Annotated in this window: 49 protein-coding genes, 1 tRNA gene and 1 riboswitch (2 of these 51 only partly in view); of the genes, 20 read left to right on the top strand and 30 right to left on the bottom strand. The window is 67.2% G+C overall.

The genetic code is table 11. The features are described 5' to 3' along the window. On the bottom strand, positions 1–215 hold the 5' end (the start) of the coding sequence (gene phaR / locus AUL34_RS02125) for a polyhydroxyalkanoate synthesis repressor PhaR (protein ID WP_061930393.1). The gene continues 379 nt to the left of window position 1, outside the view; 215 of the gene's 594 nt are visible here — the first part of the coding sequence; it begins with the start codon at positions 213–215; its stop codon lies off the left edge, out of view. Positions 216–510: 295 nt separating this feature from the next. On the opposite strand from phaR, the gene AUL34_RS02120 reads away from it, so the two are divergent. The 9 genes from AUL34_RS02120 (at position 511) to AUL34_RS02080 (ending at position 9959) form a co-directional block, all read left to right on the top strand. After that, on the top strand, positions 511–1698 hold the full coding sequence (locus tag AUL34_RS02120; protein ID WP_061930390.1) for an acetyl-CoA C-acetyltransferase: 1188 nt from the start codon (positions 511–513) through the stop codon (positions 1696–1698). Positions 1699–1863: 165 nt separating this feature from the next. Further along, positions 1864–2589 carry an acetoacetyl-CoA reductase gene (phbB, locus tag AUL34_RS02115; protein WP_061930387.1) on the top strand — a complete coding sequence of 242 codons (726 nt, stop codon included), beginning with the start codon at positions 1864–1866 and terminating at the stop codon, positions 2587–2589. Between the two features lie 126 nt (positions 2590–2715). Next, complete coding sequence (locus AUL34_RS02110) at positions 2716–3060, top strand: hypothetical protein (protein WP_061930384.1); 345 nt, start codon at positions 2716–2718, stop codon at positions 3058–3060. A gap of 140 nt (positions 3061–3200) precedes the next feature. Beyond that, a complete protein-coding gene (locus AUL34_RS02105; protein WP_061930381.1) occupies positions 3201–3551 on the top strand; it encodes a hypothetical protein in 351 nt (116 codons plus the stop codon). Positions 3552–3606: 55 nt separating this feature from the next. Beyond that, entirely contained in the window at positions 3607–6921 is a 3315-nt protein-coding gene (locus AUL34_RS02100) for a helicase-related protein (RefSeq protein WP_082653081.1), read from the top strand. 15 nt (positions 6922–6936) lie between these two features. Beyond that, entirely contained in the window at positions 6937–7245 is a 309-nt protein-coding gene (locus AUL34_RS02095; RefSeq protein ID WP_061930379.1) for an RNA-binding S4 domain-containing protein, read from the top strand. Positions 7246–7436: 191 nt separating this feature from the next. After that, complete coding sequence (gene fdxA / locus AUL34_RS02090) at positions 7437–7775, top strand: ferredoxin FdxA (RefSeq protein ID WP_061930376.1); 339 nt, start codon at positions 7437–7439, stop codon at positions 7773–7775. Positions 7776–8187: 412 nt separating this feature from the next. Next, positions 8188–8793: a CarD family transcriptional regulator gene (locus AUL34_RS02085; RefSeq protein WP_061930373.1), complete on the top strand. Its 606-nt coding sequence runs from the start codon at positions 8188–8190 to the stop codon at positions 8791–8793. 299 nt (positions 8794–9092) lie between these two features. After that, the gene (locus AUL34_RS02080; RefSeq protein WP_061930370.1) at positions 9093–9959 is read left to right on the top strand and encodes an RNA polymerase factor sigma-32; all 867 of its coding nucleotides are present in this window, start codon (positions 9093–9095) and stop codon (positions 9957–9959) included. A gap of 73 nt (positions 9960–10032) precedes the next feature. Here the strand turns inward: AUL34_RS02080 and AUL34_RS02075 are convergent, their stop codons facing one another. The 4 genes from AUL34_RS02075 to thiB all read right to left on the bottom strand — a co-directional run bounded on the left by AUL34_RS02075 (position 10033) and on the right by thiB (position 15090). After that, positions 10033–11535, bottom strand: coding sequence for a M48 family metalloprotease (locus tag AUL34_RS02075; protein ID WP_061930640.1), 1503 nt, complete (start codon positions 11533–11535; stop codon positions 10033–10035). Positions 11536–11729: 194 nt separating this feature from the next. Next, positions 11730–12455, bottom strand: a complete 726-nt coding sequence (gene thiQ, locus AUL34_RS02070) for a thiamine ABC transporter ATP-binding protein (protein WP_061930367.1) — start codon at positions 12453–12455, stop codon at positions 11730–11732. Then, a complete protein-coding gene (gene thiP / locus AUL34_RS02065; protein WP_061930365.1) occupies positions 12452–14014 on the bottom strand; it encodes a thiamine/thiamine pyrophosphate ABC transporter permease in 1563 nt (520 codons plus the stop codon). The genes thiQ and thiP overlap by 4 nt, the downstream gene beginning before the upstream one ends. Positions 14015–14070: 56 nt before the next feature. Beyond that, entirely contained in the window at positions 14071–15090 is a 1020-nt protein-coding gene (thiB, locus tag AUL34_RS02060; protein ID WP_061930361.1) for a thiamine ABC transporter substrate binding subunit, read from the bottom strand. A 50-nt stretch (positions 15091–15140) separates the two neighbouring features. Beyond that, positions 15141–15241: riboswitch (TPP riboswitch) on the bottom strand. Positions 15242–15339: 98 nt separating this feature from the next. Between thiB and AUL34_RS02055 the strand changes: the two genes are divergently transcribed. The 3 genes from AUL34_RS02055 (at position 15340) to AUL34_RS02045 (ending at position 17200) form a co-directional block, all read left to right on the top strand. Further along, a complete protein-coding gene (locus AUL34_RS02055; protein WP_061930358.1) occupies positions 15340–15975 on the top strand; it encodes a thiamine diphosphokinase in 636 nt (211 codons plus the stop codon). A gap of 51 nt (positions 15976–16026) precedes the next feature. Then, positions 16027–16103, top strand: a tRNA-Arg gene (locus AUL34_RS02050). Positions 16104–16405: 302 nt separating this feature from the next. Further along, complete coding sequence (locus AUL34_RS02045) at positions 16406–17200, top strand: SDR family NAD(P)-dependent oxidoreductase (RefSeq protein WP_061930355.1); 795 nt, start codon at positions 16406–16408, stop codon at positions 17198–17200. A gap of 96 nt (positions 17201–17296) precedes the next feature. Here the strand turns inward: AUL34_RS02045 and AUL34_RS02040 are convergent, their stop codons facing one another. From AUL34_RS02040 to paoA, 5 genes are all read right to left on the bottom strand, one after another. Then, positions 17297–18544, bottom strand: coding sequence for an FAD-dependent oxidoreductase (locus tag AUL34_RS02040; protein WP_061930353.1), 1248 nt, complete (start codon positions 18542–18544; stop codon positions 17297–17299). Positions 18545–18557: 13 nt separating this feature from the next. Continuing rightward, entirely contained in the window at positions 18558–20108 is a 1551-nt protein-coding gene (locus AUL34_RS02035) for a sodium:proton antiporter (RefSeq protein WP_061930350.1), read from the bottom strand. A gap of 282 nt (positions 20109–20390) precedes the next feature. After that, on the bottom strand, positions 20391–22616 hold the full coding sequence (gene paoC / locus AUL34_RS02030; protein WP_061930347.1) for an aldehyde oxidoreductase molybdenum-binding subunit PaoC: 2226 nt from the start codon (positions 22614–22616) through the stop codon (positions 20391–20393). 4 nt (positions 22617–22620) lie between these two features. Continuing rightward, positions 22621–23571, bottom strand: a complete 951-nt coding sequence (locus tag AUL34_RS02025; protein WP_061930344.1) for a xanthine dehydrogenase family protein subunit M — start codon at positions 23569–23571, stop codon at positions 22621–22623. Further along, entirely contained in the window at positions 23568–24212 is a 645-nt protein-coding gene (paoA, locus tag AUL34_RS02020; protein WP_082653079.1) for an aldehyde dehydrogenase iron-sulfur subunit PaoA, read from the bottom strand. The genes AUL34_RS02025 and paoA overlap by 4 nt, the downstream gene beginning before the upstream one ends. 339 nt (positions 24213–24551) lie before the next feature. Here paoA and AUL34_RS02015 point away from each other — a divergent pair, with 339 nt between their 5' ends. From AUL34_RS02015 to AUL34_RS02000, 4 genes are all read left to right on the top strand, one after another. Next, positions 24552–25028, top strand: a complete 477-nt coding sequence (locus tag AUL34_RS02015; protein ID WP_061930634.1) for a GNAT family N-acetyltransferase — start codon at positions 24552–24554, stop codon at positions 25026–25028. A 264-nt stretch (positions 25029–25292) separates the two neighbouring features. Continuing rightward, on the top strand, positions 25293–26702 hold the full coding sequence (locus AUL34_RS02010) for a cytochrome c (protein WP_061930340.1): 1410 nt from the start codon (positions 25293–25295) through the stop codon (positions 26700–26702). After that, positions 26696–27193: a (2Fe-2S)-binding protein gene (locus AUL34_RS02005; protein ID WP_061930338.1), complete on the top strand. Its 498-nt coding sequence runs from the start codon at positions 26696–26698 to the stop codon at positions 27191–27193. The genes AUL34_RS02010 and AUL34_RS02005 overlap by 7 nt, the downstream gene beginning before the upstream one ends. Further along, positions 27190–29457 (top strand): molybdopterin cofactor-binding domain-containing protein, encoded by a 2268-nt coding sequence (locus AUL34_RS02000; protein ID WP_061930335.1) that lies wholly within the window; start codon positions 27190–27192, stop codon positions 29455–29457. Before AUL34_RS02005 ends, AUL34_RS02000 begins: the two co-directional genes overlap by 4 nt. A 94-nt stretch (positions 29458–29551) precedes the next feature. Here the strand turns inward: AUL34_RS02000 and bdcA are convergent, their stop codons facing one another. Further along, complete coding sequence (bdcA, locus tag AUL34_RS01995) at positions 29552–30265, bottom strand: SDR family oxidoreductase (RefSeq protein WP_061930332.1); 714 nt, start codon at positions 30263–30265, stop codon at positions 29552–29554. Between the two features lie 73 nt (positions 30266–30338). On the opposite strand from bdcA, the gene AUL34_RS01990 reads away from it, so the two are divergent. Continuing rightward, positions 30339–30932 (top strand): TetR/AcrR family transcriptional regulator, encoded by a 594-nt coding sequence (locus AUL34_RS01990; RefSeq protein WP_061930329.1) that lies wholly within the window; start codon positions 30339–30341, stop codon positions 30930–30932. Between the two features lie 50 nt (positions 30933–30982). Here AUL34_RS01990 and AUL34_RS01985 read toward each other — a convergent pair whose 3' ends face one another. Then, positions 30983–31921, bottom strand: a complete 939-nt coding sequence (locus AUL34_RS01985) for a LysR family transcriptional regulator (RefSeq protein WP_061930326.1) — start codon at positions 31919–31921, stop codon at positions 30983–30985. 114 nt (positions 31922–32035) lie between these two features. Here AUL34_RS01985 and AUL34_RS01980 point away from each other — a divergent pair, with 114 nt between their 5' ends. After that, positions 32036–32680, top strand: a complete 645-nt coding sequence (locus tag AUL34_RS01980; protein ID WP_061930323.1) for a pyridoxamine 5'-phosphate oxidase family protein — start codon at positions 32036–32038, stop codon at positions 32678–32680. Next, positions 32677–33552, top strand: a complete 876-nt coding sequence (locus AUL34_RS01975) for an alpha/beta fold hydrolase (RefSeq protein ID WP_061930320.1) — start codon at positions 32677–32679, stop codon at positions 33550–33552. The genes AUL34_RS01980 and AUL34_RS01975 overlap by 4 nt, the downstream gene beginning before the upstream one ends. On the opposite strand, the gene AUL34_RS01970 is transcribed toward AUL34_RS01975, so the two are convergent. From AUL34_RS01970 to AUL34_RS01935, 8 genes are all read right to left on the bottom strand, one after another. Further along, a complete protein-coding gene (locus AUL34_RS01970; RefSeq protein WP_061930317.1) occupies positions 33509–34645 on the bottom strand; it encodes a DMT family transporter in 1137 nt (378 codons plus the stop codon). The genes AUL34_RS01975 and AUL34_RS01970 overlap by 44 nt on opposite strands. 3 nt (positions 34646–34648) lie before the next feature. Then, positions 34649–35890, bottom strand: a complete 1242-nt coding sequence (locus tag AUL34_RS01965; protein ID WP_061930314.1) for a type III PLP-dependent enzyme — start codon at positions 35888–35890, stop codon at positions 34649–34651. Positions 35891–35963: 73 nt separating this feature from the next. Continuing rightward, positions 35964–38555, bottom strand: a complete 2592-nt coding sequence (locus tag AUL34_RS01960) for an EAL domain-containing protein (protein WP_061930311.1) — start codon at positions 38553–38555, stop codon at positions 35964–35966. 273 nt (positions 38556–38828) lie between these two features. Beyond that, positions 38829–39836, bottom strand: coding sequence for an NAD(P)-dependent alcohol dehydrogenase (locus AUL34_RS01955; RefSeq protein WP_061930308.1), 1008 nt, complete (start codon positions 39834–39836; stop codon positions 38829–38831). Between the two features lie 721 nt (positions 39837–40557). Beyond that, on the bottom strand, positions 40558–41439 hold the full coding sequence (locus AUL34_RS01950; RefSeq protein ID WP_061930305.1) for a polysaccharide deacetylase family protein: 882 nt from the start codon (positions 41437–41439) through the stop codon (positions 40558–40560). Between the two features lie 15 nt (positions 41440–41454). Next, entirely contained in the window at positions 41455–42201 is a 747-nt protein-coding gene (locus AUL34_RS01945; RefSeq protein WP_061930302.1) for an aspartate/glutamate racemase family protein, read from the bottom strand. 22 nt (positions 42202–42223) lie between these two features. Then, on the bottom strand, positions 42224–43126 hold the full coding sequence (locus AUL34_RS01940) for a polysaccharide deacetylase family protein (RefSeq protein WP_061930299.1): 903 nt from the start codon (positions 43124–43126) through the stop codon (positions 42224–42226). Continuing rightward, positions 43123–44619 (bottom strand): amidohydrolase family protein, encoded by a 1497-nt coding sequence (locus tag AUL34_RS01935; RefSeq protein ID WP_061930295.1) that lies wholly within the window; start codon positions 44617–44619, stop codon positions 43123–43125. The genes AUL34_RS01940 and AUL34_RS01935 overlap by 4 nt, the downstream gene beginning before the upstream one ends. On the opposite strand from AUL34_RS01935, the gene AUL34_RS01930 reads away from it, so the two are divergent. Beyond that, positions 44618–45874, top strand: coding sequence for a hypothetical protein (locus AUL34_RS01930; RefSeq protein ID WP_061930293.1), 1257 nt, complete (start codon positions 44618–44620; stop codon positions 45872–45874). The two genes, AUL34_RS01935 and AUL34_RS01930, sit on opposite strands and share 2 nt — an antisense overlap. Here AUL34_RS01930 and AUL34_RS01925 read toward each other — a convergent pair. The 10 genes from AUL34_RS01925 to AUL34_RS01880 form a co-directional block, all read right to left on the bottom strand. Beyond that, entirely contained in the window at positions 45866–46822 is a 957-nt protein-coding gene (locus AUL34_RS01925) for a carbohydrate kinase family protein (RefSeq protein WP_061930290.1), read from the bottom strand. The genes AUL34_RS01930 and AUL34_RS01925 overlap by 9 nt on opposite strands. A gap of 8 nt (positions 46823–46830) precedes the next feature. Then, positions 46831–48009, bottom strand: a complete 1179-nt coding sequence (locus tag AUL34_RS01920; protein ID WP_061930287.1) for an SIS domain-containing protein — start codon at positions 48007–48009, stop codon at positions 46831–46833. Positions 48010–48050: 41 nt separating this feature from the next. Further along, complete coding sequence (locus tag AUL34_RS01915; protein ID WP_192845673.1) at positions 48051–48935, bottom strand: ABC transporter ATP-binding protein; 885 nt, start codon at positions 48933–48935, stop codon at positions 48051–48053. A 119-nt stretch (positions 48936–49054) separates the two neighbouring features. Next, complete coding sequence (locus AUL34_RS01910; RefSeq protein ID WP_061930281.1) at positions 49055–50059, bottom strand: ABC transporter ATP-binding protein; 1005 nt, start codon at positions 50057–50059, stop codon at positions 49055–49057. Further along, positions 50056–50913 (bottom strand): ABC transporter permease, encoded by an 858-nt coding sequence (locus tag AUL34_RS01905; protein ID WP_061930278.1) that lies wholly within the window; start codon positions 50911–50913, stop codon positions 50056–50058. The genes AUL34_RS01910 and AUL34_RS01905 overlap by 4 nt, the downstream gene beginning before the upstream one ends. Beyond that, the gene (locus tag AUL34_RS01900) at positions 50910–51827 is read right to left on the bottom strand and encodes an ABC transporter permease (RefSeq protein ID WP_061930276.1); all 918 of its coding nucleotides are present in this window, start codon (positions 51825–51827) and stop codon (positions 50910–50912) included. Before AUL34_RS01900 ends, AUL34_RS01905 begins: the two co-directional genes overlap by 4 nt. 74 nt (positions 51828–51901) lie before the next feature. Further along, entirely contained in the window at positions 51902–53428 is a 1527-nt protein-coding gene (locus AUL34_RS01895; protein WP_061930274.1) for an ABC transporter substrate-binding protein, read from the bottom strand. After that, a complete protein-coding gene (locus AUL34_RS01890; RefSeq protein WP_061930272.1) occupies positions 53425–54933 on the bottom strand; it encodes a chlorohydrolase family protein in 1509 nt (502 codons plus the stop codon). The genes AUL34_RS01895 and AUL34_RS01890 overlap by 4 nt, the downstream gene beginning before the upstream one ends. A 267-nt stretch (positions 54934–55200) precedes the next feature. Further along, positions 55201–56049, bottom strand: a complete 849-nt coding sequence (locus tag AUL34_RS01885) for a carbohydrate kinase family protein (RefSeq protein ID WP_061930269.1) — start codon at positions 56047–56049, stop codon at positions 55201–55203. 16 nt (positions 56050–56065) lie between these two features. Further along, positions 56066–56572, bottom strand: the final stretch of a protein-coding gene (locus AUL34_RS01880; RefSeq protein ID WP_156420735.1) for an SIS domain-containing protein. The gene runs 582 nt beyond the window's last position; only the last 507 of its 1089 coding nucleotides appear in the window; the start codon falls outside the window, past its right edge; the stop codon is at positions 56066–56068.

Here is a 56572-nt window from a genome sequence, read left to right as displayed (position 1 = left end):
TTCTGCCCGCCCTTGTTCTCCTGCTCGAAGATGATCTGCGTCAGCACGGCATGGGTGATGTCCTCGCCCGTCTTGGCATCCTGGACCACGAAGTCCTCGTTGCCCTTGACCATGGCGGCGAGGTTCTCGAGCGTGACGTACATCGACGTGCCGGTATTGTAGAGGCGCCGGTTGGCGTACTTCTTGATGACCGTCGGTTCGTTGTTGCGCGCCATCCACTCTCTCCCAACTCTGGCGGACGGCCGGCATCTCGTCCGTGCTGCCCCTGCGAAGACTTAGCCACAGTTTCGCGGCCTTTCCAAACGTTTCGCGGCGCACGTACGTGTTTGTCCGCAGGGCAGTCCGCGATGCTCTTTCGACGTCCGCTTCGAATGCGCCGGCGCCGGTCGGAACGGCATCGGGCAGCAACGCAATGCGGGGATGCCGCGTTTGACAGCCGGCAAAGCCGTCTGCGAGATAGGGCGGCTGGTGCGGCACGTCCGCGAGCATCCTGCGGAGGAAAGGCATTCCATGAGTTCTTCTGGACAGTCCATCGTCATCGTCGGCGCGGCGCGTACTCCCGTCGGTTCCTTCAACGGCGCTTTCGCATCGGTTCCGGCGCATGAACTGGGCGCCGCCGCCATCACCGCCGCGCTGGGTCGCGCCGGTGTCGAGCCGGGCGAGGTCGACGAGGTGATTCTCGGCCAGGTCCTCAGTGCCGGCGAGGGCCAGAACCCGGCCCGTCAGGCTGCCATGGCCGCGGGCGTTCCCAAGGAGGCGACGGCCTGGGGCCTGAACCAGCTCTGCGGCTCGGGTCTTCGCGCGGTCGCGCTCGGCCTCCAGCAGATCGCGGGCGGAGACGCGCGGATCATCGTGGCGGGCGGACAGGAATCCATGTCCATGGCCCCGCACGTCGCGCACATGCGGGCCGGCACCAAGATGGGCGATCTGAAGCTTGTCGATTCCATGCTCAAGGATGGACTGATTGACGCCTTCCAGGGCTACCACATGGGCAACACGGCCGAGAACGTCGCCCGCCAGTGGCAGATCACGCGCGACGAGCAGGACGCGTTCGCGGTCCGCTCGCAGAACAAGGCCGAAGAGGCGCAGAAGGCCGGGCGCTTCCGCGACGAGATCACGCCGTTCACGGTGAAGAGCCGCAAGGGCGACGTCGTGGTGGCCGACGACGAGTACATCAAGGCCGGCACCACGCTGGACAAGGTGCAGAAGCTTCGGCCCGCCTTCGACAAGGATGGCACGGTCACCGCCGGCAACGCATCGGGCATCAACGACGGTGCGGCCGTCGCCGTCCTCATGAGCGAGGCCGAAGCGTCTCGCCGTGGCTTGACGCCGCTCGCCCGCATCGTGTCCTGGGCGACCGTCGGCGTCGATCCGGCCGTCATGGGCTCCGGTCCGATTCCAGCCTCGCGCAAGGCGCTCGAAAAGGCCGGCTGGACGATCGACGATCTCGATCTCGTCGAGGCCAACGAGGCCTTCGCGGCGCAAGCCTGCGCGGTCAACAAGGACCTTGGCTGGAACCCCGACATCGTCAACGTGAACGGCGGCGCCATCGCGATCGGTCATCCGATCGGTGCGTCCGGCGCTCGCGTCCTCAACACGCTGCTGTTCGAAATGGCACGGCGCGACGCGCGCAAGGGCTTGGCGACGCTCTGCATCGGCGGCGGCATGGGCGTTGCCATGTGCTTCGAGCGCGGCTGATCCATCCGCCGGCCCGACGCCCCGCGGTTGCGGCGGGCCGGCATCCTCTTCGAAATGGGCATACGACGGCGGCTCTCGATGGAGGTCCCGCGAACCGTCGTGCATACCCGCTCAGCCGGTGGTGGCCGATGCGGGCCTATCGGGTATCGGTCAGGGAGGAAGTGAATGGCTAGGGTTGCAATCGTCACCGGCGGCTCGCGTGGCATCGGCGCGGCGGTATCGAAGGCGCTGAAGGAGGCGGGCTACAGCGTCGCCGCCAACTATGCCGGAAACGACGAGGCGGCGAACACTTTCAAGGCTGAGACGGGCATCGACGTCTTCAAGTGGGACGTGTCGGACTACGCTTCATGCGGCGAGGGCATCGCCAAGGTGGAAGCGGCGCTCGGGCCGGTCGACATTCTCGTCAACAATGCCGGCATCACCCGTGACGCCATGTTTCACAAGATGACCCCGGAGCAGTGGAGCCAGGTCATCGGCACCAACCTCACGGGCCTCTTCAACATGACGCGCCAGGTCTGGGAGGGCATGCGCACGCGCAAGTTCGGGCGTGTCGTCAATATTTCCTCGATCAACGGCCAGAAGGGGCAGGCAGGCCAGGCCAACTATTCGGCGGCCAAAGCCGGCGACATCGGCTTCACCAAGGCGCTGGCGCAGGAAGGGGCGCGTGCCGGCATCACCGTGAACGCGATTTGCCCCGGCTATATCGGCACGGAGATGGTGCGCGCGATCGACGAAAAGGTGCTGAATGAGCGCATCCTGCCGCATATTCCGGTGGGGCGTCTCGGGGAGCCCGAGGAGATCGCCCGAAGCGTGCTTTATCTCGTGGCCGAGGAAGCCGGGTTCATCACCGGATCGACCCTCACCGTCAACGGCGGCCAATACTTCCACTGAGCCTTCTGCCGCGTCTCGCACATCGACGGGAGGAACCGAAGCGTTCCTCCCGTGTTCTTCCCCCCGATATGGGGCGCGCGATCGTCTGGAACCCAAAGCGCCCGTCTAGTTCGTGGAGGATTCCTCATGATCCGCAAGCATCTCACCATCGCCATCCTGGCAGCCGCATCCATCGCCAGCGCCGCTCCGGCCATGGCCCAGGGCATCGAAATCGGCCGTGACGGCGTTCGCCTCGTCGATCCGAACCGCCGTGACGACATGCGACGCGACGACATGCGTCGCGACGACCGGCGGGGCCGCGAGATCGGCGAGCGCGACGCGGTGCGCATCGCCCGCGCCGAGGGCGTGCGCGAGGTCGATGACGTGCGTCGCACCAGCCGGTCCTATCGCGTGATCGGCACCGACCGTCGCGGCGACGATATCCAGGTCGACATCGACCGCCGCTCGGGTGACGTGCTCGGCGTTCGCTGATCGCCATTTCTCGAAAGCATGATGGGCGAGCCGCAATGTCTGCGGCTCGCCCTTTTTTTGCGGTGCCGTTTCCTCGGTCTTGAAGCTGCCACGCGGTGCGGCAACTCTGGTGCTCTGGGACATCGTTCGATGAGATCTCGATGACGAAGCCGTTTCGCCTTTCCCTTGCCCTCGCAGCCTGCCTCGTTGCGGCCACGGCGCCCGCCGTGGCGCAGTCGCTGGAACTCGGCCCCAATGGCCTGCGTGTCGCGCCCGACACCCGTCGCGGCCCGGACTACGACTACGATTACGACCGTCCGCCACCGCGTCGCGGACCGCCGGGCATCAGCGAACGTCAGGCTGCGCGGATCGCCCGCAGCGAGGGCATGCGCGAGATCGACGACGTCTTCCGCCAGCGCCGCACCATCCGCGTCGAGGGCGCCGACCGGCGGGGAGACGACATGACCGTGATCATCGACGGCCGTACGGGCGACGTGATCGACGTGCGCTGATCCGCGCGGCGGGGAGTTTGCGTTTCGTCCAGATCGTCCCACCTATGCTGCGATCATGATGGACAGCCATTTCCCCGCCAAGCCGATGCGCAACCCCGAAACCGGTGCGGGCGGGCGTGGCGTCACCGCCGTTCTCGGGCCGACCAACACCGGCAAGACCTTTCTGGCGATCGAGCGGATGGTGGCCCATTCGTCGGGCGTCATCGGCCTGCCGCTGCGGCTTCTGGCGCGCGAGGTCTACCAGCGCGTCGTCGAGCGCGTGGGCGTCGGCGCCGTTTCGTTGATCACCGGCGAGGAGAAGATCAAGCCGCCCAACGCGCGCTATCAGGTCTGCACGGTGGAGGCGATGCCCCGCGAACCGGGAGCCGCCTTCGTCGCGATCGACGAGGTGCAACTCGCCGCCGACCTCGAGCGCGGCCATGTCTTCACCGACCGGATCCTCCATGCGCGCGGCCGCGAGGAAACGCTGCTTCTCGGCTCCTCCACCATGCGCGGGGCGCTCGAGCGCCTGCTGCCCGGCATCCAGTGCGTCACGCGGCCGCGCATGTCGCAGCTCCTCTACGCCGGTTCGAAAAAGATCACCCGCCTGCCGCGGCGCTCGGCCGTGGTCGCCTTCTCGACGGAAGAGGTCTACGCCATCGCCGAGCTGATCCGCCGACAGCGCGGCGGGGCAGCGGTGGTGCTCGGCGCCTTGAGCCCGCGCACGCGCAACGCGCAGGTCGAACTCTATCAGAACGGTGAGGTCGAGTTCCTGGTCGCCACCGACGCGATCGGCATGGGCCTGAACCTCGACGTCGACCATGTCGCCTTCGCGCAGGACTGGAAATACGACGGCTACCAGTATCGCCAGCTTAATCCGGCCGAATACGGCCAGATCGCGGGACGTGCCGGACGCCATGTGCGCGACGGCACGTTCGGGGTGACGGGGCGCGTCGACCCCTTGCCGCAGGATCTTGCCGAATCGATCGAGGCGCATGACTTCGCGTCCGTGAAGGTCGTGCAGTGGCGCTCGCGCGCCCTGAACTTCGCGTCCGTCGATGCGCTGAAGGCCAGCCTGGAGGTGGCGCCTCCCAGCCCCGAGCTCGCCCGATCGCTGCCTGCCGTCGACCAGCGCGCGCTGGAATTCCTGTCGCGCGACGAAACGGTGATGGCGCAGGCCAGGGGCGCTCGCAACGTCGAGCTGCTTTGGGAGGCCTGCAAGCTTCCGGACTATCGGCGCATCGCGCCCGCCCAGCACGCCGAGATCATCGCCTCCGTCTATGCCGACCTCGTGCGCCGCGGCCATGTGGCCGAAGACTACATGGCCGAGCAGGTGCGCCGGGCGGATCTGGCGGAAGGCGACATCGACACCCTGTCCCAGCGTATCGCCGAGATTCGGACCTGGACGTACATCTCGCATCGTCCGGGCTGGCTGGCCGATCCGACACACTGGCAGGAAAAGACCAAGGCAATCGAGGACCGTCTGTCCGACGCGTTGCACGAGCGGTTGACGAAACGCTTCGTAGATCGCAGGACAAGCGTTCTGATGAGGCGGCTGAGAGAGAGCGCATTCATGGAAGCTGAAATCGGCAGCGACGGCACCGTGCGCGTTGAAGGCCACGAGGTCGGTGAGCTGCAGGGGTTCAGGTTCACGCCGGACACCAAGTCCGACGGCCCGGATGCCAAGGCCGTTCGCACCGCCGCCCAGAAGGCGCTCGGTGGCGAATACGACAAGCGTGCCGAACGTTTCGCCAACGCGCCGAACGGGGATCTCGCGATCGGCTCCGACGCGCTTCTGCGTTGGCTGGGCGCGCCGATCGCGTCGCTGACGTCGGGCGACGATCCTCTGAAGCCGCGCGTCGTGCTGCTCGCCGACGAGCAGCTGGCGGGACCGGCGCGCGACAAGGTCGCCCAGCGAGCGGAGCGCTTCGTGACCTATCAGGTCTCGACGGTGCTGAAGCCCCTGGCGGACCTGCGCGACTCCGAAGGCGTCGAAGGGGCTGCACGCGGCATCGCCTACCGGCTCTACGAGAATTTCGGCCTTCTGCAGCGGCGCGACATCGCCGAGGAGGTGCGCGGGCTCGATCAGGACGCGCGCGCGGCGCTTCGCCGCCTCGGCGTGCGCTTCGGCGCCTACCACATCTTCGTGCCGGCCCTCGTGAAGCCGGCGCCGGCCGCGCTGATGACGCTGCTCTGGTCGATCGCCCATGACGGGCGCGACAAGCCGGGCTTCGGCGAGGTGACGCAGCTTCTGGCCACAGGTCGCACCTCGGTCGCCCCCGATCCGAGCTTCGACCCCGTCTTCTACGCCCTGTCGGGCTATCGCCCGCTCGGGCGCCGCGCCGTGCGCGTCGACATCCTGGAGCGACTGGCCGATCTGATCCGGCCGGCACTCGCCTGGAGCCCCGGCGCGGCCAAACGCCCGGACGGCGCGTTCAACGGACGCGAGTTCATCGTGACGCCCGCGATGATGTCGATTCTCGGTGCCACCGCCGACGACATGGACGAGATCCTCAAGGGGCTTGGCTATCGCTCCCACCCGTTGCCGCAGGGCGAGGTCGAGGCGGAGCTGAAGCGCCAGGACGAGGCGCAGCGCGCCAAGCTTGCAAGCGACGCGGCTCCGGTGCCCGAGACCGCTGCCGCCGACACGGCGACGGCCGGCGAGGCCCCTGTCGAGGCCGCTGCGCCCGCGATGGTTTCGACCGATGATGCCGACGCCGCGAGCGAGCCGGAAATCGCAAGCGAAGCGGCTGCGCCGGTCGAGGCCGCGGAGAGCGCGGTCGAGACCGAAGGCGCGAACGCCGAGCCGGAGCCTGCTCGCACCGAGCCGAGCCCGACTGAGTCTGCCGCGATCGAGCCCGCCGCGACCGAATCTTCGGTGACCGAGCCGGCAGCCGACGAGGTCGCGCCTGTCGCCGCCGAAAGCGTCGGCGATGCGGAACCGGTCAAGATGATCCTGCTTTGGAAGCCCTCGCGCGGGGAACCGCGTGGGCGCCAGCAGGGCCGCGGCAACGGGCGTCCGCAGGGGCGCGGCCAGGGCGCGCGCGGCGGCGAAGCGGCCGGCAGCGAAGCCGGTGGCGAGCGCGGACCCGCACGTCAGGGGCGCGGCGGTGGTCGGCGCGAGGACGGGGAGGGCGGCGAGCGTCGCTTCCCGCGTCGCGATGGCAGCAAACCGGGTCAGGGCCAGGGTCGGCGCGAGCGTCCCGAGGGCGAGGAGCGTCGCGAGGATCGCGGCGGCCCAAACCGCGGCGGCCGTCCGTCGTACGGCAAGGAGCGCGAGGGATCGCGTCCCCCGTCCGACGCCCGGCGACCGGAGCGGGCGAGCAAGCCGATCGATCCCGATTCGCCGTTCGCCAAGCTCGCCGCCCTCAAGGACAAGCTGGGCAAGTAGGGGCGGGGCGAGCGCATGGCGGCGGGCGAACAGCGCATCGACAAATGGCTGTTCTTCGCGCGTGTGGTCAAATCGCGCAGCCTCGCTCAGAAACTCGCCGTATCGGGCGCGGTCCGGGTCAACCGCGAGAAGATTTCGCATGCCGCCCGGATCGTTCGACCGGGCGACGTGCTGACGATCTCCATCCATGATCGCGTTCGCATCCTGAAGGTTCTGGACTCCGGCGACCGGCGCGGACCGGCGCCCGAGGCGGCGCTGCTGTTCCAGGATCTCACGCCGGTGCGCGCTGATCTGGTCGGGGCGCCCCTCGCCGAAGAGGGCTGACGGGGAGGGGGTGGAAAGACATTCCCTCAAGTCGCCGTCCCGCGGCGTTTCTCGCTCTTGCAACCGCGGATGCGAGGCGATACGTCCGGCCCTGGAGCGGTTCTAGGCCTCGAACGGGGCCGCAGGCGACCTCCGATCCGCAACGATCACGCTGTTTCGACGTTGCGGGACATCAGTTCCGGGAACTCGCCATGACCTATGTCGTCACCGACAATTGCATCCGCTGCAAGTACATGGACTGTGTGGAAGTCTGTCCGGTGGACTGCTTCTACGAAGGCGACAACATGCTCGTCATCCACCCCGACGAGTGCATCGATTGCGGTGTGTGCGAGCCGGAATGCCCCGCCGAGGCGATCAAGCCGGACACCGAGCCCAATCTCGACAACTGGCTCAAGATCAACGCAGACTATGCCGAGAAGTGGCCCAACATCACCGTCAAGCGCGATGCGCCGGCCGATGCGAAGGCGATGGACGGGGTCGAGGGCAAGTTCGAGAAGTTCTTCTCGGCCGAGCCTGGCCAGGGCGACTAATTCCCGACGATTTCCCGATTTGACCCGTCGACAGCGCATGGGGGCGATCCCCTTGCGCGGTGCATGCGCATGGCATTGCCGCAGGGCAAAGCGCTGCACTGCAGGGCCTGGATGCGGGAATGCGCCATATGCGCAATTCGGTTGAAATTTCCAGCGGGATAGGGTATTATTTGTGCAACAGTCAGACATCGGATCGAGGTCATGAGACCTGATCCGGCGTCATGGTCCTTCTGAAAGGCTCTCCTCCCGTTCGCCCCGTCTTCCAGCGCTCATGCCGAGCGCCGATGGGGTTTGCGAAGGGATTTCCCGAAGTTCCGGACTGCGGCCGGCCTCCGAACCGGGATGCTCAATCCGCGACCCTCGGGTCGTTTCGTGCATAGCGATCTTCCCCGCTCTGCACAACAGGGAGTTTATGAAGCGTATGAGCAGTCAGAAGAAGACCTCCCAGCGTCAGGGTTTCAAGACCGGCGAGAGCATCGTTTATCCGGCCCACGGCGTCGGCCAGATCGTTGCGATCGAGGAGCAGGTGGTCGCGGGCATGAAGCTCGAACTCTTCGTGATCGACTTCGAGAAGGACAAGATGCGCCTGAAGGTGCCCGTCGCCAAGGCGGAAGCCGTGGGCATGCGCAAGCTGTCCGAGACCGACTTCGTGGAGCGCGCTCTCAAGGTCGTCCAGGGCCGGGCTCGCGTGAAGCGCACCATGTGGAGCCGCCGCGCGCAGGAATACGATGCGAAGATCAACTCGGGCGATCTGATCTCGATCGCCGAGGTCGTGCGCGACCTCTACCGCGCGGAGTCGCAGCCCGAGCAGTCCTATTCCGAGCGGCAGCTCTACGAGGCGGCACTCGGGCGCATGGCGCGCGAGCTCGCGGCGGTCAACGAGATCAGTGAGACCGAGGCCGTTCAGCTCATCGAGGTGAACCTCAACAAGGGTCCGAAGCGCGGCGCCAAGACCGCTGACGAGGCGGATGTCGAAGACGAGGACGAGGTGGAAGTCGAAGCCGAGCAGGCCGCCTGACCACCGCCTCCTGCAATTCGATGGATTGGCCGGCCGCTGTCATCAGCGGCCGGCTTTTCTTTACCCTGCGGCAGTGCTAGAGATCGTCAAGCGGTCGAGACCTATCTCCCGCCGATTCCTCACTTTTTTCGTTTCGCCCCTTCCCTGCGATACGATCTGCCTATTTCGCCAAAAAAACTTTGCCCCGTTGGGAACGTTCCGACGCGGTGGCCGTTTCTGACCTGGAAGCGCGGTGTCCCGCCGGGAACGCCGCGCTGCAATTCATCGCGTTTGATGCGCGACATGGAAGGTCCGGGCCCATGAAATCCCAATCGACGCGTCGTCACCTCATCCAGGCCGCCATGGCAGCTCCCTATCTGCAGCGGGAGGAGGAATACGAACTGGCCGTGCGTTGGAAGGAGCATCAGGACCAGGCAGCCCTGCACAAGATCACCTCCGCTCACATGCGGCTCGTGATCTCCATGGCATCCAAGTTCCGCCATTTCGGACTGGCGATGAACGACCTGATCCAGGAAGGGCATGTCGGGCTTCTGGAAGCCGCTGCGCGCTTCGAGCCGGAGCGTGAGGTCCGTTTCTCGACCTATGCCACGTGGTGGATCCGCGCCTCGATCCAGGACTACATCCTGCGCAACTGGTCGATCGTGCGCGGCGGAACGTCGTCGGCCCAGAAGGCGCTGTTCTTCAATCTGCGCCGTCTGCGCGCGCGCTTGAACCAGGGCACCGAGAAGATCTCCTCGACGGAGATGTATCGCGAGATCGCGACGGCCCTGAAGGTGTCGGAGGGCGACGTCGCGTTGATGGACTCGCGTCTCTCGGGCCCCGATTCCTCTCTCAACGCGCCCCTGATGGAAGACGAATCGGGTTCGGCCGACCGGCAGGACTTTCTCGTCTCGAACGATCCCCTGCCGGACGAGATGGTGTCGGCCTCGATCGACGACGAGCGCCGCGTTGTCTGGCTGCGTTCGGCGCTCGGCGTCCTTTCGGAGCGCGAACTCAAGATCATCCGCGAGCGCAGGCTGCAGGACGACGGCGCGACGCTGGAGGCCCTCGGCTCGAAGCTCGGCATTTCCAAGGAGCGCGTCCGGCAGATCGAGACGCGCGCGATGGAGAAGCTGCGCGTCGCACTACTCCAGGCGAACCCCGACGAGGCGGCGTTCATCGCCTGACCATCGTTCCCTTCACAGCATGAAAAAGGCCGCCCGATGAGGCGGCCTTTTTCATGCTGTCGTGTCGAGGCAGCTATTCGGCGATGATCTTGTAGCGACCGCCGAGGGTGATGCCGGAGCCGTCCTCCAGATCGTTCAGCAAGCGGAACATTTCCACCTTTCGATCGACGCCCTGGATCCGCTCGGCGAGCGAGCGCTCCGTGTCGCCGGCGCGGGCGGTGACGACGCGCACGCGCAGCGGCTTCAGCTGCTCGCGCTCCTCCGGCCGCAGCAGGCGGAAGGAGCCCGCGATGCTGGTCGCGATCTGCGGCAACCGGGCAGCGGAATCGGCCGGCAAGGCCGTGAGGAACCGGTAGGCCTGTCCACCGACGCGGATCACCGTGACGTTGAACACGTAGGAGCCGCCGACCGCCTGCGCCGAAACCGCCTCGAGCTCGCCGATGCGGAAGGGGCGGATGGTCGCCGTGTCGAGCCCCCCGACCCAGCCGCTCTGGATGTAGTCTGTGAGCGGGGTGGTCGCCGGCAAAGCGACGCCGTCGAATCGGATCGCGGTATCGCCCGGTCCGGTGGCAAGCACGGCCTCGGCCGTGTTGTCGATGACGAAGCCTTCCGGCACCCCGAAGGTGATGCCGAGGCCCGGGTGGAAGAAGGTCCGCCCGCGCACGTAGCCTTCCGAGGCCGTGTCGCCGAACAGCATCCCGTCGATGCCGGCGAGATACCGATCGCGGTCGGTGACGCCGGTGCCTGGCGGCCCGAAGGCGCTGGCGTGGCGACGCGCCAGTTCCACCCGCTGCGGGGCGGCCGGGTGGGAGGCGAGGAAGTCGAGGTTCGGGTTGCTGGCCTGGAAGGCGTTGCGGAAGGACGAGAAGCTGTCCATCGCCTTCAGGAAGCGCGCAGCGGCGTAGGGGTCGTAGCCCGCGTCGCCCGTCTGCTTGATGCCCATGGCATCGGCCTGGAGCTCCTGGTTGCGGGAGAAGCTGGCGAGGTTCAGCCGTCCGCGCGCCAGGGCCGCGCGTGCCTCCGTCGTGTCGCTCGCCAGAACTTCGGTCACCACGCGCCCGGCCAGCTCCGCCGCCTCCTCGCGCTGCTGGCGCTCGATGCCGTGATTGGCCTTCACGTGGCCCATCTCGTGCGAAAGGACGGCGGCCACTTCGGCCGAATCGTTGGCGAGCGCGAGAAGTCCGCGCGTCACGTAGAGGTAGCCGCCCGGCAGCGCGAAGGCGTTGATGTTGGGGGAGTTGAGCACCGTGATCGAATAGGCGCGGCCCGGATCGTTCGACACCGCGTTGAGCTTGCCGACGATGCCGGCCAGCATGCGCTCGAGCTTGGGATCCGAATAGGCCCCGCCGTAGGCGGCGAGAATACGCGGATGCTGCGACTTGCCGATCGTGGACTGCGGATCCTTGGACTGCACCGCGTCGAAGGAAACGGGATCGCGGCTCATCGGCGCGACGAGGCTCGACTGCGTCCCGGCGCCGCTTGCCACCTCTTCCAGGCTGCCGCCGAGCGTGGTGCAGCCGGCGAGCAGGAGCATCAGCGGTAGCACGACGCCGGCGCGCATTGCGCGTCCGCTCATGCCCGTCCGCCATTCCGTCCCCACTGGCCGCGCCTTGTGCCGCATTCCAGATCTTCCCCAAAGATGCCGATCCGCCTGGGATCGCTTTTGGTCTAACCGATTACGACCAACCCATGAAAGGGCCGTCGCGTCACAGAGCGCCAAGGAAACGGTGCCACGTCCGGCGGCTGCCTTGGTCTAGGAAAGGGACGAAATTAGGGTTCCGCCGAAGCGCTCGCGCCGAGGTAGGCGGCCACCCGCGGATCGTTTCCCGACAGGACCTGCCGTGGCGATCCCGTAAGCCGTATGCGCCCGCCTTCCAGGAAGGCGACGCGGTCGGCATGCCCCAGCGCGTCACCGGGATGATGGGTCACCATGACGATCGTGGGCGGTCTGGCCAGTGTGTCGCGCAGGGCGCCGATCAGCGCCAGCATCTCCATCCGCAGTGCCGGGCCGAGCGCCGCGAAAGGCTCGTCCAGGAGCAGGATCGGCCGGTCGCGCAGGAAGGCGCGAGCCAGCGCCACCCTTTGCCGCTCGCCGCCCGACAGTTCGCCGGGCATGCGGTCGGCAAGGCCCGCGAGGCCCACGCGTTCGAGCGCCTCCCTGGCGCGGGCTCGCGCCGAGGCGGGAAGGCGCCAGGTGGGGCTGATCCCGAGCGCCACGTTGCGCTCGGCCGAGAGGTGGGGAAACAGGTTGTCGTCCTGAAACACCATGCTCACGGGCCTCTCCGCCGGCGCGGTCGCCGTCATGTCGCGGCCTTCCAGGCGCACCGCACCCCCGTCGGGGCGCAGGAAGCCGGCCAGGATGTCGAGGAGCGTGGACTTGCCCGCGCCGGACGGGCCGATCACGGCCAGCCATTCGCCGGGCGCCGCGGTGAGGTCGAAGCGCAACTCCTCCTGGTCGTAGCGGTAGGTCACGGCGTCGAGTTCGATGGCGTTCATCGCGACGATCTTCTCCCGCCTAGCCCACGCTCCGCCAGAAGAATCAGCCCGAGACACAGCAGCGCCAGGAGAAGAGCGATGCCTTCCGCATCCGTCGATCGGTACGATCCCATCCGCTGGAGCAGCAGGTAGGGGAGGGTGACGAGGTCGGAATTGCCGAACAAGGCCACCACGCCGAGATCGCCGAGCGACACCGCCATTCCGAAGGCGCCGGCAAGCGCCAGCGGCCGGCGCAGCGCCGGCCATTCCACGTGGCGCAGGCGGGCAAGCCCTCGTAGCCCGAGCGCTTCGGCAAGGCGACCGTGCCGTTCCCCGACGGACGCGATCTCCGGCGACAGGATGCGCGTCGCGTAGGGGACGACGAGGATCGCGTTGCCGAGAACCACGATCGCGGGGGCGAAGCGGGCGACGTCGCCGGTCTCGCGCAGCGTCAGAAACCAGCCGGCGCCGACCACGATGGGAGGCACGACGAGAACGAGACTTCCGGACAGGGCGAGGAACAGGCCGCCACCGTGCCCCGCGCCCGTCGCCGCCATCGCGAGGCAGACCGAGAGAAGGAGGCCGAGTAAGGCTGCCAGGAGCGCGATCGTGAGGCTGCGGATCAAGGCGTCCTGAAAGGCCGGATCGAGGAGGATGCGCGCGAGATCGGCCTGAAGGCCCGACCACACGATGGCGAGGAGCGGCGCCAGAAGGAACGCCACGGCCGCGGTCGTCAGTCCCACATCGCAGACGCGGGCGATCGGCGAGGGACGATCGAACCGGCGTGCGGCGCGCGCCAGCCCGAACCCCGTGTCGCCCGCCGCGCCGAACTTCAGCGACGGCAAGAGGAGAAGCGCCACCAGCGCGATCTGCACCGCCGACAGCGTGAGGGCGCGCGCGGGATCGAAATCGTAGCGCAGCGCCTGGTAGATCGCGACCTCCAGCGTCGTTGCGCGCGGTCCCCCGCCGAGGACGAGGACCAACGTGAAGCTCGTAACGCAGAGCATGAAGACGAGGCCGGCAGCGGGCCCGAGCGTTCGTGCGACGACCGGCAGCTCGATGACGCGGAACGTCGCCCAGCGCGACAGCGACAGTTGACCCGCAAGCTTCCAGCTTTCCGCCGGTACGCCCGACAGGCCCCCGAGAACGAGCCGGGCAACCAGCGGCATGTTGAAGAAGACGTGGGCGATCAGAATGCCGGGCAGGCCGTAGATGGACGGACGCGGCAGGCCGACGAGGACGAAGGCGTCCGCCACGATGCCGTTTCGCCCGAACACCGTGACGAGGCCGAGCGCGCCGACGAGGACGGGCAGAGCCTGCGGTAGGAAGAACAGGCGCAGGAGCAGGGCACGGCCCGGAAAGCGCAGGCGGTCGAGGGCCAGTGCCAGCGGCACGCCGATGGCGACGGACAGGAGCGTCGAGAGCAATGCCTGACGGAGCGTGAACCCGACGATCCCGCGGATATAGGGATCGGATAGAAGCGCGAGAGGGGAGGCGGGCGCGATCCCCGCCAGGAGCGGCAGGAGCGCGAACGGCAGGAAGCAGAAGCCGACCACGAGCGCGGCCGCAGCGATCCCCATCCGCCGGCGCATCGTCCTGTCCGCGCGGCTCATGCCCGGTGCGAACGCCATTGCGTTCAGCGGCCGAGACCCCGCAGCCATTCCGCCGTCCACTCCGCGCGGTGCGCGGCGACGTCGGCCGCCGGGATCTCCAGCGGCCGGGATGGCTGAACCAGCGCACGGAACGCGTCCGGCAAGGCTTCGCCGGTCGGGGCGGCGGGCAACGACCAGTTGCCGGTCGGGATGATGCGCTGGAACTCCGGCGTCAGGATGAAGGCGAGGAACTGCCGAGCGAGTTCGGGATGGCGCGAGGTCCGCAGGGCGCCGGCGAGTTCGACCTGGAGGTAGTGTCCCTCGGAGAAGCTCGCCGCCTTGTAGCGGTCGGTTCCCTCTTCGATCGCGTGATAGGCCGGCGAGGTCGTGTAGGACAGGACGATCGGCACTTCGCCCTTGGTGAAGAGGCCGTAGGATTCGCTCCACCCCGGCGTCACGGTCAGGATGCGGCGCGAAAGCTCGACCCACTTGGCCTCCGCCTGGTCGCCGAACACGGACTTCATCCAGAGAAGGAGCCCCAGCCCCGGGGTCGACGTGCGCGCGTCCTGGATCGCGATCTTCTGGTCGGGATCGCCTGCCACGAGTTCGGCAAGGCTTTTCGGCGGGTTCGGGATGCTCTCGGAATCGTAGACGAAGGCGAGATAGGAATAGTCGAAGGGCACGAAGGTCTCGTCCGCGAACCCGCCGGGGATCTCCAGCGGCGACAGATCGACGTTCGAGGGCGCGAACAGCCCTGTCGCCTTCAGTTCCGGGATGAGTTCCGCCGTCATGCCGAGCGCGACGTCGGCCTGCGTACGCTCGCCCTCCAGTTTCAGCCGGTTGAGGATCGCCACCCCGTCGTCGAGCCCGACGAAGCGCAGGTCGCAGCCGCATTGCGCCTCGAACGCCTGTTCGATGCGCGGTCCCGGACCCCAGTCCGGCGTGAAGCTCTCGTAGGTATAGACGGTGAGGACCGGCTGCTCGCCCTCCTGAGCGGCCGCGCCGAGCGGCCAGCCGACGACGGCAGCGGCGGCGACGGACAAGACGAGCGGGGCAAGGCGCATGGGACGAACTCCTCGTGCCGGAGTTCGAAGCGCGCTCCGTCGACGCCCGGTCGCGGAACTCCCCCCATCCCTCCGCCGGTATGACCCGGATCAGGTATTGCGGGTTGGCGCATAGCCTCTCAGCCCGGTATGGGCACCCCGTGTGAGCGGTGGCCACGTTGCGCCGATCCCGCCGCGAGAGCAAGGGGGCAGCACCCATTGGAAACCCGCTCTCCCCAGGCGGACGACGATGCGCTATGCGCTCACCCGATGAGCCGCTTCACGATCCTTCTGGCCGGTCCGATCCATCCGACGCCGCGCCTTCTGGCGGAAGTGGCCGGCACGCGCGTGATCGCCGCCGACGCGGGCATCCGTCATGCAGCCGCGCTTGGCCTCGTGCCCGAACTCTGGGTCGGCGATTTCGATTCGCATTCGCCCGAAGACGCCGGCACCGATGTGCCGCGCCTCGAATGGCCCCGTGACAAGGACCGCACGGATGGCGAGATCGCCATCGAGGAAGCCCTCTCCCGCGGCGCGACGACGGTTCTCCTCGTCGGCGCGTTCGGCGGGCGCACCGATCACGTCTTCTCCCATCTCGTGATCGCGCTGCGCGAAGCGGAAGCGGGCCGGGAGGTCGTGCTGTTCGATGGCCGGGAATGGGCCTTTCCGCTGTCCCGAGGCCCCCGGACGATCCCCACAGAAGCCGGCGCACAGTTCTCGATCCTGAAGTTCTCCGACGTCCGCGGACTGACGATCGCCGGCGCGCGCTTCCCGCTGACGCTTGCCGATATTCCGTTCTCCTCGATCCTGACGCAGAGCAACGAAGCTATGGGAGACTCCATCCGCATCGACCTTGCGGAAGGCCGCGCCGTTCTGCTTCTCCAGGCGGACCCGAACCGGCACTGACCGTCCGGCACTGGCCCTTGCGCCTCCGATCGTCTATGCTTCCGGTGGGTGGGTCCCATAGCTCAGCAGGATAGAGCACCAGATTCCTAATCTGGGGGTCGTTGGTTCGAATCCAACTGGGATCACCAATTCTTTCAAACGCTTAGCGCAGCTCCGGCACAATTCTCGACGTGACCCGGACGCCCTCCGGTTTCCCTCGCTACGTCTCCCGATGTGGACTGCCACGGGCAGGGAGGTGCGCCATGGACGAAGGGGCGACGACTGGACCTGCACCGCGGGAACCTTCGGCACCATCTGCGACTTCGACCGGCTACCCCCCGACGCCGCGCGCCCGACCCGGCTTCCGCGGGCTCCCTCGACGGCGGCGACCGGCCTTCGCCTTGGCGATGCCGTGTGCCGCAGACCTCGGCGCCATCTCTGGAGAGACCTCATGAAGATCGACCTGTCCGGCAAGACCGCTCTCGTCACCGGCTCCACCGCCGGCATCGGTTTCGCCATTGCCAAGGGGCTTGCTGCCGCCGGCGCCCGCGTCGTCCTGAACGGGCGGGATGGCGCGCGCACCGATGCGGCGGTCGAACGGCTCCGCGCGGACGTCGCCGGGGCCGATCTGCGGGGCGTCGCCAGCGACGTCGGGACCGCCGCCGGGTGCGACGCGCTGGTGGCCGCGGTGCCGGCCGTCGATATCCTCGTCAACAATGCCGGGATCTTCGGCCCTCAGGACTTCTTCGAGACGCCGGACGCGGAGTGGGAGCGGTTCTACGCCGTGAACGTCCTGTCCGGCGTGCGGCTCTCGCGCGCCTACCTGCCGGCGATGCGGGAGAAGGGCTGGGGACGCGTCCTCTTCCTGTCGTCCGAATCAGGTCTCAACATCCCGGTGGAGATGATCCACTACGGCGTCACCAAGACGGCCGACATCGCGCTCTCGCGCGGTCTCGCCAAGCGCATGGCCGGCACGGGGGTCACCGTGAACGCCATCCTTCCCGGCCCGACCCTTTCAGAAGGGGTCGCGGAGATGCTGTCGGACGACGTGAAGCGGTCCGGTCGCCCACTGGAAGACGTCGCCGCCGACTTCGTGAAAGCCCATCGTTCGACGTCGATCATCCAGCGGGCCGCCACCGTGGAGGAGGTCGCCAACCTCTGCGTCTACGTCGCCTCGCCGCAGGCGTCGGCCACCACGGGTGCCGCCCTTCGCGTCGACGGCGGTGTGGTGGATACCATCGCCTGAGGAGACACGAGGCAATTCGGGTCGAAGAGGCAGGCCACGAAAAGAGCGGCCGGTCTCCAGCGGACGCCGGGCGCCGGGTCGCCCTATCCCCGAGGACTATCGACTGCTGCGATCGTGCGTGAGCGACGCGAAGGCCTCGTCCGCCGCACGGACCCCGGTGTCATGAGCCCCGTGCGCGGTGGAGAAGTCGGAATGGCTCGTCGCTTCCCCGGCGAAGAACACGCGCCCTTCGAACGGCTGGGCGAGAGTTGCGCGCGCGGAGGCATGTCCCGGCAAGGCGCAACTGTAGCCGCCGCCGATCGTCGGCAATCCGCTCCAGTGCGTGGCCGCCAGCGGGCGTAGATGGCGCCCGACCTCCGACCCGAAGAGCCGCACGAGTTCGTCACGCGCAAAGGCGAAACCGGCATCCGCGCCTTCGTCCAGAACCCTGGCACCATCCGCTCCGAGGAAGCATTCGATCACGGGCGCGCCGAGCGGGCGGATGTAGTAGCTTCCCGTCGAAGGGTTGCGCGGATCGCCGGTCACGTGCGTTTCGTCCTCGAACGGCGCGCCGCCGACGATTTCCAGGAACACCTTCTCGTTGCGACCGAGCGGCAGGAGGGCGGCGGCGGCCCGCCAAGGATCGAGGGCGGCCGGCATGGCGATGGCGTCGCCGGCGAGCACGTCGGTCGAGACGGTGAGGATCACGGCGCGCGCCCGGACCGTGCCCGCATTGGTGACGACCACCACGCCGTCCCTTTCGGTTTCGAGACGGCGAACCGCGGTGTTCGTCCGCAACGTCGCGCGAGCCGGCAGGCTTTCGGCGACCAGCGTCCCGTAGCCCGCCGGGAGCCGCCAATTGTCGTCCGTGGAGGCTTCGTCATAGGCGACATAGTCCTCGACCGAGATCCGGTCGGGACGGACACCGCTGATGTACCCGGCCAGCGCCTCGATGAACGCGTTCCAGGCCCCGTTCGGCTCCATCGCGTCGCTGGCGCGGTCACTGGGCGGGGGGACGTCGGCGAGCCGTTCGTACCAGCGCTCCATGGCGTCGGCGGCCGCCGCGTGGTCGGCTTGCGGAAATCCGAGGTTTCGAAACTGTCGTCCCCAGGCGGACATGCGGCGATCGATGGCGAAGCCCGCCGTTTCGGCGATCGTCGTCCAGGCGTTGCGGGCTGCCGAATGGAGCCAGCCGCAGCCAAGATCCAGCACATGTCCGTTCACGTGCCGGGTCTCGGCCCGGCCGCCGATGCGCTCGCTCGCCTCGAGGAGCAGCGGGGATGCGCCCAGCGCGCAGAGGCGCCGGGCCGCGCCGACACCGGCGGCTCCGGCTCCAACGATCAGGAAGTCGACATCTCGGGTCATGCGGATCGGTGTCTCAGGTTCGTGTCGCGGTAGCGAGGTCGGCGAGGTCGAGTTCCTCTTCCAGGACATGGAAGGCGTCGTCGCCGATCGTGCCGTCCCGCCGCAACTCGAGCAGACGGAGCCGGCGCTTGGCCAGCACCGAAGCGCGGAACGTCTTCTCCGGGGGCGTGGGCCGCCCGTCGCCGTCGCTGGCTTCCGACGCCACGCGTCGCTCGAACTCCAATTCCTGGCGGAGGGCCGCCGCTCCAGGTCCCGCATCGCCCTGCACGGCAGCGAGCCCGGCATCGGCCATCGCGACACGTGCCGTTCTGACCTCCCGTTCCACGGGACCATCGTCGCGCAGCCGAAGCATGCGCACCAGCGGTCGCAGGGTAGGGCCCTGGATGACCAGCGTGCCGAGCGTGACGGCGAAGGCGCAGAACAGGAGCATCCCTCGCTCCGGAAAGTCGCCGGGCAGGGCCAGCGCCGTCGCGACCGTGACGATGCCGCGTGTGCCTGCCCAACCGATCACGAGGCCGGAGCGCCAGTCCGGCGCGGCGGCTCCGTCGAGATCGGCGCGGCCGTTCCGCTTGAGCTGCCGCCGGCTCCAGAGGGCGGCCGCGAGCGTCCAGGCCAGCCGCACCGCGATCACGGTGGCGAGCACCGCTGCGCCGACGATCGTCCAGCGTCCGAGCTCTCCCGGCGGCGCCGATGCGATCACGGCGCCCAGTTCCAGGCCTATGATCAGGAATGCGAGGACGTTGAGAACCACCACGGCCGTTTCCCAGACGGCGAAGGAGGGAATGCGCAGACGCGCGGACTGGTAGGCGGCGGGAAGCCTCGCGAGCGTCATCCCATAGGCGACGATCGTCAGGATCGGAGACATGCCGAGCCGTTCCGACACCGTCCAGACCCCGAACGTCGAGACGAACTGGAAGATGATCGACGACGGGGCGTCGGCGATACGGCGCGTCAGGCTGCCGACGACCCAGGCGAAGCCTAGGCCGGCGACGACGCTGCCGACCGCCGAAAGCAGAAAGGCCGGAGCGATCACCTCGGCGCCGACGCCGCCTCCGGATGCGACCGCCGTCAAGGCGAGACGGTAGATCAGAAGGGTCGACGCGTCGTTGAGCAACGCCTCGTTGCGCAGGATCACCGACACGCGATGCGGCAGTCGCACGTCCTGCAACACCGTCGTCGTCGCGACCGCGTCGGGTGGGGCGACGATGGCACCGATGGCGATGGCGGCGGCCCAGGGTATGGTCGGCACGAGCGCGTGGACGACGAGCGCGACCGCCGCGGTGGTCAATCCGACCGCGACCAGCGCAAGACTGAGGACCGCACCCCAGTTGCGCCGAAGATCGCGAAGCGAGGTGTCGTATGCGGCATCCAGGAGAACCGGCGCGACGAAGAGGGCGAGAACCAGCGAAGGTTCCAGGTGGAACTCGACATGGAACGGCGCGAAGGCGATCGCGACGCCTGCCAGGGCGAGGAGCACGGGATAGGGAAGATGTCCCCGGCGCGCGAGCCCGAGGACGAGCACACCCACGGCCAGCATCCCGAGGACGGTTTCGAACACGATCATGCGCGAGTTCTCGGTCACGACTTCGACAGATGCGTGAGTTAGGGCTGCGCATTCGCCACGCCATGCCCTCCCGGTCTGGGCGCGGCGACCGTGTCGTTGCGATGGCGCCGTGCCGGCGCCTCTGCCGCGTCGCGGGGAAACCCGCACCCCACGTCTACCTGACCGGGCTCGTATGCCCCTTGCGGGAACGCTCGGTGGGCACGCGCGTAGACCCGGTGCCGGTGATCGAGGCCGCCGGGGATGGCCTCGATCGGGTCGCTTCCGATCCGGTGGCGGGCGGCGTCATGCCATTTCGGGCATGCCGTCGAGCAACTTGTCCAACGTGATGGGGTACTGTCGCACCCGGACGCCGGTTGCGTTGTGGATGGCGTTGGCGACCGCCGCGCCGACGCCGCACAGGCCGAGTTCGCCGACGCCCTTGGCCTTCATCGGCGAGGAGCGGGGATCGGTCTCGTCGAGGAAGACGACCTCCTGGTGGGGGATGTCGGCATGGACGGGCACCTCGTAGCCCGCAAGGTCGTGGTTGACGAAGAAGCCGTGGCGCGTGTCGACCGCGAGCTCCTCCATCAGCGCGCCGCCGACGCCCATGGTCATCGCCCCGATCACCTGGCTGCGGGCCGTCACCGGGTTGAGGATGCGCCCGGCCGCGCAGACCGACAGCATCCGGCGAACTCGCACCTCGGCCGTCGCCATGTCGACGCCGACCTCGACGAAATGGGCGCCGAAGGTCGACTGCTGCTCGGCCTCGGAGAAGGCCTGGTCGAACTCGATCCTGTCCTCGGCGACGATCTCCCCGTCGGCGGCCGCCTCGGCCAGCGGCACGGAGCGGTTGCCGGAGCGCACAGCCCCCTCCGTGAACTCGACGTCGTCCGCCGAGTTGAAGCCGAGCTTGGCGGCCACCGCCTCGCGCAGCTTGACGCAGGCCGCATAGACGCCCGCCGTCGAGGAGTTGGCGCCGAACTGGCCGCCGGACCCGGCCGAGACGGGAAAGTCGGAGTCGCCGAGCGTCACCTGCACCCGGCTCAGCGGCAGCCCCATCATCTCCGCCGCCGTCTGCGCGATGATCGTGTAGGAGCCCGTGCCGATGTCGGTCATGTCGGTCTCGACGGTGACGACGCCGTCGGACCCGAGCCGCACGCGGGCGCCCGAGGGGAGGGTGAGGTTGTTGCGGAAGGCCGCGGCGACACCCATGCCCACCAGCCATTGGCCGTCGCGCACCTGGCCGGGCGTCGCGACGCGCGCGTTCCATCCGAAGCGTTCGGCTCCCCGGCGCAGGCACTCGACGAGCTGGCGCTGCGAGAAGCGGCGCTCCGGCTTCATCGGGTCGACCTGCGTGTCGTTGACGACGCGGAACTCAACCGGGTCCATCCCGAGCTTCTCGGCCATCTCGTCCATGGCGATCTCGAGCGCCATCAGGCCCGGCGCCTCGCCGGGCGCGCGCATGGCGTTGCCCTCCGGCAGGTCCATCTCGGCCAGCCGCATGGCGGCCAGGCGATGCTCGCCGGCGTAGAGGAGCTTCGTCTGGGCCACCGCCGTCTCCGGATCGCCGCCCTGGAGGTTGCCGGACGTGCTCTCGTGCGCGATGGCGGTGATCCTGCCGTCCTGCCCGGTGCCGATGCGGATGCGCTGGATCGTGGCGGGGCGGTGCGTCGTGTTGTTGGCGATCAGGGGACGGGCGAGGGCGACCTTCACCGGACGCCTCGCTTCCCTCGCGCCCAGCGCCGCCAGCAAGGCGTCGGAGCGCAGGAACAGCTTGCCGCCGAACCCGCCGCCGACGAAGGGCGCGACCAGACGCACCTTCTCCTTCGGGACGTTCAGCGTCGCCGCAAGGTCGGTCCGGCTCCAGTCCACCATCTGGTTCGACATCCAGACGGTCAGCTCGTCCCCGTCCCAGCGCGCCGTGGAAGCGTGGGGCTCCATGGCCGAATGGCTCTGGTCCGGCGTCGTGTAGGTCTCGTCGAGCTTCACCGCGGCCTGCGCGAAGGCGCGCTCGAAGTCGCCGATCCGGTCCTCGGCCGGCGTGGCGCTGCCCTCGTCGCTGTTGCCGCCGACGGGCGGCGCGTCCGGCGCGAGCGCGCCGAGGTCGAAGCGCCCGTCCTCGCGGACGTAGTCGACCCGCACGAGGTTGGCGGCGGCTCGCGCCTGCTCGAAGGTCTCGGCCACGACGACCGCGACCGCTTGGTGGTAGTGATCGACGGCGGGACCGGCAAGGAGCCGGGCGACGTTGAACTTGCCCTTGCCGAGGGGGCCGGCGTTCTCGTGCGTCACGATCGCGAGGACCCCCGGCGAGCGGCGCGCCGCACGCGTGTCGATGGACCCGATGCGGCCCTTGGCGATGGCCGAGCCGACGACGCAGCCGTAGGCCAACTCGGGACCGAGGTCGTTGTGCTCGTAGGCGTAGTGTGCCGTGCCCGTCACCTTGAAGCGGCCGTCGATGCGCTCGTGCGGTTGGCCGACGACCGTCATCCGGTCGATGGGATTGGTGCCTGCGGGGCTGTCGAACTTCATCGGATCATCTCCTCGCTTCGGAAAGGACCGCGGCGAGCGTGCGCTCGGCCAGCGCGACCTTGAAGGCGTTGTGTTCGGTCGGTCGCGCGTCGGCGAAGAGGTGCTGGGCGGCGGGGCGCGCGCCGTCGCCAAGCGCGGCATCGGCCGCCTCGACGCGCCACGGCTTGTGGGCGACGCCGCCCACCGCCACCCGTCCGGTCCCGTCCGGTTGCACGACGGCAGCCACCGAGACGAGGGCGAAGGCGTAGGAGGCGCGGTCGCGGACCTTGCGATAGACGTGCCGGCCGCCGATCGGCGGGGGGAGCGTCACGGCGGTGATCAGCTCGCCCGGCTCCAGCGCGGTCTCGACGTGCGGCGTGTCGCCGGGCAGGCAGTGAAAGTCCGCGATCGGGATCGCGCGCGTCTCGCCGTCCGGCTTCACCGTCTCGACGCTCGCGTCGAGAACGCGCAGCGCGACGTTCATGTCCGAGGGGTTGGTGGCGATGCAGGCGTCGCTGACGCCGACGACGCCGAGCTGGCGGGAATAGCCCTCCAGCGCCGAGCAGCCGGAGCCGGGGGCGCGTTTGTTGCAGGCCATGTTGGTGTCGTAGAAGTAGGGGCAGCGCGTACGCTGCAGAAGATTGCCCGCCGTGGTCGCCTTGTTGCGCAACTGGCCCGACGCACCGGCCATCACGGCCCGCGTCAGGACGCCGTAGTCGCGGCGGACCCGCTCGTCGGCCGCCATGTCCGTGTTGCGCACAAGCGCGCCGATCCGCAAGCCGCCGTCCTCGATCGCCTCGATCGTGTCGAGGCCGAGGCCGTTGACGTCGATGAGGTGGCGCGGCGTCTCGATCTCGAGCTTCATCAGGTCGAGAAGGTTGGTGCCGCCGGCGATGAACTTGGCGCCCGGCTTGGCGGCCGCCGCCTGCGCCGCGGCCTGCGGGCTTTCCGCCCGCTCGAAGGTGAAGGATCTCATGCGGGCCTCCCGGCGACCTCGGCCATGGCGTCGGCGATGTTGGAATAGGCGCCGCAGCGGCAGATGTTGCCGCTCATGCGCTCGCGCAGCTCGGCGTTGGACGCCTCGGGCGCGGCGGCGAGGTCGGCCGTCACGTGGCTCGGGATGCCCGCCTTCACCTCGTCGAGCACGGCGACCGCCGAGACGATCTGGCCCGGCGTGCAGTAGCCGCACTGGTAGCCGTCGTGCTTCACGAAGGCGTCCTGCATCGGATGGAGGCTGTCCGGCGTGCCGAGCCCTTCGATCGTCGTGACCTCGTCGCCCCCGTGCAGGACGGCGAGCGTCAGGCAGGCGTTGATGCGCCGCCCGTTCACCATCACCGTGCAGGCGCCGCACTGGCCATGGTCGCAACCCTTCTTCGTCCCCGTCAGATCCAGATGCTCGCGAAGGGCGTCGAGCAGCGTGGTGCGCAGGTCGAGATCAAGCTCGCGACGCTCGCCGTTCACCGTCAGGGAGACGGTGGAGACGACGGGCGTGTCGGCGGCGCCTGCCGAAGGCGCCTGCGCCATCGCGGCGGACGGCAGCGCGGTGGTCGCGGCGCAGGCCGATGCGCTGGCCATCAGCTCGCGTCGGTTCATCGTGAGTTCGGGAAATCTCGACATGGCGATCCCATTCCGTAGGTCGTTCGAGGGCGGCGACGGTGACGTGGGCGGCTCGGCCGATGCGTTGTTTGCGGACGGCCGCCTCGCGGCCCGGCACCCCGTTTCCACCGATCCAGTTTGTAATTAGTCCAAACAGGCGGGCCGATTACCCCCGTGCGGCCACATGCCGTCATCAAGAACGCTCATCAATGCGTGAGCATGCGCCGCGGATCGCCCGCTGCCTCGTCGTCCGTTCGCTGGATCGCCGGAGCGCTCCCGCCGTCGGTCGGACGTCAGGACCGAATGGGGACGCCGGAGAAGGGGCTTCCGATCCCGGCGCGAACCCACTATCGGTCCGGCATGCACATTCGGCCTGCTCGACCCGACGACGTTTCCGGCATCCTCGCCGCCATCCGACCCGTGGTCGCCGCGGGGGAGACATACGCGATCGATTCCACGATCGGCGACGACGAACTGATCGCCTACTGGATGGGGCCCGACAAGCGCACGTTCGTAGCCGAAGAGGACGGTGCCGTTCTCGGCACCTACTATATCCGGACGAACCAGGCTGGCGGGGGCCGTCACGTCTGCAACTGCGGCTACGTCACCGCCGCCGCAGGGCGCGGCGTCGCCCGCAGGATGTGTGCCGACTCGCTCGACCGCGCCCGGGCGCTCGGCTACCGCGCGATGCAGTTCAATTTCGTCGTGAGCACCAACGCCCGGGCAATCGGTCTGTGGAATTCGATGGGTTTCGAGACGGTCGGGCGGTTGCCCGGCGCATTCCGGCATCCCTCGCTCGGCGACGTCGACGCCCTCGTCATGTACCGGGCGCTCTGACAGGCGGCTCGTCCGACGCCTGTGACGGCCTTCGCCTTGGTGCGATTGGCCGGAAGGAAGATGCGGCGTCGCGCGTAATGCCAACCATGCGTGCCGACATCGCGTTCGGTTGATTTGCGGAACTCCCGCCGACGGTGGCGCGAACCGCAAATCCATGGGCGGACAACGACTCTTGACCGTCCCCGTCTTGGACCGTCCCCTTCGTCCGCTAGCTTCCTAGTCTGTAGCGCTTCCAATCTGGAACCGCCTCCAACCGAGCGGCCGATGAAGCGACGACATTTGGGCATCGGCCTCCTCGGGATCCTCGTTGCCGGCGCAGGCGCCTTTCTCGCCATCGCCTGGGAACGCGAGATCGCTCCGATCGACGGCGCGCGCGAGGCGTCTGTGCAGGATGCCGCCTTGGTGAAACAGGGGGCGGATCTGGCTGCGGTCGGCAACTGCGTCGTCTGCCACACCGCGCCTGGCGGGAAACCGTTCGCCGGCGGCTTGGCCCTGCCGACGCCCTTCGGCACGATCTACTCCACGAACATCACGCCCGATCCGGAGACCGGCATCGGACGGTGGAGCGAGGCGGCGTTTCAAAGGTCGATGCGGGAGGGGGTCGACCGCGAAGGGCGTCATCTCTATCCCGCCTTTCCCTACGATCACTACACGCTGGTTTCCGACGAGGACAATCGCGCTCTCTACGCCTACCTGATGACGCGCGAGCCCGTGTCCGCGCAGGCGCCCGAGAACGAGCTGCCTTTTCCGTTGAACGTGCGCATGGTGCTGGCCGGCTGGAAGCTCCTGTTCTTCCGCGAGGGGACCTTCGAGCCCGACCCGGCAAAGGACGAGGTCTGGAATCGCGGCGCCTATCTCGCCGAGGGCCTCGGACACTGCAGCGCCTGCCACAGCCCGCGCAATCTCCTCGGCGCGGAGAAGAAGGGCGGCAGCCATCTGGCCGGGGGCGAGTCCGAAGGCTGGACCGCCTATGCCCTCAACGAGGCGTCGCCCGCGCCAATCCCCTGGGATGTCGACAGCCTGACGCACTACCTGCACCAGGGCTGGGAAGCCCGGCACGGCGTCGCCCGCGGCCCCATGGCGCCCGTCAACGCCAATCTCGGCACGTTGCTGGAAGCCGAGTCGCGCGCGATCGCGACCTATATCGTCTCGCTGATGGGCGAGCCGACGGCCGAACGGCGCCAACGCGCCGAGGCGCTGTTGTCGCAGGAGCAGGAGCATCTTCCCGGTGTCGCGGCCCCGTCAGCCGGCACGCAGACGGTGCCGGCTGTGCACGATCCGGCCGATCGGGGTGCCACGATCTATGCGGGCGCCTGCTCGACCTGCCATGACGCCGGTCGGCCGCTGCCCTATGGCGGGCTGCGCCTCGACAACTCCACCGCGATCCAGGGTCCGACGCCGGCAAACCCGATCAACGTCATCCTGAACGGCATCCCGGCGCCGGAAGGCGAGCGGGGTCCGATCATGCCGGGCTATGCCGGTGCGCTGGACGACGGCCAGATCGCCGACCTTCTGGCCTACATGCGCCGCACCTTCAGCGATCGACCGGCCTGGGACGACCCCGCCGATCTCATCGCCGAGGCGCGGGCGAGGGGAGAGGAAAACGGCCAGCGTTCGCTCGCCACCGGCTCCCAGGCCCCGGCCAATCCTTCGAAGCGGGAGACCTCATGGTAAGCCTGACCGTCAACGGGACGCTGCACGACATCGAGGCCGATCCCGACACTCCGCTTCTCTACGTGTTGAGGGACGATCTCGGCCTGCACGGGGCCAAGTACGGATGCGGTCTCGGCCAGTGCGGGGCCTGCACGGTGATGGTCGAGGGAGAGGCGGTCCTGTCCTGCGTGACGCCCGTGCTACTGCTCGAAGGCAAGGCGGTCACGACGGTGGAGGGCCTCGGGACGATCGAGGCGCCCGGGCCGATGCAGGAAGCGTTCATCGCCGAGCAGGCGGCGCAGTGCGGCTACTGCATCCCCGGCATGATGATGCGCGCCCAGGCGCTTCTCCAACGCGATCCCGGCGTGTCCGACGAAGCGATCCGCGCGCATATGGAGCCGAACCTCTGCCGCTGCGGCACGCATATGCGCATCCTGGCCGCCATCCGACGCGCGGCCGACAGCATGGCGACGGCCGGGGCAGAGGCTCCGTCGGGGAGGGCGGGGTCATGAGCGGGCGCGATCCTCATGCTCTGACGCGGCGCGGCGTCCTTCTGGGCACCGGCTCGCTGGTGCTGGCCTTCTCCATGCGAAGCGCGTTCGGGCAGACCACGACCTCGCCGGGCAACGAGGCGCAGAACTTCCAGGCGGTCGAGGAGGTGGCTCCCGAGCTTCCCGGCAGCCTCAAGACCAATCCGAACCTCGAATCCTGGATCCGCATCGACGCCGAAGGGCGCGCCACCGTCTTCACCGGCAAGGCGGAACTCGGCCAGGGCATCAAGACCGCGCTTCTCCAGATCGCTGCCGAAGAATTGGAGATGCCGTTCGAGAGCTTGAGCCTGATCGGACCCGACACCAGCGAAAGCCCCGACGAGGGCTTCACGGCCGGCAGCCACTCGATCCAGGACAGCGGCACGGCGATCCGCCATGTCGCCGCGCAGATCCGCGAGATCCTCGTGGCGGAAGCGGCCCGGCGCTGGAGCCTGCCGGCGGAGGACCTCGTTGCCGAAGCGGGCGCTGTGAGCGCGCAGGACGGACGGCGCGTCGGCTACGGAGACCTCGTTTCAGGCGAACTCATTCGCGGGCGAGCCCGACCGGACGCCAGGCTGAAGCCGACGAGCGACTTCCGCGAGATGGGGCGCCCACGCGCACGCATCGACATCCCCGGAAAGGTGACGGGTGGCGCGGCCTTCGTTCAGGACATGCGCCCGGACGGGATGGTGCATGGGCGCGTGGTGCGCCCGCCGAGCCCGCGGGCACGCCTCGTCTCGGTCGATGCCGCGCCGGTCGAGGCCATGCCGGGCGTCCTTGCCGTGGTGCGCAACGGATCCTTCCTCGGCCTTCTGGCGGAGAAGGAATGGCAGGCGATCAAGGCGATGTGGACGCTTTCCACACTCGCCCGCTGGGAGGAGCGGGAGGATCTGCCGGATGCCGCCACGCTGGCCGATCATCTTCTGTCGCGTCCGATCGAGGACGGACAGGTGGCCGAAAGCGGGCAGCTTGGCACGCCCGGCCTCGCCGTCGTCGAGGCGCGCTTCACCCGCCCCTACCAGCTTCATGCCTCCATCGGCCCGTCCTGCGCGGTCGCAGTGCTCGCGGACGGCGTCACCACCGTTTGGACCCATACGCAGGGTGTCTATCCCGACCGCGAGGCGATCGCCGGGATGCTCGGCGTGGAGGAGACGGCGGTGCGCTGCGTCCATGTCGAAGGCTCGGGTTGCTACGGCCACAACGGCGCCGACGATGCGGCGGCGGACGCCGCGCTCCTCGCGCAGGCCCTGCCGGGACGACCGGTGCGCCTGCAGTGGATGCGCGAGCAGGAGCATGCCTGGGAGCCCTTCTCGCCCGGCATGGTGACACGGATCCGGGCCGGGACCGATGCCGCCGGAACGGTGGTGGATTGGACCCACGAGGTCTGGAGCAACACCCACAACTCGCGGCCCGGCGGCGCCGGCGCGCTCCTGCCCGCTCAGCATCTGGCCCAGCCGTTCGCGCCGACGATCCCGAAGGTGCGGATCACGCCCGAAGGCAACGGCGACCGCAACTCCAACCCGCTCTATGCTTTCCCCAATCGCGATGTCGTCTGGCATTTCATCGAGGAGATGCCGCTGCGCGTCTCCGCCCTGCGGGGCCTCGGCGCCTACATGAACGTCTTCTCCATCGAGAACATGATGGACGAGCTGGCGGCGAAGGCGGACGCCGATCCGGTCGAGTACCGGCTTCGCCACATGCAGGACGAGCGCGCCCGCGACGTGATCGAACGCGCGGCCGCGATGTTCGGCTGGCAGGCAGGAAAGGCCCCGCCGGCGAACCACGGCTATGGATTCGCGTTCGCACGCTACAAGAATCTCGCCGCCTACTGCGCCGTCGCGATGGAGGTGATGGTCGAGCCGGATACGGGGCGCGTGCGCATGGTCCGCGGCTCGACGGCGGTGGATGCGGGCGAGGTCGTCAACCCGGACGGCGTCGCCAACCAGGTGCAGGGCGGCATCGTCCAGTCCGCGAGCTGGACGCTGTACGAGGCGGTGACCTTCGACCGGACGCGCGTCACCTCGGTCGACTGGTCGACCTATCCGATCCTTCGCTTCGATGCTCTGCCGGAGACGATCGACGTCGAGATCATTCCGCGTCCGGGCACGCCGTTCCTGGGGGCGGGGGAGTGCAGCCAGGGGCCGGGCGGCTCCGCGCTTGCCAATGCCGTCGCCCATGCGATCGGCAAGCGTCTTTACGATCTGCCGCTCACGCGCGAACGCATCCGGGAGGCGATCCGAGCCTAGGCCTCCGAGGGAATCCGCTGCGAAGCCGTTTGGGTTGCGACGAGGGCGTAAGGGGGGAGGACGCACGATACGCCCGGTGCCCCCGAAGCCTCGCCTATGCGCCGAAGGCGCCGTCGATCGTGTGCATGGCGCCGGTGACGAAGCCCGCCTCCGGTCCTGCCAGCCAGGCCACCATCGCGGCGACCTCCTCGGGCCTTCCATGGCGTTTCAAGGCCATGAAGCTGTGCATGAGGTCTCGCATCGGCCCGTTCGCCGGGTTGGCGTCGGTGTCGATGGGGCCTGGCTGCACGACGTTGATCGTGATCCCGCGCGGCCCGAAATCGCGTGCGAGCCCGCGCGCCAGTCCCTGCAGGGCAGACTTACTGAGCGCATAGGACGCCATGCCCGGCACGGGCATCCGGTCGCCGTTCACGGACCCGATCACGATGATCCGCCCGCCGTCCGGCATCCGCCGAGCCGCCTCGACCGAGGCATGGTAGGGCGCGTGGACGTTGACCCGGAACAGCCGGTCGATCTCGTCGGGGTCCTGGTCCAGGGCGTCGCCGAAGATCGCGAACCCGGAGTTCACCACGAGAACGTCGAGCGGTCCGCTGTCCCGGACCCTCGCGATCACGGCGTCCCGGTCCGCGCTGTCGGTCTGGACGGCCGTACTGCCGGTCTCCGCCGCCAAAGCCTCCGCCGCCTCTCGCGACCCGGCATAGGTGAAGATGACTGTCGCACCATCGGCCGCAAAGCGCCGCACGATGGACGCTCCGATCCCTCGGCTACCTCCGAGAACCAGTACGGTCTTGCCCTGATACGGTGTCATCGCGCGCTCCTTGCGACCTAAGTTAGTGGTCGCTACATAATTATAGAGCCAGTGCGAGGTCAATGTTTCTGTAATGTCTGTTACAAAAAATTCACGCGGGCGCGGTCGGCCACGGCGTTTCGATCCCGACGAGGCGGTCGCCATCGCCGAGCGTCTGTTTCATGCCCGCGGCTACGAGGCCGTCAGCGTCACCGAGATCACCGATGCGCTGGGCATCAATCCGCCGAGCTTCTACTCCGCCTTCGGCAGCAAGCTCGGGCTCTACACCCGCGTCCTGGAGCGCTACGCCGAGGCGGGCGCGGTCCCGTTCGCGGACCTGTTGCGGGCCGATCGTCCCGTCGCCGACAGCCTTCTGGCGTTGCTGGAGGAGGCTGCCCGTCGTTATGTCGCCGATCCCGCCGCTGCGGGTTGCATGGTGGTGGAAGGAACGCGCTGCGAGGATGCACAGGCTCGGGCGGCCGCGCGCGCCTACAATCTCGCGGCGGAAAAGGCGATCCGCGACTATGTGGCGGCCCGCCATCCCGCCGACGCCGACCGCATCACCGACTTCGTCGCGACGACCATGTTCGGCCTCTCCGGCAAGGCGCGCGGTGGGCACGGGCTGGACCAGCTTCTCGCCACGGCTCGGTTCGCCGGCTCGGCCATCGTTCAGGCTCTCGGCGATTGAACCTTCCGGACCGAGACGCGGAGGCGAGGCGACACCCCTTGCGGATCCGGTCAGCTTGTCGCCTGTGATGGCCGGTCGCGGGGCGAGAGTTTTGCCAGCCGCTCACGCAAGGCCGGTGCGGCAAAGTCGAGGAAGCGGCGCAGCTTCAGAGGCATCTGCCCGCGCGTCGCGTGGACGAGATGGACGGGGACCGGTTCGGGCTCGAAGTCGTCGAGGATGATCGCGAGCCCCCCGGCTTCCACGGCTTCGACCACCTGGTAGTGAAGCAACCGCACCACGCCGATGCCCCGGATCGCGGCATCCACCGCCGCCTCCGTCGTCGTCACCGCGAAGCGTGGCGGCAACGGCGCGCTGTCCGCTGCCGCGCGTCCCGAAGGAAGGGCGCGCCAGTTCGCCTCCGGCATCGGACCGTCCACCGCGACGGCGGGCAGATCGCGCAGATCCTCCGGCACGGCGGGTGAACCATGCCTTGCCAGAAGCGCCGGACTTGCCGCCGTCACGATGCGCATGGTGCCGATCCGTGTGGCGATCATCGTGCTGTTCGCCAGTCGGCCGATGCGCAGCGCCATGTCGACGTGATCGTCGACGAGGTGAACGTTGCGGTCGGCGAGCAGCAGCCGGACGCCGATCTTGGGAAACTGGTCGAGGAAGTCCGCGACCACCGGAAGCACATGGAGGCGGCCGAACTGGATCGGAGCGCTCAGCACGAGTTCGCCCTTCGGCTCGGCAAATTCCCCGGCCGCCTCTCGCTCGGCGCCATCCACCTCGTCGAGGATGCGCCGGGCGGCCGCGAGATAGGCGACGCCGACATCCGTCAGCGTCAGGCTGCGCGTCGTGCGAACCAGGAGCTTCGCTCCGAGCTGCGCTTCGAGGTCCGAGATCTTGCGGCTGACCGTCGGCACGGGGATGCGCAAGGCCCGACCAGCCGCCGACAGGCTGCCGCGGTCGATCGCCTCGCGCAGGAGAAGCATGGCTTCGAGACGGTCCATATCTTACCATATTTCGACAAGGTGAATTGCGATCTTGCCGTATTCCGTCGCCTGATGGAAAGGGGCATTTCTGCGTGACGAGCCCCACGGGCTTCCAACGCGGGACCCCCGATCATGTCCTATGGCTTCCTCGATATCGCCGTGACGCCGAGTGTTCGCGCAGCGCAGGCCGCGATGGGTGTCGACCATGTCTGGCAGGACTTCCCGGGACATCGCGCCTTCGACCGCTTCACCGAGAACGAGGCAGCCTTCATCGGCGCACGCGACAGCTTCTACATGGCGACGGTTTCGGAAACCGGCTGGCCCTATGTCCAGCATCGCGGCGGCCCACAAGGCTTCCTGAAGCTCGTCGATGCCCAGACGCTCGCCTTCGCCAACTACTCCGGCAACCGCCAGTACATCAGCCTTGGGAACCTTGGGGCGAACGATCGCGCCTGCCTGTTCCTGATGGATTACCCGCACCGGGCGCGCCTGAAGATCTACGCGCATGTCGAGGCCATCGCGCCCGATGCCATGCCCGAACTGGCCGATCTCGTCGCCGTGCCCGGCTATCGCGGCCGGATCGAGCGCATCTTCCGGATGCGGCTCGAAGCCTTCGACTGGAACTGCCCGCAGCACATCATCCCGCGCTTCACGGAAGCCGAGATCGCCGAAGCGGTCCGTCCCCTGCAGGAGCGGCTGGCCGCGCTCGAAGCCGAGAATGCCACGCTGCGCGCGGGCGCGGCGTCGGCGAAGGACACCCAAGGAGAGCATGCATGACCCAACCGAGCTACCGGACTGTGGACGTCGACGGCGTCGAGGTCTTCTATCGCGAGGCGGGCAGCCGTTCGAAGCCGACGCTCTTGCTTCTGCACGGCTTTCCGACGTCGAGCCACATGTTCCGCGATCTGATCCCGTTGCTGGCCGATCGCTTCCATCTCGTCGCGCCCGACCTGCCCGGCTTCGGTCAGACCAAGGCGCCGCCGCGTGGTGGCTTCGACTACACGTTCGACCGGCTTGCGGATGTGATCGAGGGTTTCGTCGAGGCCTTGTCGCTCGAGCGCTACGCCCTCTACATCTTCGACTACGGGGCCCCCGTCGGCCTCAGGCTGGCCATGCGTCATCCCGAACGCGTGTCCGCGATCGTCTCGCAGAACGGCAACGCCTATCTCGACGGTTTCAGCGACGAGTGGGGCGCGTGGCAGGCCTATTGGCGCGAACCGAGCGAGGCCAATCGCGAAGCCTGCCGGCCGTCGCTTTCACCCGGCACGATCCGGGACTGGCAGTACGGGACGGGGTCCAAGCCGGAGCGCCTTTCGCCCGACGGCTACGAACTCGACATCGCCTACATGGCGAGGCCGGGTGCCGAGGAGATCCAGCTCGATCTCATCGGCGACTACAAGAGCAATGTCGCGCTCTACCCCGACTTCCAGCGCTACTTCCGCGACCACCAGCCGCCGCTTCTTGCGGTCTGGGGGCGTCACGACCCCGCCTTCCTGCCTGCCGGCGCGGAAGCCTACCGCCGCGATCTGCCGGATGCGGAGATCCATCTACTGGACGCCGGCCATTTCGCCCTGGAAACCGATGCAGGCGAGATCGCCCGCCTGATCAGAGATTTCCTCGACCGTCGGCTTCCCAACGCCTCGGCGTGAGTCGGTCGTCGGCGCACAGCGCATCCATGGAACGCCATAGGGCGAGCAGGCGGCCGGCGATCATCTCCCGTTCGTCCGCCGCGACGACGGGCGGCGTCTGTTCGAGCTTGCGGAGACAGCGCTCGGTCGCCGAGACGAGATCCCGCCGCAAGTCGTCCAGCATCGCCGCGTCGGATGCGACGGCGGAGGCCTGTGGGATGGGCGCCGTGCGCAGCAGGTTGCAACTGGCGAGCAGCGCACCCAGGATGACGAGCAGTCCCGATACGGCGAGCCGCGCGTCCAACTGGCCCTGGCCGAGAAACGCAACGAGCAGGGCGCCGATGAACGGCTCGACATAGCTGATCGCCCCGAGGGCCTGGATGTCGCCGTGCTTCACGCCGACGTCCCAGAGATACAGAGCCAGCCCCATCGGGAAGACCCCGAGCGCGGCGATCGCCGCCCACTCGCCCGGCGTCGGTGCCACCCAGGTCTCGAGCGAGGCGTGGAGGAGGACGCAGATCACGGCGGATGCGGCGTAGAAGACCCCGAGCGCGGAGGTCGGCACGTCGGCATACCGCCGCGACAGCACGGAATAGAGGCCCCACAGGCCTGCCGCGACCCCGATCAGCGACAGGTAGAAGGCCGGCGCACGCGCGCCGCCATCATCGGTGATCGCCTCGCCGCCATCGATCAGGAGAAGGATGCCCACCAGCCCGACGATGGCGCCCGCCACATGCCAGGCGCGAAGACGCTCGCCCGGAAGGAGCGCCGAACCGAGGACGATCAGAAGCGGCGTCGTGCCCTGGAGAAGCGCGGCGGCTGCCGGGGGGGCCTGCTGCGTCGCCCAGTAGATCGCCGCGTGATAGCCGACGAGCGACCCGACCACGAGCAGCCACACCCGCGGCGGCTGCCGAAAGGCGGCCCGAGGATCGTCTCCGGTCAACCGCCACGCCAACGGGGCCATCAAAGCCGCGAAGACGAAGGCCAGCGCCACCGTCTGAAGCGGAGGGATGCGCGTCGTGAACGTGATGAGCACGGTCTCGGTCGCCCAGAGGAGGATGCCGCAGACGCCCAGAAGCGTCGCGGAAAGCCGGGCGGGTGTGGGCACCGTCACGGATCAAACGCCGATCTGGACGATCTGGTCGAGATGGAACCCGTTGAAGTGCGTGCGCATCGACAAGCTGTAGGCCCCCATCTGACCGACCTCCAGCCAATCGCCCTCGCGCACGTCCTCCGGAAGCAGGAACGGCGCGCCGAGAACGTCGTTGGAATCGCAGGTCGGCCCGAACACCTTGAACTCGCCGAGGCGGGATGCGGCGGGTGGTCCGTCGGGACGCACGATCCGCACCGGACGCCGCTCCTTGGGATGGCCCAGTTCCTGAAGCGAGCCGAAGACGCCGTCGTTGAGGAAGATCGTCCGGTCGCGGCGCAGCGTGACCTGCACGACGACGCTCGCGGCCTCCGCCACCAGCCCCCGGCCCGGCTCGCACATCAGCATGCAGCCCGAAGCGAGTTCCAGTCGGCGGCGGCCCTGCAGGATCTCGGCGAAGTAGCGATCGATCGGCGCCACGTGGTCGCCGGGGTAGGGGGCGGGGAAGCCGCCGCCGACGTTGAGGACGCTCAACGAGACGCCGGCCTTGCGCGCGACCTTGCCCGCGAGATCGATGGCGTTGCCGAAGCTGTCGGGCGACAGGCACTGGGAGCCGACATGGAAGGAAATGCCGGCCTTCACCCCTCTGCGATCGATCTCGCGCAGGAGGTCCGCCGCCTCGGCGGGCGGCGCACCGAACTTGGTCGACAAGGCATAGCGCGCGTCGCGCGAGGGCGTCGCGAGGCGGACCGCGATAATCAGGTCGCCGTCCGGTTCGGCTTCGGCGAGGATCTTGTCGATCTCGCTGGCGCAGTCCACGGTGTAGAACCGGATGGCGAAGTCGCGGGACGCGGAGCGGATCGCAGGCCGCGACTTGGCAGGATTGTTGAAGAACTGACCGGCCGACTTGCCGAACAGATCGGCGATAAGACGCACCTCTTCGATCGAGGCGACGTCGAAGTCGCGGATCCCCGCCGAGAACAGGGTTTCGAGAACGGCCGGATGCGGGTTGCATTTCACGGCGTAGAGCACGCGCGCCGGAAGGTTTGCGAACCGCCGGGCGGCTTGCCGCAGGCGTGCCGGCTCCAGGCAGAAGACCGGTTCGGCCGGCCGCAGCGACGCGACGACGGCGTCGACGGTCTCGAAGACCGGGAGCGGCGGTCCCGAACGCCGCGCACGAGCGAGGGCAGGGATGGCGCCGTCGAGGCGGGCCAACTGTTCGATAGGCGTAGTGCGATTGTCGAACGACCGGGCCGTTGCGGACATCATGGCATTCCTTTGCATGGAGCAGGCGAGGGCCGGTGCGCCTTCAGCGGCACGAAGCCGGCCCGAGAGGTGGGGTTCAGGCGACGGCCGGGATCGGCAGGCCGGGAGGGATCAAGCGCTCTTCGAGCAACCGCGACATCTCGATAGCGGGAACGGGGCGACCGAAATGGTATCCCTGCACCTGCTCGCAGCCTTCGGCGAGCAGGAACGCGGCCTGCTCCTCGGTCTCGACGCCTTCCGCCGTGGTGATCATGTTGAGGCTCTGCCCGAGCCCGATCACGGAGCGCACGATGGCGTTCGACTTCTCCACCGACAGGTCGGAGATGAAGGACTTGTCGATCTTGATCTTGTCGAACGGAAAGGAGTTCAGGTACCCGAGCGACGAATAGCCGGTGCCGAAATCGTCCATGACGATATGGACCCCCGTCTGTTTCAGGGCCGTCAGGATCTCTTTCGCCGCCACGGCGTCGTGCAGAAGCACGCTTTCGGTGATCTCGAGCTCGAGGCGTCCGGCGGGAAGGCCTGTGTCCTCCAGAACCTGCCGCACCGTCTCGACCAGTTCGCGATGCTTGAACTGAACCGGCGACAGGTTCACCGCGACGCGCACGTCCGGCCACTCCATGGCCTGACGGCACGCGGTCCGCAGCACCCATTCGCCGATCTCGACGATCAGCCCGGTGTCCTCGGCCAAGGGGATGAAGTTGCCCGGCGGAACGAGCCCGTGCTCCGGATGACGCCAGCGGACGAGCGCCTCGACGCCGGCGACGCGCTCGCCGTCGAGCTCGATCAGGGGTTGGTAGTGGACCTCGAGCTGGCCCCGCGCCACCGCCTGGCGCAGATCGTATTCCAGCGCCTTGCGGGCCTGCAGCTCCAGGTCCATCCGGGGCTCGAAGATCCGCATCGTGCCGCGACCGGCCTGCTTGGCGCGGTAAAGGGCGATGTCGGCGTTCTTCAGAAGTGCGTCGGGCGTGTAGCTGTCGTCGTTTGCGAAGGCGAGACCGACGCTGACGCCGACATGAAGCTCCATTCCGTCCACGATGTAGGGACGGTTGAGTTGCTCGATGATGGTGCGGCTGAGGGCGGTCGCTTCCAGCGGCTGGTTCACGCCGAGCTGAACCACGGCGAATTCGTCGCCGCCGAGGCGGGCGACCGTATCGCTCGGCAGGATCGCCGATCTCAGACGCTCGCTGACCTCCTGGAGGAGCACGTCGCCGGCGGCATGGCCCAGCGTGTCGTTGACCTCCTTGAAGTGGTCGAGGTCGAGACAAAGGATCGCGATGCGCGCGCGCTCCTGGCGGTTCTCGTCGAGAGCCGCCGTGAGGCGCTCGTGGAAGAGGACCCGGTTGGGAAGGCCGGTCAGCGCATCGTGGTGCGCTAGATGGGTGGCGCGGTCCTGCGCCTCGACCTCGCTGGTGATGTCCGTCGCGGTCCCGCGGTAGCCGGAGAAGCGGCCCTGCGCGTCGAAGGCCGGTCGCGCCGCCAGGCGGCAGATGCGAAGGTGGTCGTCGGCGTCGTGGTAGCGGCAGCGCAGATCGCGGAACGTCTGGTGCGCATGCAACTGGTTCGACCGCTTCTGCCAGTCGTCGTCGGCGCGCTCGACGACGAAGAACTGCTCCAGGGTCCGACCCAGCGCATTGGCCGCCGCAAGTCCCGTGACCTCGGTGAACCGGGCCGAGAGGTAGACGAGCCGCATGTCGGTGTCGCACTCCCAGATCCAGTCCGAGGACGCCTCGGCGACGTCGCGAAAGCGCGCCTCGCTTTCCTCGAGCGTCTGCGCATAGGTCTCGATGGTCCGGGACGACTGCTCGAGTTCCACCGTCGAGCGCCGCGCGTGACGCAGCACGAGGAAGGCGAAGGCCGCGAAGATGACGAGCGACACGCCCAACGGCGGCAGAATGAAACGCAGGAGGCTGTAGCCCGGCTGCTCCGGTATCCAGGTCACGGCTCCCAGAACGTCGCCGCCAGGCGAGCGCAGGGGGATAGATGCCCCGAGGCCGGGCTCGTCGGGTGTGCCCATGCGCAGGTCGCGCAGAAGGTACTCGCTGCCGATGCGGGACAGGAAGGCCGGGTCCAGCTTCTTGACGAAGATCATGGACGAGCGATCCGCCGGGCTGAGGCCCGAGCCGTCCAGCGACGGCGGCAGGATGGTCGTCGCCGCCACGAGCGCGTTGCCGTCTTGCGCGGCGAGGATCCCCACCGCGGGTTCGGCTTGCGCGGCGGCGCGCGCCAGGAGTTGCGGCAACCCGTCCTGGATGGCGGACGTGGCTTCGATCCGCGTCGTCGGCTCCCCGTCCATGACGGCATAGACCGTCTTGCCCGTGGGGGAGATCACGAAGGCCATCTCGTAGCCGAGGCCGGTGAAGATGTTGGCGCCGACGTTGCCGTCGGTCGCGGCCCATTCGATGTCTATGGTCTCGTGCAGGTTGCGGTAGACGTCCTCCCAGACGGCATAATCCCGCAAGGTTCGAGCGATTTCCCGCTCCTTCACGGTCAGAGCTGTCTCCGCGAGCTTGGTGGATGCTTCCAGTGCGATCGAATTCTGTCGATGCGCGGTGATGAGAACGAACACCAAGACCAGCGTGACCGTCGCGACGACCATGGCCGACATGGGCAGGACGACGCGACGACTGAAGCCGTTACTCGCCGGTCCCCGGTTCATCAGACTCATACACGCCCCCACCACCAATTACGGCGGACGCTAGGGGAAGAGCCAATAATGCAAAATGAATCGTCGAGGGGACGTCGTATATATCACTAACAATGTACGTAGATCCGCCACGAGTTGACGTAACGACCGAAACTCCGCTGACGCAACGACCCTATACGCTGCCGCTGGTGGAATGTGCTTCATCGCGAGATGAGACGGTGTCGCACGTCCGGATCGCGGCATCGCAGGCTAGCGAACCGCCCGCGATGCCGCTTCGAGTCGTTCACCGATCCCCTACCATTCGATTCCGATCTTGCCGAAATGGCTCGCGCCCTGCTCGTGCCGGAAGGCGTCCGCAAGGTCCGCAAGCGCGAAACGGCGATCGATCACCGGCCGGATGGCGTTCACCTCCAGCGCACGGACGAATTCCTGCTGCTGTCGACGGCTTCCTACGATCAGTCCCTGAAGCCTGGCCTGCTTCGTCATGAACACGCCGGTCGGGATCTCGCCGGAAAAGCCCGTGAGAACGCCGATGAGGGCGATGTGCCCGCCGATCCGCACGGCTTCGATGGACTGGGCGAGGGTTCCGGGGCCGCCGACCTCGATGACGTGATCGACGCCTCTGCCACCGGTCCAGTCGCGAACCCGGCGCCCCCACTCCGGTTCGGCCCGATAATTCAGGGTGAAGTCTGCGCCCATCGCGCGCGCACGCTCGAGCTTCTCGTCCGACGACGAGGTGATGGCGACGCTCGCTCCGAACATCTTGGCGATCTGCAGCGCCCAGATCGAGACGCCGCCCGTCCCCAGAAGGAGAACTGTATCGCCCGCCTTCAGCCCGGCGTCGCCGACGAGCGCGCGCCATGCGGTCAGACCCGCGGTCGTGATGGTGGCAGCTTCCACCGCATCATAGCCCCTGGGCGCGCGGGTAAAGGCGGTGGCCGGCAGGACCACGGCTTCCTGCGCAAACCCATCGATGCCGTCGCCCGGCGTGCGCGCGAAGTCGCCGACCGTCGGTGCCCCGTCCTGCCAGTCCGGGAAGAAGCAGGAGACGACCATGTCACCGGGCGAAAACTCGCTGACGCCCTCGCCGACGCTTTCCACGAGACCAGCGCCGTCGGCGAGGAGGACGCGCCCGTCCGCCGTCGGCATCTGGCCGAGAGCGACCGCGAGGTCGTGGAAGTTCAGCGAGGCCCCATGCAGGGCGACGCGGATCTCACCAGGCCCCGGCCGACCGGGATCGGAGCGGTCCTCCGCCACGATACGGTCCAACCCGCCCGGTGCCCGCAGTGCCATCACCTTCATCGTCACGTCTCCCTGCCGTTTCAAGCGGCGCAAGCGCCGGTCCCGGACGCAGATAGGGCGTGTTGCCTCCTGGAGATGAGGGGGCGGCGTATGGACCAAATTCCAAGATCGAAATGAAGGGTGGCCGTAAAGCCGGACGACGCAGGCCCACGCGTCATGTCCCATACGCTGACCCCGATGACCTCTCGGGCCAATTCAACGCGGACTTGGCGACTTTCCTCGACTGTGACGCCCATCATCGCGGGAAGGTGAGGGCATCGCAATTCATCGCAAATCGCATCATGTGGTGTCCGGCGTCGCCGAAACTCTACGATGGGTTTGGCGGTCAATCGCCCGTTGGCCGGAGCCAGACAACGTTCGATCCGCTCGACACGAGTCGTTGGTTGGCGCCTTTGCCGTCGATGTCTCAATGCCGAGAGATGAACTAGGCGCTGCCGAGATCGATCAATGGCTTTCCACAGCGGGCCAAGCACCAGCCATCGCACGATGGTTGCTTCCACACGGCCGGTAATCCGAAGCCCTTCGTAAGGTGTCCAGCCTGATTTACCGACGAGTGCGTGCCACTCCGGCGCGCGCGGTCATTTCGACGACCATGCGAGTGCTTTCGTTTTCTGCCATGTCCTGACCGAGCAGGTCTGGTCCCGGCTCGGCCAGAGTTCGCTCGATCGCCTTTCCTCGATCGAGGATCTCCACCGAGACATGAAGGACTTCTGACGACGGTTCAGACGGCAAGGTGAGGGTTCGCCTCCATGAAGGCGGCAATCTCGCGCGGTTGGGTGATCCACACCTCGTCCCGCCGCCTGGTGATATGCTCGAGGGCGCGGGTCAGGGCGCGCAGGCGGAAAGGGGCGCCGGAAATGAAGGAGTGGACCACGACGGACATGACGAGAGGTTGGTCTTTCGAAGCCTCGAGCATCTCGTCGAACTCATCCACGATCATCCGCTCGAAGTCGGTGGCGTCACCCTGGCGACCGATCAGGGTGGAAGAATCGTTGAGTTCCAGAGCGTAGGGCAAAGCCAACAGCGGGCCGGCTCGCGTCTGGAGCCAGACCGGCTGGTCGTCGAGCCGCAAGTCCATCAGGTAGCGGTAGCCGGTCTTTTTCAGAAGATCGGCTGTGTTCTCGGTCTGTGAGAGCCAGGGGCTCGACCAGCCGCCGGGACGGCCGCCTTCGACTTCCTCGATGCGATCGGCCACCGCCTTCAGATAGGCCGCTTCGTCTGCCGGCGCCCGCCCGGCGAGCGTGTCGGAGTTGGTAAGGCCATGACCGACGATCTCGCAGCCGTGCCGGCGCGCGAAGTCCATCAGGTCGGGTGCATGGTCGTAGACTTCCGTGTTGAGGAGGATGGTCAGCGGTACGCCGAAATCGGCGAAACGCTTGATCAGGCGGAAGCCGCCCACTCGGTTGCCGTAGTCCCGCCAGGACGTGTTCACGTAATCGGGTTTCGGCGCGCCGGGGAACAGGTCCTCGGTGATCCCCTCGCCGAAGACATACTCCTCGATTCCCAACGCGACGTAGAGCGCCAGACGTTTGCCGCCGGGCCATTCATAGTCCGGGCGGCGCGTGATGGGCGAGAAGCCGTAGCGGGACTGCCTGGGAAGCATGAGGATTCCTTGGGATCAGGAGATGGATCGGGCAATGGATCGAAAGGATCCGGAGAGGGTCTTGGCCGGCGGATCGGCGTAGCTCGAACGCTTCGACGTCGTGAGGCGACAGCGAACGAGGGTCTCCGCCATGCCGACCGCCACGGACACGCCGTCGATCACCGGCACGCCAAGCTCGGTCTCGATCGGGCGCGCCAGATGGCCGATCCCGGCGCAGCCGAGGACGATCGCTTCGGCGGCGTCCGTGTCGATCGCGGCCCGTCCCTCGGCGAGGATCGCCTTCAGGACCGCGTCTTCCTCGCTTTCGTCGAACAACACCGGCACGTCCACCGCACGGATCGGCAGGCAGCGACCCGCCAGATCCAGGCCAAGAGACCGTACGACCCGGTGGGAATGGATGCGGGTTCGAGCCGGGAGCGTGACGATGGAGAACGTGTCGGCAACAAGTGCGGCAGCCATCAGCGCGGCTTCGGTCATACCGACAACGGGAACACGTGCCACCTCCCGGGCGGGCGCCAAGCCCGTGTCGCCGAAGCAGGCGATCACGAAGGCGTCGATCGGTTCGCCCTCGAGCCGGCGGATTTCCGAGATGACGCCAAGGGCCGCCACGGCCTCCTCGAAGTGGCTCTCGACCGAGGGGGTCCCCTCGGGCGGCTCGCTGGCGGTCACCACGACACCGGCGGACGCGCTGGCCTGCCCGGCAGCAAGATCGGCATGCGTGAAGGCGGCCGTCGTGTTGGGGTTGATGATATGGATGCGCAAAGCGGTTCCCTTCGGACGGAGGTCAGGCGTTGGAGGCGATCCAGGTACGGGCGATCGCATCGCGCCGCGCGATCCAGCCGCCGCCCTTGTCACGCACATGGCGCAGGAAATCGCGCAGACCGGCGATCCGGCCGGGACGGCCGATGATGCGGGTGTGAAGACCGACCGTCATCATCTTCGGACGGTCCGCGCCTTCCTCGTGCAGCCAGTCGTAGGCGTCGCAACAGTAACGGGAGAAGTCGTTGCCATGCACGAAGCGGCGCGAGGCGAAGAAGTTCATGTCGTTGGTGTCGAACGCGTAGGGCAGGAGGACGTAGGGGCGCTCCGTGCCGCGCAGCGTCCACGGCAGGTCGTCGTTGTAGACGTTCGAATCGTAGAGGAAGCCGCCTTCCTCGATCAGGAGGCGCCGCGTGTTGGCCGACGGGTGGCTCTTCACGTGCCAGCCTACCGGCCTGACGCCGCACTCCGCCTCGATCGTCGAGACGCAGCGCGCGATCAGTTCGCGCTCCTGCGTCTCGCTCATCGCGTTGTGATGCTCCCACCGCCAGCCATGGCACATGATCTCGTGCCCACGCTCGACGGCGTTGCGTCCGAGCCAAGGCGTACGCGTGAGCGCCCTGGCGCACAGATTCAGCGTGGCCGGAGCCGCGAACTCTTCCAGCACGCGCATGACACGCCAGTAGCCGGCGCGGCTGCCGTATTCGAAATGGCTTTCCATGCAGAAGTCACGAAAGCCGACCAGTTCCTCCTGCACTTCGTAGGTGGCCTCGTTGCGCTCGTCGCCCGAAGACAAAGCCATTTCCGCCCCTTCCTCGATATTGAGGACGAGCGACACGGCGACGCGTGCGCCTTCCGGCCAGACGGCGCGTGGTGGGTGTTCTCCGTAACCGAGAAAGTCTCGACCGTCGTCAGGTAGGCCCGTCATCTCCCGACCCACCGCGTGAAGCCGACATCGCGGGCCGCTGCCATGCGAACCATTTCCCGGTAGTAGGGCTCGACCTCGCCAGCGCTTTCCCGCAGGGCCACAGCCTCACGTCGCAGGGTCGGCTCCAGTGCGCGGATCTCAGTCAGAAGGGCTGGCTCATCGATCGTCGTCAATCGCCGGTCGCGCATGACGACATGGCCCGCCACCACGGTATGGCGCACGGAGGAACCGCTTTCGCACAGCACGAGCTGACGCCGAATGTCGTGCAGCGGCCAGTAACTCGGCGTGTCGAGGTCGAGAACCGCAAGATCTGCGGCGTAACCCTCGGCGATCCGTCCGAGCGGCTGTCGGCGGCGCAGCACGCGACTGCCCCCGTCCCAGACCGCAGCCAGGATTTCGGGCGCCTTCGGCCATCGGGACGGATCCGGATCGGCCAAGGCATGCATGATCCCGGCCGTCTTGATAGCACCCCAGAGATTGTGGCTGTCGTCGCTGACAGCCTCGTCCGTGCCAAGGCAGATCGGAACGCCCGCATCGCGCAAGGCGCGGAAGGGCATCACTCCGCTGCCGAGCCGCATATTGCAGACGGGATTGTGCGCCACGCAGGCGCCCGAACGCCCGAGGCGCGAGATGTCGTCGTCGTCCACCCAGATCGCATGGATCACCTGCATGTGCTCGTCGAGGATGCCGAGTTCATCGACGTATCGCACGAGCGATCCACCGTATTTCTCTTCGCCCAGGACGCGTTGCAGCTTGGTTTCCAAGATATGGCAGAAGAATGGGAGATCGTGCCGGCGGGCCAGGGCCGAAAGGGCCCTCAAGTAGTCCGGCGTCGCGCGCTGGGGCGCCGAACAGGAGACGGCCGCGGCGATCCGCCCGTCGGCCGCACCGTGCCAGCGCTCGATCAGGTAGTCGTAGTGGGCAAGCATGCCCTCTGCCGTCTCGCGCGGCAGCGAGTCCATGCGCGCGCGCAGTTCCGGCGGCAGAAGATCCTTGAGGAATGGATACTTGTCGTATTCTACGACGATGGGCTGATCGAGGCCGATCGTGGCGCGCATGCCGCTGTCGGCATAGGCTTGGGCAATCGCGTCGATCGCCGCACAGCTGGTGAGCGGAACGAAGAAGGCGTCGTCGGCGACGCTGGTGATCCCGAGCTTCAGCATCTCCGCTGCGCCCATCAAGGTGCGCAGCCGAACGATGTCTGGATCTTCGGCCCCGTCCGACAGGAGGGGTACTTCGTACAGCATGAACACTTCGAGGGGGAGCCCGTCGAGAGTGCCGCGCATCAGGTTGCCCGGCGAATGGAGATGAGCGTTGACGAGACCCGGGATCACCAACTGTCCCGTTGCGTCCAGGACATCCATCGCATCCGCTGCGAGGTCGGATCCGATTTCCACGATGACGCCATCGCGAATCAGGATATCGGCTTCCTCCGGAATGTCGCTTTGCGCCGAGCGCAGCACCTTGCCGCCCCGCACCAGGAGATCAGTCATGGGCAACGTTCCTTTGGAACCGGGGATCGAGGAAGGAAGTGATCCGCTTCGCTTCGCGTTTTGGGATGTCGGTGCCGGGATCGTGCGGGACAATCTCGCTCGGTACGCGCGTGAAACCGGCACGGCGGTGGAGGCGGACTGCATACCGGGCGCGTACGAAGAGGTTCTCGCCGCAGCCTTCCGGTGCGGCGCGGGGCCGGAAGTCTTCTATGCGCAACGCGCCGAAGCCTCGCTTTGGGCAGCGTGCGGCTGGATCGAGCCGATACCGGCGTGCGATCCCGCCATCGAACCATGGCTGCACCGTATGAACCGGAAAGTCCTTCGCGGCTCTCTCGATCCGGACGGCCGGCTCCTGGGGACGACCTACTACAATGCCGGTCCGTTCGCGCTCTTTCAGCGACCCGGTGCTGACCACTCGGTTCAGGACTGGGACGACGTAATCGACGTCTGTCGCCGGGCGCGTCGGGACGGTGTCTCGGACCATCCGTTCGTGCCACGCTGGCACGCCACACAGACCGGTTTGATCTGGAGCCTGCTGTGTCATCTGTCGACGGGTGGGGTCACGTCTCTGGACGATGAACGAGCGCTCGTGGCTCTGGCAGAAGCCGTCGACTTCTTCGCGAGCCTCGTCGCGGAAGATCTCGTGCCCCCGGGCAGTCTTGATGACCGGAGCGACGAGGCGGCGCTGCGGCGATGGGCCTCCGGTCGCCACCTTCTCACCTTCACCATGGACTACCTGGCAGCGGATGCCGGCGTCTTGGCGGGGCGTCCCGTGAGCGTTCCCTTGGCGCGTCTTCCAGGACGCACCGGAACGCCTCTGATGCCCGGTCATGCGCTGATCTGCGTGCGCGCCGGCCTTGATAGGATCCGCCGCGACAAGGCGCTGCGACTGGCCGTGGCGCTCGGCGGACCAGCAGTCGACGGCGACCTGCGCGTCCACCGGCGTTGGTTGCAGGAACGGCTGTTTCCGGTGCCGTTCCCCGAACTCGAGCGCGACGAGGTCGTCCGCGACGAGCTTTTGCGCTTCTTTCCCCCGATCGGAGCGGACGAGGCCGTCAGGCGGCTGCTGGATGGGCGTCGCCGGGCGGTCGTCTCGCCGGTCAGCCACGTTCCGTTCATGCTGGAGTGGTCGGCGGGCGCGGACCGAATCCTGCGAGACGCCCTGCGCGAGCGGTTTGCGGATCCAGCGCGCACGGCAGAAGCCATCCTGATGCTGTGGAACGCCTGCCGGGCTCACTGGGTGCCCTCAAGCTGACGTCGCAAGACGACGAGCCGCCTCGGCCGGATCGAGAGCGAGCGCGGCTTCTGCGCCGCGCGAGCCGACCACCATGCCCGCCGAAACAATGGCTCTTCGCACGGCGTCGGGCGGTGCGTAGCCAAGCATCCGGCAGGCGGCATAGGCACCGCCGAAACTGTCGCCTGCTCCCGTGGGATCGAGCACGTCGACAGGCGTGACGGGGATATTCGAGACCCTCTCGCGCGCCGCGGCAAGAACGACGCTGTCTGCGCCCCTCTTGATCGCGACTTCGGCAAAGCCAGCGGAGCGGAGCGCGTCGGCTGCTTCGAACCAGCCATCCTTTGCCAGATGACCGCTTTCCAGCTCGCTCGGAAGAATGGCGTCCGCTCCCTTCAGGGCGTTCGCGAGCCCTCGTGCGTCGTGCATCTTGGCAAGGAACGGGGAGGGGTCGACGGACAGGAACTCGGCCCGACCAGCGAGGAAGGCCAAGCTTCTGGGATGCCGGTCGCGCACTTGCGGGGCGAGGTGGACCGCCTTGGCGGGAAGCCATTCGGCGGGCAGGTCGGCCGCCTCCGGCGTGAAGCGCAGGAGGTAGTCCAGATAAGTCTCGATGTCGGCGCCTTCGCCTTCCGAGCCGATGTGGCGGAGCGGTTCGTTCTTGGGCAGGCACCTGCGAAATCCGTTCGTCTCGTAGACGATCCACTCGGTGAGATGCGGCAGGTCCACGTCGAGGCGCCGGACATGGCGGATTCCGGCTCGGGCCAGGACGGCTTCGACGTCGATGGGAAAGTCATGCCCCCGGCGGAACACGAGGCCGATACGAGCCGGATCAAGCCAGAGGCGCGCACCGGCCGCTGCGTAGAGGGCGTTTCCGCCGACCTGCTCTTTCCATGGCTCCGGCGTCGCCGGAACCACATGATCGATTGTGATCTGGCCGAGGATCAGAAGATCGGGTTTGGATGCCATGAACGGGCTCAAGCCAACGTCGAAGCGTCGTCGCGGATCTGGCTCCCCGCGATTAGGCGAAAACCGTCCGTGCGTCGGAGCGGGATCGACCGGATCCCCGACAGATGCGCCATGTAGAGGACGAGAAGCTGCGCCGGCAGATGGTAGACCATCGGGGACAGGAACTCGTCCAGCGCCTCGGGCATCTCGAAATGGGCAAAGGCACCCTCCGTTCGAGCCGAGGCCGGCGCTACGAGAAGAGCCCGCCCGCCGGCGCCGGCCATGCCCTCGACGATCTCGTGGGCGCGGTCCGCGCTGTTGCCGGGAGGCGCGATGACGAAGGCGACGGACCGCTCACGCCAGGAGAAGTAGGTCAGGAAGTACTCGAGATGCGCCCATTCCTCGAGATCCTGGTGAACGCCGTTGATGGGCATCTGCTCGTGGAACTTCGCAGCCGAATAGGCAGCCGTTCCGCGACTCGGTCCGGTCCCGATCGAGAAGACGGTGTCGACCCCCAGAACGGCTTCGGCTACGCGTCGGGCGGTCGCGTCGATCCCTCGCGCCACGTCGGGAAGCATGGCGACCGATGCGGCAAGGTCCGCACCCAGCCGATCGGCGTCGTCCGCGCGCAGATGACCGCGCATCCGGCCGAGCTCGATGCCGAAGACATAGAGCGCCTGCAGAACCGCCACGTATTCAGCAAAGTTCAGGAAGCAGCGCCCGTATTGTTCAGGAATGTCGGCGATATCGCCCACGGGGCGGTGGATCACGGCGTCGGCGCTCTTTGCGAGCGCGCCTTCAAGTGTCCCGGTGACCCCCAGTGTCGGTAGTCCCTTGGATTTGGCGAGCGCGACGCATTCGCGAGCGCGCGACGAGGATCCAGAGTTGGAGATGCTGACAACCACGTCCCCTTCCTGCATCAAGGGGATCTGGTAGCGAGCGAGGTCCATGGCGGTGGTCGCCATGACCGGCAGTCCGGTCCAACGGCTGAGGGCTGGAGCGGCCGAAAGAGCAGCGAAGTAGCTGTCGCCCGATCCTGCCAGAAACAAACGGCGGGCGTTGGCGATCGTGGGGACGGTCAGCGCTTCCGCAACCGTCCGGTCGACCTCGGCGCACAGAACATCGTAGCGCAGCGCGGTGCGCATAGCCGTTTCGATCTCCTCGGCATGCGGCGGAAACGACTGGGCGAGGTCGGAATGGGCGGACATGGAATTGGGTCTCCTGAAGGGATGCAAGGGATGAGGAGCGGTCAGTTCGCCGGCGAGCCGACGAGATGGCATGCTGCCTCTTGCCCGGGGCCGGCCGACCTCATCTCGGGCTCGAGCGTGCGGCAGAGGGGCATGACGGAGGGGCAACGCGTATGGAAGCGGCAGCCGGAAGGCGGATTGGCTGGGCTCGGAATTTCGCCCGTCAGCCTCGGCACCTCCCGGGTCGCCTCCAGCTTCGGATCAGGTGACGGTGCGGCGGCCAGAAGGGCTTGCGTATAGGGATGGGCCGGTTTCGCCACAATGGCGGAGGCGGCTCCGATCTCGACGATCCGACCGAGATACATGACCGCCACCCGATCCGCGAAGCCGAAGACGCGGGCGAGGTCGTGCGACACGAACAAGTACGTGAGGGCGAAGCGCTGTCGTAAGTCGTCGAAGAGCTTGAGCACCTGAAGCTGAAGGGAAACGTCGAGCGCGGACAGAGGCTCGTCGGCGACGATGAAATCGGGCTTGAGGATCACCGCGCGCGCGATCGCGATGCGTTGACGCTGACCACCGGAGAATTCGTGCGGGTAGCGCGAGGCGAAGGCGCGGTCGAGACCGACGGCGTCGAGCATCTCCTCCACCTTGCGACGGATCGCGGTCCGATTGTCCGTTCCATGAACGATCAGGGGCTCCGCCAACGTGTCGAACACCGACATCTTCGGGTTCAGCGACGCGTAGGGATCCTGGAAGATCATCTGGAAGCCCGCCCGGGCGCGCCGCAACGTCTCGCCGCGAAGCTTGGAAATGTCCTCTCCCTTGAACAGGATGCGTCCCGCGGAGTGCGGCAGCGTACGGATCAGTGCGCGTCCGAGAGTGGACTTGCCGCAGCCGCTTTCGCCGACCAGCGCCAGGGTCTCGCCCGCATTCACGGTCAGGTCCACGTCCTTCACCGCCTGAACGATCAGCGGTTTATGGCGCGAAAGGAACCGCTTTGGGCTTGCGAAGGAAACGGAAAGGCCACGCGCTTCGACGAGCGGGGATCCGGGTTCTGAAGCACGCGTCATGCGCGGTCGTCCGTCAACGGATGGAAACATGCCACGCTTTGCGCCTTCGCTACCGGGCGCAGGGGAGGGACGGCGGTTCGACACTCGTCCGTCGCGCGCGAGCATCGCGGGGCGAAGGCGCAGGCGCGGATGTCCTCGCCGGGATCGGGCGGCGAGCCGGGGATCGGCTTCTGGTCCCGAAAGGGGATGTCGAGACGCGAGGTGCTGGCGAGAAGGCCTGCGGTGTAGGGGTGGGCGGGCGTTTCGTACAAACGCTCGGCCGCGGCGTCTTCCACGATCCGGCCGCCGTACATCACCACGATGCGCCCGGCCAGACGTGCAAGCAGGGCCAGGTCGTGCGTGACCCAGACCATGGCCATTCCCTCTTCGCGCTGGATGCGCTGGACGAGGCGGACGATCTCGGCTTGGACGGTGACGTCGAGGGCCGTCGTGGGCTCGTCGGCGATCAGGAGTTTTGGCGCGAGAGCCAGCGCCATCGCGATCATGGCGCGCTGGCGCATGCCCCCCGACAACTGATGCGGCAGCTGCCGGACGCGAAGATCGGGCGCCGGGATGCCGACGTTTCCCAGGAGTTCGATGGCTCGCGCACGGGCGCCTTCCCGGCTCAGTCCACGATGGCGCCTGAGCCCTTCGGTGATCTGGCGACCGATGGTCAGAAGCGGATTGAGCGCCGTCAGGGGATCCTGGAAGATGTAGGAAACGGTCGGCCCACGCAGATCCTCCAGTTCCCGCTTGCCGAGGTCCAGGACGGAGTGTCCGGCGACCTGCAGCGTCCGGGCCTCGATCCGGGCCCGGCGAGGGTCAAGGAGGCGTACGGCCGACATCATCGTCACCGACTTTCCCGATCCGCTCTCGCCGACAAGACCAACCACCTCACCTGGCGCGAGGGTCAGCGATACGTCGCGGACGGCGCGGATTCGTCGGCCGCCCCGTTCGAAGGACACGGACAGGTTCTCGATCGCCAGGACCGGCGCGGAAGGCGAGGCGGACAAGGCATTCATCGCGCGAGCCTCGGATCGAAGTGGTCCTGCAGCCAGTCTCCGCACAAATTGCCACCCAGCACCGTCAGAGCGATGGCGACGCCGGGCATGGCGGTGAGCCACCACGCCGTCTGCAGATAATTGCGTCCGTCGTTGAGCATGGTGCCCCAGGAGGGATTGGAGCCGTCGACGCCGACCCCGAGGAACGACAGCGCCGCCTCCGTCAGGATGGCCTGCGCCATGGAAAAGCTCGCCACCACGATGATCGAGGACACGGTGTTGGGAAGGATGTATCGAGTGAGGATTCGACGGGTCTGGACGCCGACCGTGCGCGCGGCCTCGACATAGTCCTGCGACCTGATGCTCATCACCTGGCCACGCACAACCCGGGCGTAGTTGACCCAGGTCGCAAGAGCCAGGACACAGACGATCGGCCAGAAGCCGCCCCCCAGCGTCGCCAACAGGAAGATGGCCAGCAGCGTGAAGGGGAAAGACAGCTGCACGTCGATCAGGAACGACAGGATCGAGTCGATCCAGCCGCCGAAATAACCGGCGAGGATTCCCACCGTCGTCCCGATCGCCGCCCCCATCAGGACGGCCGCGAAGCCGACCGCCAGCGAGATGCGGGACCCGTAGATCACACGCGACAGCATGTCCCGACCCAGATTGTCGGTTCCCAGCGGATGGGCAAAGGAGCCGCCCTCAAGCCAGAACGGCGGCTTCATGCGGGCGAGGAGGCTGATGGCGGTTGGCGAGTATGGCGCGATCAATGGGGCTGCGAGTGCGCAGCCAACCGCGATGGCGAGGATCGCGATTCCGATCGTGCCCAGCGTGTGGCGCTTCCAGAAGGAGCGAAGTGCAGGACCGCGGCTCATGCGAGCTTCACGCGTGGGTCGATCGCGACATAGAGCAGGTCGACCAGAAAGTTGATGAAGACGAAGGCGAAAGCGGCAAACAGCACGACGCCTTGAACCAAGGGAAAGTCGCGCTGGTAGACGGCGGTGACCGCGAGGCGTCCGACGCCCGGCCAAGCGAAGATGGTTTCGGTGATGAAGGCGCCCGACACGAGCTCGGCAAATTCCAGTCCCGCCATCGTGACGACGGGGATCATCGCATTGCGGAAACTGTGGATCCAAAGGACCACGCGCTCACGCAGGCCCTTGGAACGGGCGGTGCGCACGTAGTCGGCGCTCAGCACTTCCAGCATGCTGGCCCGCACGAGCCGGGTCAGCCGTGCGGCCGACTGGAGCGCAAGCGTGACGGCGGGCAGAATGAGATAGGCGAAGCCGCCATAGCCGGACACGGGCAGGAGGCGTAGCTCGACGGCGAACACGGCGATCAGCATCAGCCCGATCCAGAAACCGGGCGCCGACTGGCCCACCATGGCGAGAGCCGTCACCACGAAGTCCCAGGCGGTGTTGCGCTTCAAGGCGATGACGATGCCGAGCGGAATGGCGATCAGGAGCGACAGAAGGAAACCAGCCACGGCCAGTTCCAAGGTGGCAGGCAGCCGTTCCAGGATCAGCCCCGCGACGCGCGTGCCCTGGACATAGGAGAAGCCAAGATCGCCCGATAGGGCACGACCCAGGAAGACGCCATACTGAACCAGGATCGGCTGGTCGAGGCCGAGATGGCGACGCAGCTCATCCTTGGCCTCCTGTGAAGCGTTCTCCGGCACCAGCAGCGCCACGGGGTCGCCCGTCAGGTGGCCGACGATGAAGGTGCTGAACGAAACGCCGATCAGCACCAGAACGGCCATCAGGAGGCGTTTGACGAGAAATCGGGACATGAGGATCCGCGGAGATGACGGGCGGGAAGCGTCCGGCCCGGAAACCGGACGCCGCTATCGGCCGAGCCGGCTGGTTACTTGACCGTGATCAGGTAAGGCTCGAGATAGTTGTCGGCTCGGAAGTCGTAGGCGACGCGCTTGGACAGGCCGAAGACGTTCGGCAGGCGCCACAGGTAGAGCCACGGCGCGTCGTTCCAGACGATCGACTGAGCTTGGAACTCTAGGTCCTTGCGCTTTGCGTCGTCGAGCGTCTGCGACGCTTCCTGGACCAGTTTGTCGTAGTCCGGGTTGCAGTAGCCGCTCGAGTTGTCGACGTGGCCACAGGTGAGGATCACCAGCTCGACCGACGGATTGATCAGCGCCGCCCAGCCTTGGAAGTAGATGCCCTTCAGGCTGGCGGACGAGAGCTGCTGCCGGAATTGCCCGAGTTCCACCGCCTCGATGGTCGACCGGATTCCCAGCGGCTCCAGATAGGACGCCACGACCTCCGAGACCTCCTTGCCACCGGCAAATCGGGTCGAATACTGGATCGTAAGCGGGAAACCTTCGCCGAAACCCGCTTCCGTCAAGAGTTGCTTGGCGCGTTCCGGGTCGTAGGCGAACGGCTTCAGGTCAGGATTGTTGTTGGGTGGGTTGACGATGCTCTTCAAGGGCGCCGTCGTGTTGTTCAGAAGAGCCTCGATGATGGTCGGCACGTCCACGGCATGGTTCAGCGCCTGACGGACCTTGACCTCCTTGAGTGCCGGCTGCTCGCCGTTCAGCGAGATGCCCATGTGCATCTTGCGAAGGCCTTCGTTCATCACGGCGTCGCTGACGTCGGAGTTCAGTTGGTCCGCCACGTCCGGCGTGATGCCGATCGCCAGATCCACCGTCCCGGCACGCAGTTCGTTGACGCGCGAGGACATTTCCGGGATCGCACGGAACACCACTTCCTTGGCGCTCGGTGCCTCGCCCCAATAGCCTTCGTTGGCTACGAGCGTCAGGCGATCGCCGCGTTGCCAGGAGCCGAGCTTGTAGGGACCGGAGCCGACGGGCTTCAGTGCGACTTCGTCCGGCGAGGTGTCGGTGATGTACTTCGGGGCCGCGATGAAGGCTTCGGCCAGCCAATAGAGCATGTTGACCGTGGGCGCCTCCGTGACGAGGTCGATCGTATGCTCGTCGACGACCTTGACCTCCTTCAATCCGGTCTGGGCGTAGAGCTGCTGAAGCGTGTTGAACGGGGCCGTGTTCATCCGGTCGAAGTTGATCTTCACCGCCTGCGCGTCGAAGACCTCACCGTTGGTGAATTTGACCCCTTCACGCAGCTTGAAGCGCCATGTCACGTCGTCCAGTCGCTCCCAGGACGTGGCCAGGCGCGGTACCGGGGACCCATCCGGCGCGCGCCGCACCAGGCTGTCGAAGATCGACCAGATCACCGACCCCGTGGGATTGTTGGAATCGAGCATGTGCGGATCGAGGCTGATCACGTCCTCGGACGATGCGATCACGACCGGTGCGGTGTTCTGCGCAAGGACGGGCAAAGCCGAACTCGTCATCAAACCGGCGGCAAGGCCGGCGGACAGGACCAGCCGTCGTGTCCAACTGCTGTGAAGGATCTTCATCGCATGTCGCCTTTGCTGTCCCTTCCACCCAAAGCCGACGCCGGCTGGATCGGAAAGGAGGGGGGGAAGAGCTCGCGCCAGTGGCGGTTCTGCCAGTGGCGCTCGGGAAAGCTGTCGAGGAGGATCTGGAAAATCTCGGCGATGCGCTCGCTTGCATGGGCCACGTCGAACGCCTGCAGTTCATGATCCTTCACGCAGCAACGTCCTGCAACGAACACGTCTCGCGCACGTCGGCCGGGAGGCATAAGAAACAACGCCTCCAGCGGATCGAAGACCGGCTGGGCATCGAAGGCAGCCAGATCCCAGACCGCCAGATCGGCCTGCGCACCCGGCTCGAGGCGTCCGAGGTCGCGGCGTCCGATCGCCTCGGCGCCGGCCAGAGTGGCTGCGCGTACGAATTCGGGAATGTCCGCCGCCGCCTCGTCCTCCACACGCGACATGGCGAGGCCCATCTGCAGGTTCATCAGCATGTCAGGGGGAGCGGTGTCGGTCCCCAAGCCGATTCGGATGCCCTTGGCCCGCATACGGGCGAAGGACTCCAGTTTGCGTCCCGCGCGTCCGACGACGAGTGGGCAATGCACCACTGTCGACCCACTGGTCTCCAGTTGCTCGAAGTCCGACAGAACCAGGTTCGGGTCGCGCTGGGGGCCACCAAGTTCGAGAGCGTGAGGGAGCAAGGCGGCATTGCCCAGAACCCCCAAGGCAGCCAGATGTCCGATGGAGCTGCGGCTCGAACGCTGCCAGATCAACCGTGTCTCCAACGCCGACTGGCAGCAGTGAAGGCGAAACGGGATGCCGAGATCCTTTGCGGCGCTGGCTGTTCGCTGCAGAAGCTCGTCGGAGCAGGTCTCGATCGTGGAAGGCACCAGCAGAGGGGAGACAAGCGGTCCGGCGCCTTCGCAGCGCCGCGCGAAGTCCAGGGCGTCTCGCAAGCCGGCCAGACCTGCTTCCTCGTCCGCCAACTGCCCTACTTGCCCGTCGGGTTCCGCGACGTTCACGGCGGATCGATAACTCGGGCCGAGAAGAAGGCGAAGACCGAGTTCGTCCGCGAGTGCGGCAATGTCATCGAATTCGGCAACGCTCTCCGCCCAGGCGCGGAAAAGAAGGGATGTCACGGGAAGAGCGGTTGTGATGCCGGACAAAAGCAATTGTCCGAAGGCGAAACGCGCCGACATCAGGCGCTGGTCGCGCGTCAGGACCTCGCGGCGTCCCGATTGCGCGTAGGAGCGGCTCCACATGGACGCCAGGGGAGGCCTTTGTCCGCCGAACCCCAAAATGGTCGTATCCACATCGGCCAAAGCGTTCAAATCGATGAAGCCGGGCGCGATCAGTGCATTTCCGTAGTCCCGATGCTCCCAACCTTCGTGGGAAGACGCCGCGGTTGCGTGGGCGTCGCCGATCTTGATGATCCGGTCGCCTTCGATCGCTACGAAGCCGTTCTCGATGAGAACATGATCGTTCCCGTCGAAAGCCAGAATCCATCGAGATGACAATTTCTTGGGCACGTTGACCCCGTGGTTTATTTCTATGCGAGGGAGCTTCCGGCATCACAGAAACCAACGCAAGAAATATTTTCAAAATTTCAAAAAAGAAAATTTTCGAAACTCGGGAAAGATCGAGGTTTGGAAGCGTTCAGCCACCTCGTCAGTGCAAAAGATGCGCCAAAAAAACGCGATAAAACAGTACGTTATGTCGGCTTCTCGGAAGCTCGGGCTCATTGAGGGAGGGGATCGGCGAAGTGCGACAGGAAGGCGCGCATCTTTTGATGCGAACTATAATTCTTTCGAATTCTGCCGGATCTGCCAGCCGAAGGCGCCAGGTCCGATCGCGCCGACGGCTTCCGCACCAGCCTGCGCTGCGGTGCGCAGTTGTTGGCCCGGCGACAAGTCCGCCAACAGTGCCGTGGTGAGTGCGCCGACTGTGGCGTCGCCCGCCCCGGTCGGATCGATCGCCGTCCGAGGGGTGATGGTGTGATCGAGTCGTTCGCCTTTCGCGAAGCGCGTAAGCCCGGCCCGGCCGCGTTTGGCGACGAGGATGGGCACGAGGTGCGACAGTGTCTGCAGTGCTTCCTCGTCGTCGTGCCGTCCCGTCAGAAGCCTGATCTCTTCGAGGCTCGGCGCGAAGACATCCAACCGTCCTAGTGCCTTTTTCAGGCTCGCGCCGTCGAGAGCGAAGACCTCGCTCGTATCGGCGACGGACAAACCTCCCGAGGCTCGCGAAAGGCATTCTGCCAGGGTCTCGGGCGGCATCGGGCAAAGGAGGTAACCGTCGAAACCCTTCCGAGGCAGGGGCGGCGTCAGGCTCCGCGTCCGATCCCACCAAGCCGCGTCCCGTTCGGTGCTGGCGATCCTCTCCTCCCGCCCGCCGTAGTGCAGAAGCGCTCGGCGCGTGCCGCCCGAGCGTCGTTCCACCGATGACGTATCGATGTTCAAGGCTTCGAGTTGCCGGAGCCAGTGCGTCGGAAAATCCTCGCCGACGGCCACGTGAAGCGAAACCTCGGAGCCATAGCGCGCGGCCGACAGGGCGGCGTAAACGGCGCCGCCCCCGATCGTGCGGTGTGGTTTCCCCTCGACCACGATGGTATCGATGGATGCGTATCCCACGACCGCCAGACGAGCCATCGGGCTTGCTCTCTCGTCAGTGACCCGTTCCGATCAGGCTGCGGCGCGTGAGGCGACGGCTCACCGAGAAGCGCGTCTCGTCCTGCTTGAGGTGCAGCCGGCGGTTCGGATCGGTCCCATTCGCGATCCCCAGATGGTAGGCGAAGAGCTGTAGTGCGACAGCCTGGGTCAGGGGGGCATGGCGCGGGTGGCCGGGCAGGGTGATCCGATGTCGCGCCTCCGGAACGGGAGCATCTGCGGGCTCGATCGCCACCACCTGCATGTCGAGATGGCTGAGGGCCTCGGCCGTTGCATCGGCGTAGGCGGCGGATCTGGCATCTACGGGAAGGAGAACGACGATCTCGTCGCGCTTCATCGACCAGTACTGCCGGTGCGCGAACTCTTCGATATCGTCGCTCCAGGCGGGAACGGTGGTGACCTCCACACATTTCGCCGCGCCGTAGTCGGCGGTTGCCACACTCGTGCCCACACCGAGGAAACGCACGCCGCTGCATGACGCAAGGCCAGCGGCGCCACCGAACAG

The organism is Aureimonas sp. AU22 (assembly GCF_001463745.1).
Lineage (GTDB): Bacteria > Pseudomonadota > Alphaproteobacteria > Rhizobiales > Rhizobiaceae > Aureimonas.
The sequence above is the reverse complement of the archived record's forward strand: the minus strand, read 5'-3'. Positions and strand labels throughout refer to the sequence as shown.

What these genes read in the sequence shown, in the direction of transcription:
- AUL34_RS02120 (WP_061930390.1), top strand. Translation starts at nt 511, where the DNA reads ATGAGTTCTTCTGGACAGTCCATCGTCATCGTCGGCGCGGCGCGTACT.
- phbB (WP_061930387.1), top strand. Translation starts at nt 1,864, where the DNA reads ATGGCTAGGGTTGCAATCGTCACCGGCGGCTCGCGTGGCATCGGCGCG.
- AUL34_RS02110 (WP_061930384.1), top strand. Translation starts at nt 2,716, where the DNA reads ATGATCCGCAAGCATCTCACCATCGCCATCCTGGCAGCCGCATCCATC.
- AUL34_RS02105 (WP_061930381.1), top strand. Translation starts at nt 3,201, where the DNA reads ATGACGAAGCCGTTTCGCCTTTCCCTTGCCCTCGCAGCCTGCCTCGTT.
- AUL34_RS02100 (WP_082653081.1), top strand. Translation starts at nt 3,607, where the DNA reads ATGATGGACAGCCATTTCCCCGCCAAGCCGATGCGCAACCCCGAAACC.
- AUL34_RS02095 (WP_061930379.1), top strand. Translation starts at nt 6,937, where the DNA reads ATGGCGGCGGGCGAACAGCGCATCGACAAATGGCTGTTCTTCGCGCGT.
- fdxA (WP_061930376.1), top strand. Translation starts at nt 7,437, where the DNA reads ATGACCTATGTCGTCACCGACAATTGCATCCGCTGCAAGTACATGGAC.
- AUL34_RS02085 (WP_061930373.1), top strand. Translation starts at nt 8,188, where the DNA reads ATGAAGCGTATGAGCAGTCAGAAGAAGACCTCCCAGCGTCAGGGTTTC.
- AUL34_RS02080 (WP_061930370.1), top strand. Translation starts at nt 9,093, where the DNA reads ATGAAATCCCAATCGACGCGTCGTCACCTCATCCAGGCCGCCATGGCA.
- AUL34_RS02075 (WP_061930640.1), bottom strand. Translation starts at nt 11,535, where the DNA reads ATGAGCGGACGCGCAATGCGCGCCGGCGTCGTGCTACCGCTGATGCTC.
- thiQ (WP_061930367.1), bottom strand. Translation starts at nt 12,455, where the DNA reads ATGAACGCCATCGAACTCGACGCCGTGACCTACCGCTACGACCAGGAG.
- thiP (WP_061930365.1), bottom strand. Translation starts at nt 14,014, where the DNA reads ATGGGGATCGCTGCGGCCGCGCTCGTGGTCGGCTTCTGCTTCCTGCCG.
- thiB (WP_061930361.1), bottom strand. Translation starts at nt 15,090, where the DNA reads ATGCGCCTTGCCCCGCTCGTCTTGTCCGTCGCCGCCGCTGCCGTCGTC.
- AUL34_RS02055 (WP_061930358.1), top strand. Translation starts at nt 15,340, where the DNA reads ATGAGCCGCTTCACGATCCTTCTGGCCGGTCCGATCCATCCGACGCCG.
- AUL34_RS02045 (WP_061930355.1), top strand. Translation starts at nt 16,406, where the DNA reads ATGAAGATCGACCTGTCCGGCAAGACCGCTCTCGTCACCGGCTCCACC.
- AUL34_RS02040 (WP_061930353.1), bottom strand. Translation starts at nt 18,544, where the DNA reads ATGACCCGAGATGTCGACTTCCTGATCGTTGGAGCCGGAGCCGCCGGT.
- AUL34_RS02035 (WP_061930350.1), bottom strand. Translation starts at nt 20,108, where the DNA reads ATGATCGTGTTCGAAACCGTCCTCGGGATGCTGGCCGTGGGTGTGCTC.
- paoC (WP_061930347.1), bottom strand. Translation starts at nt 22,616, where the DNA reads ATGAAGTTCGACAGCCCCGCAGGCACCAATCCCATCGACCGGATGACG.
- AUL34_RS02025 (WP_061930344.1), bottom strand. Translation starts at nt 23,571, where the DNA reads ATGAGATCCTTCACCTTCGAGCGGGCGGAAAGCCCGCAGGCCGCGGCG.
- paoA (WP_082653079.1), bottom strand. Translation starts at nt 24,212, where the DNA reads ATGTCGAGATTTCCCGAACTCACGATGAACCGACGCGAGCTGATGGCC.
- AUL34_RS02015 (WP_061930634.1), top strand. Translation starts at nt 24,552, where the DNA reads ATGCACATTCGGCCTGCTCGACCCGACGACGTTTCCGGCATCCTCGCC.
- AUL34_RS02010 (WP_061930340.1), top strand. Translation starts at nt 25,293, where the DNA reads ATGAAGCGACGACATTTGGGCATCGGCCTCCTCGGGATCCTCGTTGCC.
- AUL34_RS02005 (WP_061930338.1), top strand. Translation starts at nt 26,696, where the DNA reads ATGGTAAGCCTGACCGTCAACGGGACGCTGCACGACATCGAGGCCGAT.
- AUL34_RS02000 (WP_061930335.1), top strand. Translation starts at nt 27,190, where the DNA reads ATGAGCGGGCGCGATCCTCATGCTCTGACGCGGCGCGGCGTCCTTCTG.
- bdcA (WP_061930332.1), bottom strand. Translation starts at nt 30,265, where the DNA reads ATGACACCGTATCAGGGCAAGACCGTACTGGTTCTCGGAGGTAGCCGA.
- AUL34_RS01990 (WP_061930329.1), top strand. Translation starts at nt 30,339, where the DNA reads ATGTCTGTTACAAAAAATTCACGCGGGCGCGGTCGGCCACGGCGTTTC.
- AUL34_RS01985 (WP_061930326.1), bottom strand. Translation starts at nt 31,921, where the DNA reads ATGGACCGTCTCGAAGCCATGCTTCTCCTGCGCGAGGCGATCGACCGC.
- AUL34_RS01980 (WP_061930323.1), top strand. Translation starts at nt 32,036, where the DNA reads ATGTCCTATGGCTTCCTCGATATCGCCGTGACGCCGAGTGTTCGCGCA.
- AUL34_RS01975 (WP_061930320.1), top strand. Translation starts at nt 32,677, where the DNA reads ATGACCCAACCGAGCTACCGGACTGTGGACGTCGACGGCGTCGAGGTC.
- AUL34_RS01965 (WP_061930314.1), bottom strand. Translation starts at nt 35,890, where the DNA reads ATGATGTCCGCAACGGCCCGGTCGTTCGACAATCGCACTACGCCTATC.
- AUL34_RS01960 (WP_061930311.1), bottom strand. Translation starts at nt 38,555, where the DNA reads ATGAGTCTGATGAACCGGGGACCGGCGAGTAACGGCTTCAGTCGTCGC.
- AUL34_RS01955 (WP_061930308.1), bottom strand. Translation starts at nt 39,836, where the DNA reads ATGAAGGTGATGGCACTGCGGGCACCGGGCGGGTTGGACCGTATCGTG.
- AUL34_RS01950 (WP_061930305.1), bottom strand. Translation starts at nt 41,439, where the DNA reads ATGCTTCCCAGGCAGTCCCGCTACGGCTTCTCGCCCATCACGCGCCGC.
- AUL34_RS01940 (WP_061930299.1), bottom strand. Translation starts at nt 43,126, where the DNA reads ATGACGGGCCTACCTGACGACGGTCGAGACTTTCTCGGTTACGGAGAA.
- AUL34_RS01930 (WP_061930293.1), top strand. Translation starts at nt 44,618, where the DNA reads ATGGGCAACGTTCCTTTGGAACCGGGGATCGAGGAAGGAAGTGATCCG.
- AUL34_RS01935 (WP_061930295.1), bottom strand. Translation starts at nt 44,619, where the DNA reads ATGACTGATCTCCTGGTGCGGGGCGGCAAGGTGCTGCGCTCGGCGCAA.
- AUL34_RS01925 (WP_061930290.1), bottom strand. Translation starts at nt 46,822, where the DNA reads ATGGCATCCAAACCCGATCTTCTGATCCTCGGCCAGATCACAATCGAT.
- AUL34_RS01920 (WP_061930287.1), bottom strand. Translation starts at nt 48,009, where the DNA reads ATGTCCGCCCATTCCGACCTCGCCCAGTCGTTTCCGCCGCATGCCGAG.
- AUL34_RS01910 (WP_061930281.1), bottom strand. Translation starts at nt 50,059, where the DNA reads ATGAATGCCTTGTCCGCCTCGCCTTCCGCGCCGGTCCTGGCGATCGAG.
- AUL34_RS01905 (WP_061930278.1), bottom strand. Translation starts at nt 50,913, where the DNA reads ATGAGCCGCGGTCCTGCACTTCGCTCCTTCTGGAAGCGCCACACGCTG.
- AUL34_RS01900 (WP_061930276.1), bottom strand. Translation starts at nt 51,827, where the DNA reads ATGTCCCGATTTCTCGTCAAACGCCTCCTGATGGCCGTTCTGGTGCTG.
- AUL34_RS01895 (WP_061930274.1), bottom strand. Translation starts at nt 53,428, where the DNA reads ATGAAGATCCTTCACAGCAGTTGGACACGACGGCTGGTCCTGTCCGCC.
- AUL34_RS01885 (WP_061930269.1), bottom strand. Translation starts at nt 56,049, where the DNA reads ATGGCTCGTCTGGCGGTCGTGGGATACGCATCCATCGATACCATCGTG.